This window comes from Cellulomonas sp. Root485, assembly GCF_001426705.1.
Classification (GTDB): Bacteria; Actinomycetota; Actinomycetes; order Actinomycetales; family Cellulomonadaceae; genus Cellulomonas.
Map to the genome: position 1 here is coordinate 1 of NZ_LMFC01000002.1, position 57671 is coordinate 57671.

Below are 57671 nucleotides of genomic sequence, written 5' to 3' on the forward strand. Positions count from 1 at the left end.
GCCGGAGTCGACGAACTGCCACTGCTGCTGGTTGCCGTTGTTGCGCGACCACTGCTTGATCGGGGCACCGTCGGCGGTGGACAGGTTGTACACGTCGAGGGCCTTGCCGCTGTTGCGGTTCACCAGCACGTACCAGGCGCTGGTGTCGATCGAGCCGTTCTGGACGGGCGGGGTGGTCGGGTCGGTCGGGTTGGTCGGGGTGGCCGAGTTGAGAGCGTTGAGCGTCGAGGTGTAGGCGGCCTTCTTGTTGCCGGAGCCGTCGAAGAGCAGCGGGGCGGCGGCGGTGCCGCGCCACGAGTCGGTGTCCCGCACGCCCCACGTGGTGATGCCCTTGCAGCGCGAGACCTTCATGCAGGCGTTGGTGACGCCGGCGTACATGTTGGCCTGGTTACCGCCCGTCTGGATGTCCAGCTCGGTGATCTGGACCTCGACGCCCAGGTCGGAGAAGCGCTGCAGGTTGGCCTGGTAGTCACTCTGCAGGCTCGTGCCGAGGTGGGACTGGAAGCCGACGCAGTCGATCGGGACGCCGCGCGCCTTGAAGTCCTTGACCATGTTGTAGACACCGGTGGACTTCGCGTTGATGCCGTCGGTGTTGTAGTCGTTGTAGCAGAGCTTGGCGCCGGGGTCGGCGGCGCGGGCGGCGCGGAACGCGGCCTCGATCCAGTCGTTGCCGGTGCGCTGCAGGGAGGAGTCGCGACGGCTGCCGCGCCCGTCGTCGGCGAAGGCCTCGTTCACGACGTCCCAGGCGTAGACCTTGCCCTTGTAGTACGTGGCGACCTTGGTGACGTGGTTGATCGCGGCGTTGCGCAGGGCGCTGCCGGACAGGTTCTTCGCCCAGCCGGGCATCTGGTTGTGCCACAGCAGCGCGTGCCCGCGGACCTGCTTGCCGTTGTTGCGGGCCCAGTTCACGATCTGGTCACCGCGGCCGTAGCTGAACGAGTTCTGGTTGGGCTCGGTCGCGTCCCACTTCATCTCGTTCACGGCCGTGATCATGTTGAACTCACGGTTCGTGAGCGTCGTGAAGCTCGACTCGCCCAGCCGGTCGGCCCCGATCGCCGCGCCGTAGTACCGGCCGCTCTGCGCGGCAGCAGCGCCGAGCGTGCCGGCGGCCGCCTGCGCGGGCATCGCAGCGGCGAGGCCGGCCAGCGCCGTGGTGGCGGCCAGGGTCGCGGCGACGAGCGCGCGTCGTGCGCGTCGTGGGGTGGAGATCATGGGGCACCTCTCTTCGAGCGCCTGGCATCGACGGCAGGCACGAGGGACCGGGCGGCGTGGTGGAGCAGTCTCGTCGCCGGTGTGAGCGCTCACATTGCTGCCGCCGGGATCGCGATTCCAGACTGCGAAACGATTTTCACCGGTGTAGACGACCACCTCGCCGCAGCAGCTTCGACGTCCGGCACGTCGCGACCGCCCGACCCGCGGTTGCCCGTGCGGCGCGACCGGGGTGACGGCCGAGGGGGGCGCCGTGACGGCGCCCCCCTCACCTGCTGTGCGAGTGGGTCAGCCGACCTTGACGAGCTGCCACTGCTGGTTGGTGCCGTTCCAGNACGGCCGAGGGGGGCGCCGTGACGGCGCCCCCCTCACCTGCTGTGCGAGTGGGTCAGCCGACCTTGACGAGCTGCCACTGCTGGTTGGTGCCGTTCCAGTCGGAGTACTGGACGACGTTGCCGCCGTCGACCGTGGAGGCACCCTGCACCTCGACGGCCTTGCCGCTGTTGCGGGCGATCAGCTGGATGTACCCGTCGATCGTCTGGATGCTGAACTGCTGGTTGGCCCCGTCGTTGTCGGTCCACTGCTCGATGACGGCACCATCGGCCGTGGACTTGGCGGTCACGTCCAGGACCTTGCCCGACAACCGCGACCTCACCTGGTAGTAGCCGTTGCCGGAGTCGACGAACTGCCACTGCTGCTGGTTGCCGTTGTTGCGCGACCACTGCTTGATCGGGGCACCGTCGGCGGTGGACAGGTTGTACACGTCGAGNGCCGGAGTCGACGAACTGCCACTGCTGCTGGTTGCCGTTGTTGCGCGACCACTGCTTGATCGGGGCACCGTCGGCGGTGGACAGGTTGTACACGTCGAGCGCCTTGCCGCTGTTGCGGTTCACCAGCACGTACCAGGCGTTCGTGTCGATCGAGCCGCTCGGCGGGTCGGTCGGGTTCGAACCGGAACCCGGGGTGATCGTGATGCGGTAGGCGTCGTTGGTCGCCATGGAGATCGGCACGTTGATCGACCCGTTCGACGGCGTGTACGTCGAGTTCGCGATGGTGCTGGGCCCGGGCGAGGCCACCGTCCGGCCGAGCGACCTCGTCTGCTCCACCTTCACGTTCACGGTGGAGCCGAGGCTCAGGGAGTTCAGGCCGTTGACCTGCACCGCGCACGACCCGCTGCAGCCGCCGACGACGACGCTGAGCTGGTTCTTGGCGGACGGGACCGCGGCGAAGCCGTCGATGCCGGTCTGCGCGGGCGGGGTCGTCGCGACCATGTTGCCGCTCATGGCGCCGTACCAGGTGTAGAGCCAGTACGCGGCGTTCGGGCTGCCGCCCCGCGAGGTGAGCAGGTCACCGAGGGTGCCGGACTGGTTCCAGAAGGCCAGCTCGGCGTCGCGGATGCCCAACCGTTCGAACTTCGAGATGTACCCGACGAGCGGACCGGGGAGGCCGACCTCGCTCGGTGCGGCGTACTCCTCGATGGAGATGGGCCTCCTGCTGATGCCGAGCTCGTCAAGGATGCCGTTCACGGTCGCCACGTCCCCGGCGATCTTCGACGACCTGATCAGCTCGTGCCACGCAATGATGTCGGGCACGGTGTTGGTGGCCTTGGCGTTCTGCAGGAACTTCCGCATGTCGCTGATGTTGTCCGAGAAGCTCGGCCCCTGGATCGGCTTGTTGGGGTCGATAGAGCGGACCTGCCGGAACGTTCTCGTCCAGAACTCCTCGTAGGTGCCGTTGGACGACTTCCACGTGTTGTCGGACTCGTTCCACAGCTCGTAGGCGGAGATGCTGTTGTAGTAGGGCGACGACTTCATCGCCGAGACCTGCGAGTTGATGAACGGCGTCCAGGTGCTCCAGCTGAACTGGTAGGGCCATCCCGCGTAGTAGTCGGAGAACCGGTTGACCAGCTTCGCGCCCGAGCTGACCGCGGTCGGCGCGACGACGGAGATGTCACCGTACGGCTGCTGCTTCCCGCCCTGGGGCATCTGGACGAAGGTGTGCGGCTTGATCGCCTGCGCCAGGCTGAGTGTGGGCTGACTGGCGGTCGCGAGGCCGTAGAGGCTGCCGGTCGCCACGTGGGTCACCGGACGGATCACCTGACCGGCGTTCACGACGAGCGTCGCGGAGGCGGACGCCGCGGACGCCGGGGAGAACCCGGCGCCGGTCAGGATCAGGCCGGCCGTGACGGCGGCGACCGTGGTGACCGTGGCGGCGCGTCGGCCTCGTCGAAGTCCTCGGGTCGAGGTGGGTGGTCTCATGCTGATGGTCCCCTTCTCTCTGCGGCACGTCGGCGTGCCCCTGGCTGATCCGGAGCGCGCCGCCAGACGGCCGACGCCAGACCGAAAAGTCTTTCGGTGTCTAGAGGGCATGCCGCGGCCGGGGCCGCTGAACTCCCCATCGACTACCGAAAGCGTTTTCGGCAATATAGATGGCTGGCGCTCGGGCATGTCAACGGCCGTGTGGCTCGTGAAACGGTTCGGGTCCCGGGCCGGTCCGCCGAACGATCCGTGTGGTCGTGGACAGGACGTCACCGTGAGCGTCGACGTCCTCGTGAGGCCGCAGCTAGCGTGGAGCGATGGCAACGGACCAGCGCCTGCTCCCCTGGCTGCTCGACTCCGATCCCGCCCTGCGCTGGCAGGTGGAACGGGATCTGGCCGGCGCCCCACCCGAGACCTGGGAGGCGACCCGGGCCCGGGTCGCTACGGAGGGCTTCGGCGCCGAGCTGCTCTCGAAGCAGGACGCGGACGGTCAGTGGGCCGGCGGTGCGTACTTCCCCGCCGGATTCTTCGGGAGTGCCGAAGCCGATCGTCCGGGCCAGCCGTGGACCGCGACGACCTGGTCGCTGAAGGACCTCCGGGAGTGGGGCCTCGACGCCTCCGTGCTGACCGGGACGGCCGACAAGCTCGCGGCGAACAGTCGCTGGGAGTACGACGACCTGCCCTACTGGGGTGGCGAGGTCGACGTCTGCATCAACTCCTACACGCTGGCGACCGGCGCGTGGCTCGGCGCCGACGTCTCAGCCCTCGCCGCCTGGTTCCCCGCCCATCGCCTCACCGACGGAGGCTGGAACTGCGAGGCCGAGGAAGGCCGCTCGACACGCTCCTCGTTCCACTCGACCCTCAACGCACTTCGCGGCATGCTCGCCTACGAGCGGATCACGGGCGATACCAGCGTGCGCTCGGCCCGGCACGCCGGCGAGGAGTACCTGCTCAGCCGGCGCCTGCTGTACCGGGCGTCCACGGGCTCGCCCGTCGGTGACTTCGTCGCGCACTTCGTGTTCCCGAACCGGCACCGGTACAGCGCGCTCGTGGCGCTCGATCACTTCCGCGACGCCGCGCTGCTCGACGGGACGACTCCCGATCCGCGCCTCGCCGATGCCGTCGACGTCGTGCGCGCCGCGCGCCAGCCGGACGGCACCTGGCTACAGGGCACTCCCCTGCCCGGCCGTACCTGGTTCGACGTCGATGTCCCCGAGGGTGAGTCGTCGCGGTGGCTCACTCTGATCGGAGCGCGCGTGCTCGACTGGTGGGACCAGGACCTGGTTCGGCGGTCCCACGCCGATTCGTCACGTGTCGAGCGCCCGTCCTCACCCTAGGTTGCCGACCTCAGCCCAGCGCCTCCACGGCATCGGTGCTCGCTCACGCGGAGAACGGGTTGTCCAGGGACGGGTTGAAGATTCGCTTCCCGTCGGTGAGGCGCTTGACGATCTGCGTGCCCGGCTCGACCGCGTGCTTCTCGCCGTTGATCGTGATGAGCGAGTACCACGGCACGTCCTCGCCCGTGTCGATCTCTTCGGTCAGCGTCGCGGCGCGGCCGTCGGCAAGCGTCATCTGCGTGGTCCGGGTCATGCCGTCCTTGCCGACCACGACGACGGGCGGCATCTCCTGGGCGCCCACCCGGAGCGCGGGCAACGTCATCGATCGGGCGAGGGTGAACCGCTGCGACCGGGCCTGCAGGTCCGTGTTGATGTCGACGCACCGGAGGAACGTCGCCTCTTCGGCCTCGGTGAGGACGTAGCCGCGGTACTTCGCGTCGACGTCCTTGCGGAGTCGGAACACCTCGTTCTCGGCGCCGTAGTGGCTGTGCAGCTTGATGCGCAGGCGGGATGCGAAGTTGACGACCTCGATCATCTTGTCGGCCAGCTCCTGCGACAGGATCCTCTGCTCGACGAGGTCCTTGACGCGGTCCCACACGTTGAGCTGGTCGATCTGACGATCGAAGTAGAAGCCGAGGTTTCTCGTGACGAACGTCGGCAGCCTCAGCAGGCCCTTCTTGACGTCCTTGTCAGGCCCGCGGAGGTACTCGCTGGTGGGGGCGAACTTGCCACCCTCGGTGTCGATCAGTGCCGTGGCAGCCTCCTGGCGCCGGGGTGCGTTGCGCATCTCCTTGCGCCGGCTGGCGTAGTAGGCCTGCTCCAGCTGCTGGCCGCCCGCACCCTCCGCGTGCAGGGTCCGCGCATCGAGGAGGATGTCGCGTTTCGAGACCACGTGCTCCTTCGCGACCGACGACGGATCGCCCTTCCCGATCTCGTCGAGCCCCGGCTCGCCCATCAGCTCGAGCTGGATCGCGATCAGCTTGTCCACGGCCGCGACCTTGTCGGTGAGGGTGGCGACGAGAACGGTGTAGTCGACGTCGGACCGCGGGAACATCTCTTCACGCCCGACCGAACCGACGGCGAGGAGCGCGTAGTCGGTGAGTCCGAGGCTTGAGGCGGCACCCTTGTAGAGGGTCAGCAACCAGCTGCTGAGCTCCGTCGTCAGGTAGCTCATGACGGCTCGGGGCTCGCTCTCGTCCCCGGACGCCGCTGCCGCAGAACGGACCGTGGCGAGATGTTCCCGGCCGCGCCCGGCCGCGCGGTAGAAGCCTCCGATGTCGCCCTCGAGGGCGCGGACGTCGGCCTCGGCGTAGATCTTGCGCAGCTGCTTGATCCATCCGGGCAGCTTCCCGAACTGGGGGATGCTGTCCGGCCGGGAGACCTCGAGGAGGAACGGCCAGGCGACCGCGTCGATGGTCGGATCGGGGTACGTGGCCGGGTCGCGCTTCGTCAGGCCGTCGCTGATCCTCTGCACGATGTCGGTGCTCTTCTCGTCGCCCACCTGGTGCAGCAGGCTGAGCTTGGTGGCCCGGTCGAGCTTCTCCATCCACAGCCGCGGTGCGTCCGGCATACCGGCGACGAGCTTGTTCACGGCGGGCAGCCACTCGTCCAGGTGAGCGTCCATGAAGCCCTCGCCGAAGGCGCCTTTGGCCACGTCGACCGCGAGGAACAGCCGCCTGAGAGGACCCGGACCGACGGCTCGCGCCAGCACACCGGAACGGCGGACCTCCGAGACGCGCAGGCGGGCCGAACGCTGTACGCCTACGAGCGCGTCCGGCGACCGTTCGCCTGCGTTCCGCTCTGCCGCGGCGTCCGGGTCACCGAACGTCAGCCCTCGCACCGGCACCGCTCGAACAGAGGCCGCCGCGGGTGCGGCAGGCGGGACAGCCGCGCCCTCCGGTGGCCCGTGGACCGCCTCCACCTGCGCCGTCTGCAGCCGCTCCATGCGCACCCTCTTCTCACCGCGCGGATGCCGCGCCCGAGACGTTCGCTACCCGACGAGTCTCGTGCGAGACGGACCGGATCCGCATCGGCAACCACTACGCAACTGGCAGAGCACGAGGCCGCCCCGGCCCCGGGCCTGACCATCGTCTGCACCGGAGAGGTCGCCCTCGACCGACCGTCCCAGCTGCACCCGCGATTCCTGGCCGAGGCGCGTGGGCGCACCACCTACCTGCACGCGATGCACAGCGGTGTGGACTGGTGTGCCCTGGCTGTCTGGTCGAGCGAAGGCGACAGCTGGGGAAGGCCGTACCCGTTGTCGTTCCACCCGCTGGAGCTCGCCGAGGACGCCCTGCGGCACCTCTTCGGGTTCGTGTACGAAGGCGCCCCGGAGCCCGACGACCCCGACCCCGAGCAGGTCACGCTGGCCGCCTACCGAGTGAGCCGACCCTGAACGACAGTCGGGTCGAGCAACCACGTGGACTAACCGTCAGCTCCAGCCGCTGTGCCCAGGAGGTCGTTCGTATCCATGTCGACGATGACGATCGCGCCCTTCGGCCAGTCATCTTGAACCGTGGCTTGGTAGGCGTCGTCCTGACCGCAGGCCAGCCGGTCCCAGGTGGAGATCACGGCGCCGGTGTCGGTTGCGACGAGCGCGACACGTGGGTGCTCCATGATCCGCTCGTCAGGCCACAGTGCCGGGTCCTCGATCACGTTCCCGTTCTCGTCGGCGGGCGTTCCGTTCCACCATCCTTCGACGTCGCCGGGCATCGGTCCGACCGGCGGGAACTCCGCGCAGGGCGTCGCTGCGGTCTTGTCGACTGCGTTGTCGGGGGCTGCCACAGCCGTTGACGGGTTCGCCGCGGGTGCCTGCTCGCCGGGAGGCACACACGCTGCCAAGAGCGCCACGGTTGCGCTTGCGACGAGCACCAGCAGTGAAGCGCGATGAGCGTGCCCGCGCAGCAGCGCGACGCCCTCACCGCTTCGGCGTCGCGGAAGGCGGGCGTGACCCATGGGGCTCCCTGCAGTCTTGTACGCCCCCGAGGGGCGCTGGGCGACGATGTCCGAGCGTCCACAACATAGTGGCCGGGTGGGTCCGGCGTCCGCGAAGCGGCTCTGTCCATACCCCGCACCTAATCGTTTGTGCAGATCACACGTCCCACGAGCCCCGTGCCAAACTGGGCAGATCCCGCCGTGTTAGCGCTCACATTGACGGCCCTCATCGCCGAGGGACGTCACCGACCCCCGAACACCTCAGTACCCGGTGCGCCCGGGTCCCTGTCCGCCGGCAGCCAGCGGGGACACGAGGCACACATCAACCGACTATGACGATCGGACAATCATGCAGAGATCTCCACGATGGCGCCGGATCTGGCCGGCTGTGCTGGCCGCGGCCGCGCTGATCACCGCCGGAACAGTCGCCGAGGCACCCCTGGCGTCCGCTGCGGCCGCGTGCCGCGTGGACTACGTCGTCGCCTCGCAGTGGTCCAACGGCTTCAGCGCCAACGTCACGGTGACCAACCTGGGTGATGCCGTCAGCAGCTGGCGGCTCACCTGGACCTTCGCGGCGGGTCAGACCGTGACCCAGGCCTGGAGCACGACCCTCACCCAGAGCGGCTCGGCGGTGAGCGCGAGCAACGCGTCGTACAACGGCTCGCTCGGCACCGGGGCGTCGACGCAGTTCGGCTTCAACGGCAGCGCGACCGGCTCCAACCCCGTGCCGACGTCCTTCGCCCTCAACGGGACCACCTGCAACGGCCCGGTCAGCACCCCGACACCCACCCCGACCCCCACCCCGACCGCGACGCCGAGTCCGACCCCCACCGCCACGACCGGGCCCGCGGACATCACCGTGAACACGGGCCGCAAGTTCCAGACGATCGACGGCTTCGGTGCCGCGGTCTCCATCTGGGGCGGCGCCTGGTCGACCACCGACACGCAGACCCTGGTCGGGATGGGCGACAACCAGCTCGGCCTCTCGATCGTGCGCACCGGCATCTCGCCGGTGTCGAGCGAGTGGGGCACCCAGGTCAGTGCGCTCAAGACGGCGAAGTCCTACGGCTCCGAGGTGAAGATCCTCGCCTCACCGTGGACCGCGCCGGCGGCCTGGAAGTCGAACAACAGCCGGATCAACGGCGGCACGCTGCTGACCTCGCACTACGGGGACTACGCGAACCACCTGAACAGCTACGTGCAGTACATGCGGAACCAGGGCGTCACGATCGACGTGACGTCGATCCAGAACGAGCCCGACTGGCACCCGGCCTACGACGCGATGGCGTGGACGGGCGACACGATGCGCAACTTCGTGCGCGACCACGGCTCGAAGATCACGAACACGAAGCTGATGGTCGCCGAGTCGCTGGGCACGAACCGGGCCTACTCCGACCCCACGCTCAACGACGCGACCGCCCGCAACAACATCGGGTACGTCGGCGGCCACATCTACGGCCAGGAGAACGGGCCGAACCTCTCGGCGTACCCGCTCGCCGCGCAGTACGGGAAGAACCAGTGGATGACCGAGTGGAACTTCCACGAGGCCGACGGCAGCGGCTCGAACATCTGGGGCGACCCGTCCAACCTCGCCGCGTGGAACGAGACCCTCGACAAGATCATGCCGTCGGTGAACCGGACGATGGAGTCCAACTGGAGCGCCTACATCTGGTGGTACGGAAAGCGCTACTACTCCTTCATCGGCGATGGGGAGTCGGCGTTCGGGACGACGGGCGGCGCCGTCCTCAAGCGCGGATGGGCGTTCTCGCAGTACTCCAAGTACGTCCGTCCGGGCTACCAGCGCATCGGCGTGACGGAGAGCTCGAAGGCGTCGCCGCTGGACGTCACGGCCTACCAGGGCGACGGCAAGATCACCCTCGTCATCCTCAACCGCACGAACAACGCGGTGAACGGCGCCGTCATCCAGGCGCCCGAGGGCGTCACGTCCGCGCTGCAGACCATGACGTCGCGGTACTCCAGCCGCGCCGGCCAGACGACGAGCGTCAACGGGAGCCAGGTGACGGTCTCCGTGCCGGCCCGGAGCATCTCCACCGTCGTGATCACTCTCTGATGCACCGCCGGGCATCTGACGTGTCACGACACGTCAGGTGCCCGGCGGCGTCGTTTCCCGCTCGGCGTCTCGAACTGCGGGGGACTGCTGCAGGGCTGGTTTGACACTCCATCTCCGCGGCCGGGCGTCGGACCGTGACCGGGGCCGCTCTCGACGGATCTCCAGTCAGGGTGTGCAGTCCGCCCAGTGCGCCGGACGTGGGATCGTCACGCGGCACGCGTCCCCGCGCCCCCCGTGCCGTGGGGCGTGCAACCGTTCACCGTGCCGGACGCGTCTGAGGGGTATGAAAGAACGGAGAGCACCCCATGAGATCTGACGAGGACTTCCGGGCGTGGGCCGCGCAGCGACGCCAGTCCCTGGTCCGCACCGCAACGCTGCTGACCGCCGGCGACCCGCACACGGCGGAGGACGTGGTCCAGACCGCGATGACCAAGCTGTACCTCGCCTGGCCGCGCCTGCGCGACGTACGGGACCGCGACGCGTACGCCCGCCGCGTCCTGGTCAACGCGTTCACCGACGAGATGCGCACGAGTCGACGCAAGCGCGAGGACCTCCGATCGGAGCTGCCCGACCGGGCCGTCGGGACCGGGGCCGTCGACGACGACTCCCGGCTGCTGTTCGCGGCGCTCGGCGAGCTGCCGGACCGGATGCGGGCGACGGTGGTGCTGCGCTACTTCCACGACCTGAGCGTCGCCGACACCGCGAAGGCGCTGCGGTGCACCCAGGGGACGGTCAAGAGCCAGACGGCGCGAGCGCTCGAGAAGCTCAAGCTCCGGCTCGGACCGGCCCTTCGCGACGACCGGGGTCCGCGCCCGGACCACCCCAGCCGCCCGCAGGGCGACATCGCCCCGATCCCCTCGACCCACACCACCCTCTTCGCTGGGAGACTGTCATGAGCGACCTGACCACCCTGATGTCCCGCGCGACCGCCACCGTCGACGCGACGCCCGCCGCGGTGCTCGACGACGACGTGAGCCGCGGGCAGCGCGCCCGCCGTCGCCGCACGCGCCTGGTCGGCACCGGCGTGGCGGCCGCCCTCGCGGCCGTGGTCGCGGTCGGCGCGCCGCTGACCTCGACCACCCCGTCGGCCGCCGCGGCCGAGCTCGTCGCCTACACGGCCGAGCAGCCTGCGGGGTTCACGATCGCGGAGGTCCCCGAGGGCTGGCACGTGCTGTCCTCCGACCGGACCAGCCTGGTGCTCGCCGACAGCGAGGACGACGGCTCGGACCCGAACAGCTTCGAGGGTCGGATCGTCGCAAGCCTCGTCGGTTCGGAGTCGCTGCCGGGCGGCGACCTCGAGGCGCAGACCTTCGCTGTCGGCGGTCAGGAGGTGCTCGTGTACGAGATGCTCGACGCGGACGGCGAGCCCGGCGGGACCCTCGGGGTGTTCGTGCCCGAGGGCGACGGGGACTACCTCTCGGTCCAGCTCCCGCCCGAGCTCCACTGGACGGGCGAGGTCGCCGCACGGTTCGTCGACGGGCTCGATGTCACCGACCAGGCGGGCCACACGGTCGGCTGACCACTGAGCGGTGGTGCGGCGCAGGGGCACGAGCCCGCGCCGCACCACCGGGTCATTCGGGCAGGACGTCGCCGGGTCGGGTCCGGTGGCCATGGTGACCGGCTCGCTAGGTGCGCTGTGCTGATTGGCGAGCAACGACCCGTGGCCACGTGGCCGCCCTCGTGAGACTGGCCCGGCGGAACACGCTCCGGGCGTCTGCCGTGGAGCAACCCGCCTGAGTCCCTCGAGCCCTCGGAGCCCTTCTCCAACTCGCGGTCGTCGTGACCGTGCGCCATGATCCGGGTGCTTCCGATTCACCGGAAGCATCAGACCCTCCGGCAGGCTCGCCGGACCCCTTCCCTTGGAGTGCCCATGCTCGCGCTCGTCGCTGCCGCGATCTTCGCCCTCGCCCTGCTCCTCGACCTCCTCGAGGCGAACCTCGGGGACGCCTTTACCCCACAGCTGCTGATGTTTGCCGGTCTGTTCTTCCTCGCGCTGCACCTGGGAGGAGTCGGCGGCTCGTCGCCGGTGAACGGCGGCTGGCGGGGGCGTGGGGGGAGCTCCCGCCGGCGGTAGGGGCTCGTACCACCCGCTCCCGTCATTCCGCCGGAATGCACCAAGAGGTCACGACGCGCTCCGCGCGTTCGTGGCCTCTTGGCATCTCGACAGCTGTCGAGATGTACGACAGATTGGCCGCGGCTGAGCGTCGTACCTTGACCGGTCGGCTGGTCCCAGCCCGGCCGGTCAAAGTCCGGCGTCGGCGGAGTTCTTGCGACCATGGGGCCGTGCCAGCCATGAGCCCCGTGCGGAGCAAGCTCGTCTTCCTCGACATCGACGGCACCTACGCGGTGCACGGAGTGGTGCCACCGGGTCACGAAGACGCCGTGCGCCGGGTGAGGGCGGCCGGCCACCGCGTCTTCCTGTGCACCGGCCGCTCCAAGGCGCTGCTGCCGACCGGCATCCTCGACGTCGGCTTCGACGGCCTGGTCGCCTCGGCCGGGTGCTATGTCGAGGTCGGGGGGAACCTGCTGATGGATCGCCGCTTCCCTGGTGACCTCGCCCGGCGGGTGGTGTCGCTCCTGGTCGAGCACGACGCGGCGTTCGTCCTCGAAGCGCCGGAGGCGCTGTACGGACCGCCCGGCGTAGACGACCGGTTGAGGGCGCTGCTCGGACCAGGGGGCGGCCAGGAGCAGCATGGCGCCGACGACTTCCTCCGCGCGCTCCGGATGCTCGAGGACCTCTCGGAAGTCTCGTTCGCCAAGGTCACCTACCTGGCGGCAGCAGCACCGTGGACCGAGCTGCTGAGCTCTCTGGGGCCGAGGGTGGGTTTCGTGCCCAGCTCGATCGTCGAGGCCCACGACTTTGCCGGTGAGCTGTACCTGGTCGACGTCCACAAGGCCCTCGGGATCGAGCTGGTCCAACGACACCTCGCGGCTGAGCGAAGCGATGTCATCGCGTTCGGAGACGGCATCAACGACCTGGAGATGCTGGAGTACGCCGGCGTTGGCGTCGCGATCGAAGGGTCGGACGACAGGGTCATGGCGGTCGCGGACGCGTTCGCACGGGGCCCTCACGTCGAGGGACTCGTCGCGTCGTTCGACGACTTGGGCCTGTACCGAACAGGCCACACCCGGCTCGATCCGGATCCGGGACATATCGGGTAGTTGAACAGCCCAAGAACCTTGCATCTCGACAAACATGTCGAGATGTACGACAGATCGAACGCAGCTGAGCGTCGCACCTTGACTGATCGGCCAGTCCGCCGCCGATCGGTCAATACTCCGGAGGGCACGCGTGTTCGAGTTCAAGGTGGGTACGTCGAGGCAAGCAGTCTCCGCATTGTTCGGCGAAGGGCTCTCCCTTTTCAACAAGGCCTACGTCGAAGACCCTGACAACGGAACTCGCCTGATCCACGCGGGGGGAATCGGGCGCGATGGGGAGGACAGGGTTCGGGCCGGCGGTGCATACGTGCTGCGTTGGCACGGACTAGCCATCGGGCTGGAGTGCGAGGTCACACGACGCGAGGACGAGCACGGTTCCCACCCACTGTTCACGCTCTCTCACCTGGGCACGAGCAACTTCGCCTGGATCAACGCGAACGTCGCCCCCGTCGAGCTCACTCCGGAGGACGCCGCCAAGGCAATGCAGGCTGCCGCTGAGGCGAGTGTCGTCCTCGAGTCGTATCGCGAGGACCACGGGCCGGGAAGCCGTGTGCGCGACCCGCTCGATGCGGGACGTGAGCTCTCGCCGGCCGACTTCGGCTACGGCGAGATCACGCGTGCACCGTGGGGTGCCCGATGAGCGCTGGCGAGCCCGATCATCAACGGCGACCTTCGACATGTCCGGCGCGCGTGGTGGGCACACCGCACCCCGGTCATGGAAGTCAGCCACCTCCGTACCGCGGGTGGCGCGATTGGCGCTGCGCTCGGCGTCTGGGCGATGCAAGCGCTGACATCGAAGGGCGCCAGTTCGACAGCCCCTGCACCGACTGCCACATGAACTCAAACCCGGACAACTCGGGTAGTCAGACTATCGACGGCGTTTAGTCAAAGAATCTTGCATCTCGACAAAAGTCTCGACAAGTTCGAAGCGTCAGGCCTGCATGTCCACAAATCGCGAGTAGTGCCCTTGGAATGCCACGACGAGCGTGTCGGTAGGCCCATTTCGGTGCTTGGCAACGATCACGTCGGCTTCGCCGGCGCGTGGCGATTCTTTCTCGTAGGCATCCTCGCGATGCAGAAGGATGACGATGTCCGCATCTTGTTCGATACTTCCCGATTCGCGAAGGTCGCTCATCTGCGGCCGCTTGTCGGTGCGCTGCTCGGCGCCACGGTTCAGCTGTGAGATGGCGATGACCGGGACCTCAAGCTCCTTGGCCAGCAGCTTGAGTGCTCGGGAAAACTCGGAAACCTCCTGCTGGCGGGACTCGACGCGCTTGCCGGAGGACATCAGCTGCAGGTAGTCGATGACCACGAGCTTGAGGTCGTGCTTCTGCTTGAGCCGCCGGCACTTGGCGCGGATCTCCATCAGGGACATGTTCGGCGAGTCGTCGATGAACAGCGGCGCCTCGGAGATCTTCCCCATGGTCGCGGCGATCTTGGCCCAGTCGTCCTCGCCCATCTGGCCGTTGCGCAGCTTCTGCAGGTGTACGCGAGCCTCGGCGGAGAGCAGTCGCATGGTGATCTCGTTGCGGCTCATCTCGAGAGAGAAGACGACAGACGTCATGTTGTGCTTGATTGACGCCGATCGCGCAATATCAATTCCCATGGTCGATTTGCCAATTGCAGGCCTTGCAGCCAGGACAATCATTTGTCCGGGGTGCAATCCATTGGTCAATCTGTCCAGGTCCGAGAACCCCGTCGGCACGCCGATCATGCCCTCGCCGCGGTGGCCGGCCGCCTCGATCTCGTCGACCGCGCCGCCGATGATGTCGCCGAGGATCAGGTAGTCCTCCGACGACCGCCGCTCGGTGACGGCGTAGACCTCGGCCTGCGCGTTGTTCACGATCTCGTCGACGTCGCCGCCGTCGGTGCCGTAGCCGAGCTGGACGATGCGGGTGCCGGCCTCGACGAGCTTGCGGAGCACGGACCGCTCGCGCACGATCCGCGCGTAGTAGCCGGCGTTCGCGGCGGTGGGGACCGACGAGATGAGTGTGTGCAGGTAGGGGGCGCCGCCGATGCGCTGGATCTCGCCGCGCTTGGTCAGCTCGTCGGCGACGGTGATGGCGTCGGCCGGCTCGCCGCGGCCGTAGAGGTCGATGATCGCGTCGTACACGACCTCGTGCGCCGGGCGGTAGAAGTCGGTGCCGCGGATCTGCTCGACGACGTCGGCGATCGCGTCCTTGGAGATCATCATGCCGCCGAGCACGCTGCGCTCGGCGTCGAGGTCCTGCGGCGGGGTGCGGTCGTAGCCGCCGCCACCGCGGTTGGTCCCGGACGGCGCGCCGTACTCGAGGTCCTCGATCGTCACGTGATCCCCATCGTCGTCATCCGAACACATGTTCCATGGGGGGTCTGACATCCGCGCCCAGACGAGTTCCCAGGCGCAGCATCGGGTCCTCGCACTCGCGACGTTAGGGGGTTCGAGCCCGTCGTCCAAACGCCACTCCGCGCGCCTGTGGGCAACGTGCAGACTTCTGTGGAGCGAGCCCTCACCTACTGTGAGCGAGGCTGTGGATCACGTCCGATTCTGTCCACAGTCCGTGGACAGGGGTGTGGACAGAGGGGTGAACTTCACCTCAGATCCGCTCGTCACCCGCAGGAACGCTGTGCACCTGCTGTGGATGCGAGAAAGGTTGGCTGCGATTTCATCTGTCGGACATCGACCGCCCGGTATCGACCGCCAGATACTGGCCCTCGCCGTCCCGGCGCTGGGCGCTCTGGTCGCCGAGCCGCTCTTCGTGCTCGTCGACTCCGCCGTCGTGGGCCACCTCGGGACGGCCCCGCTGGCCGGTCTGGCGCTCGCCTCGACCGTCCTCATGACGGTCATCGGGCTCTGTGTCTTCCTCGCCTACGCCACGACGGCGGCCGTCGCCCGCCGGCTCGGGTCGGGCGACCGAGCGGGGGCGCTCCAGGTCGGCGTCGACGGGATGTGGTTGGCCCTGGGCCTCGGCGTCGTGCTGGCGGCGGTCACCTGGCTCAGCGCCCCCTGGCTGATCGACGCGCTCGGGGCGTCCGACGAGGTCGCGCAGCAGGCGGTGACGTACCTGCGCTGGTCCGCACCCGGCCTGCCCGGCATGCTCCTGGTCCTCGCGTCCACAGGCGCCCTGCGCGGGCTGCTGGACACGCGCACACCCTTGGTGGTCGCCGCGACCGGTGCCGTCGTCAACGCGGTGCTCAACATCGTGCTCGTCTACGGCGTCGGCATGGGGATCGCCGGCTCCGGCCTCGGCACCGCCCTCACCCAGCTGGCGATGGCCGTGGCGCTCACCGTCGTGGTCGTCCGCGGTGCGCGAGGCTCGGGGGCACAGCTGCGCCCGGCCGCCGGGGGCATCTGGGCCAACGCGCGTGCCGGGACGCCCCTGTTCGTCCGCACCCTGTCGCTGCGGCTCGCCATCCTGCTGACCGTGTGGGTGGCTACCGGACTCGGGGCGGTCGAGCTCGCCGGTCACCAGATCGTCAACGCGGTCTGGGGGCTCGCCGCGTTCGCGCTCGACGCCCTCGCCATCGCCGCCCAGGCCCTGATCGGCCACGGCCTGGGCGCCGCCGACGTCCCCCGCGTCCGCGCGGTCCTGCGGCGCACGCTCCAGTGGGGCGTCGGCGCCGGTGCCGCGCTCGGGCTCGTCGTCGGCGGTCTCTCGTGGGTCTACGTCCCGCTCTTCACGACGGCCGACGACGTCCGGGCGGCCGCCGTCGCGGCTCTTGTCGTCGCCGCCGTGACGATGCCGATGGCCGGCTGGGTGTTCGTCCTCGACGGCGTGCTCATCGGCGCCGGCGACGGTCGTTTCCTCGCCTGGGCCGGCATGGCGACGTTCGTCGTCTACGTGCCGTTCGCGCTGGCCGTGCGCGAGTCCGCTCCACCGGGCGCCGCAGGTCTGGCATGGCTGTGGGCGGCGTTCGCAGGCGTCTTCATGCTCGCCCGCGCGGTCACCACCGGCTGGCGCGCCCGCGGCACAGCCTGGATGGTCACCGGCGCATAGAAGAGGCGCCCCGCTCCCACCAGGGGAACGGGGCGCCTCTCAGGACTGCTCAGCTCAGGCTGCGACGACCTTGACGGTCACCGTCGCGGACACGCCTGCGTGCAGACGGACCGACACCTGGTACTCGCCGAGGGCCTTGATCGGCTGACCGATCTCGACCTTCCGCTTGTCGATCTGCGGCGCGCCGGACTTCTTGACCGCGTCGGCGATCTCGGCGGTCGTGACGGCACCGAACAGACGGCCGGACTCGCCGGCCTTGGCCGACACGACGACCGGCTTGCTCTGCAGCGAGTCGCGGATCGCCTTGGCGTCGTCGAGCGTCGCGATCTCACGGGCCTTGCGGGCCTTGCGGATCGCGGTGACGTCCTTCTCGGCGCCCTTGGTCCAGGGCGTCGCCAGGTTGCGCGGGACGAGGAAGTTCCGGGCGTACCCGTCCTTCACCTCGACCACGTCGCCGGGCTCACCGAGACCGGTGACCTCGTGGGTCAGGATGATCTTCGCCATGATGGTCCCCTTTCTCAGCGCGCCGACGACGAGTACGGCAGGAGTGCCATCTCGCGGGCGTTCTTGACGGCACGCGCGATCGCGCGCTGCTCCTGGACGGACACACCGGTCACCCGGCGAGCGCGGATCTTCCCGCGGTCGGAGATGAACTTGCGCAGCAGCGCAGTGTCCTTGTAGTCAACGACATCGATCTTCGCCGCCTTGAGCGGGTTCTGCTTCTTCTTCGGCTTGCGGACCACGGCCTTGGCCATCGTGGTGCTCCTTGTCTGCTGGAGCCCTGGGCGTTGCCGTGCCCAGGGATGGGGAATGTCTGAGTGTCAGGCGCCGATCAGAACGGCGGCTCGTCGGAGTAGCCGGCACCGCCAGCACCACCTGCGGGCGTCGCCCACGGGTCGTCCTGCTGGTTGCCGCCACCGCCGCCGGAGCCACCGAATCCGCCGCCACCGCCACCGTTGTTGAAGCCGCCGCCGCCCCCGCCGCCGAAGCCACCGCCGCCGCCACCCGAACGCTGGGTCCGGGTGACCTTGGCCGTGGCGTAGCGCAGGGACGGGCCGACCTCGTCGACCTGGAGCTCGTACACGGTGCGCTTCTCGCCCTCGCGGGTCTCATAGGAGCGCTGCACGAGCCGGCCGGTCACGATGACGCGGGTGCCCTTGGTGAGCGACTCGGCGACCGACTCGGCCGCCTCCCGCCAGATCGAGCAGCGGAGGAACAGCGTGTCGCCGTCCTTCCACTCGTTGCTCTGGCGGTCGAACGTACGGGGGGTGGACGCGACGGTGAAGTTCGCGACAGCGGCCCCCGAAGGGGTGAAGCGCAGCTCGGGATCCCCGGTCAGGTTCCCGATCACCGTGATGACGGTCTCACCGCTCATGCCCAGCTCCTCGTTCGTTCGATCAGTCGGATGATCATGGATGTCTGGCGCCGCATGCTAGATGCGGCCACCCACAGAGATCAGGCGTCGGCGCGCAGGACCTTGGTCCGCAGGACGACCTCGTTGAGGCCGAGCTGGCGGTCGAGCTCCTTGGCGGTCGCGGGCGTCGCGTGGAAGTCGATGACGGCGTAGATGCCCTCGGACTTCTTCTGGATGTCGTAGGCAAGCCGACGACGACCCCAGATGTCGACCTTGTCGACAGTGCCACCGTCGGTCTTGATGACCGTCAGGTACTTGTCGAGCGACGGAGCAACGGTGCGCTCTTCGATCTCGGGGTCAAGGATGATCATGAGTTCGTACTGACGCAGGCTCATACCCACCTCCTCTGGTCTTCGCGGCCACGGTCGATCCGTGGCAGGAGGGTGTGTGCGTCGCTGGCCGCAGCGATCCGTCCATGACGACGGGCCACTGAGGGCACAGCAATCTCCTAGGCTACCCGGCCCGGAGCCACCGCCGAAATCGGCTGTGGGCGGGCTGGGACCTGGAAGCTCGGACGGGGGACGCGCGTGCGCCCCCCGTCGAAGATCAGGGTGTCGGTGCCGGCGTCGGCGCGACCGTCGGCGGGGGTTCCTGCGTGGCGACGGGCTTCGGTCCGCTCGACACGACGAGCGTCACCGATTCGCCGGGCGCCAGCATGGTGCCGCCCTTCGGGTCCACCCGGATGACACGGCCGGACGTCACCGTGTCGGACGGCTCCGCGACCACGCTGGCGACCAGCCCGGCGTTGACGACCGCAGCGGTCGCATCACCCTCGAGCTTGCCCTCCAGACCACCCGGGACGGCGATCTGCGACGGTGCCTCCTGCGTTGGCTCCTCCGTCGGCGCGACGGTCTCCGTGGGCGCCGACGCGCTCGGCGTCGGCTTGCCGCCGACGTTCGCCCGGGCGGGGAACTCCAGCACGGGGGCGTACTGCGGCTGCGCGAAGACGTCCTTCATGTACGACTGCCACAGGAACGCCGGCCAGGTGCCGCCGGTCACGAACTTCACGTCGCCGATCTGGGTGATCGTCTCCTGGGTGCCCGCGTTGTCCTGGCTCAGCGACACCTCGGTGACGATGTTCGGGGTGAAGCCGATGAACCAGGCGGCCTTGTTGTCGTTCGTCGTACCGGTCTTGCCGGCGATCGGGCGGCCGAGCGGCTTGACCCACGTCTTGCCCGACCCCTTCTCCACCACCTGGGTCATGGCGTACGTCGCGTCCGCGATCACGTCCTGCGCGAAGACCCGCTCCGTGGGGTCCTTGTGCTCGTACGCGACCGAGCCGTCCCAGTTGGTGACGGAGCGCACGATGTACGGGTCCACCCGGGTGCCGCCGGAGGCGATGGTGGCGTACGCGCCGACCATGTCGATCGGCTTCAGCGTCTGGGTGCCGAGCACGTTGGCGCGGTTGGTGTCGACCGGCGCGGGGACCCCGGCTCGCTCCGCCACCTCGGCGGTCTTCTCCGGCCCGATCTGCAGGTTGAGCTGGGCGTAGACGGTGTTCACGGACTGCGCGGTCGCCTCGACCAGGTCGATGTTGCCGAACTGTCCCTTGCTGAAGTTGGGGACCGTCCAGTCGCCGAACTCCTGCGGCGACCGGCCGTTGTACCGGGTGTTGAGGCTGACGCCCTGCTCGAGGCCCGCGATGAGGGTGAACGGCTTGAACGTCGACCCCGGCTGGACGTTGTCGTAGGTGACGGTGTTCTTCTGGTCCGTCAGGAAGTCCGCGCCGCCGTACAGGGCGACGATCGCGCCGTCCTTCGGGTCGACCGAGCTGAGGGACACGCGGGTGAGCGGGTTGGGCACGGCGCCGTCCTGGTCGGGCAGCGTGCCGGCCCGGAAGTCGGTGACCTGCTTCTCCGCGGCGGCCTGCAGCGGCTGCTGGATGGTGGTGACGACCGTGAGGCCCTTGCGGTTGATCTCGTCGTCCGTGAGCGCCAGCGGGGGCTGCTTGAGCTCGTCGCGCACCATCTCGAGGAGGTAGCCGGTGCTGCCCTTCATCGAGTCGGACCGCTGGTAGACCGCGGTCTCGGGGAACACCATCGGCGCGCGCTCGGCCGCGGTGAGCCAGCCCTCCTCCTCCATGGAGTCGAGGACGATGTTCCAGCGCTGCTCGGCCTTCTCACGGCTCGTGGCGGGGTCCCAGTTGTTGGGCGACGGGATGATGCCGGCCAGCATCGCGGCCTGCTCGCGGGTGAGCGCGGCGGCGTCGACGCTGAAGTACGCCTGGGCGGCGGCCTGGATGCCGTACGAGTCACGGCCGAAGTAGATCGTGTTGAGGTACCGCTCCATGATCTCGGACTTCGACTCCTCCCGGGCGATCTTCATCGCCAGGAGCGTCTCCTTGAACTTGCCGACGTAGTCCGTCGTCGTCTTGTCGACGTAGTACCGCTCGACGTACTGCTGCGTCAGCGTCGACCCGCCCTGGGTGGCGCCGCCGCGCAGGTTGTTCAGGAGCGCGCGGCCCATGCCGGTGATCGAGATGCCGCTGGTGTTGGTGAAGAACGTCTTGTCCTCGGCGGCCGCGACGGACTGGCCCACGTACTCGGGCAGCGACGAGTAGGGGACGATCTGCCGCTTCTGTGCCGCGAACGTGCCCATCACGGCGCCGCGGGACCCGTCGGCGTTGTTGGCGTAGAAGACGGTCGTCTGCTGGGCCTTGGTGTCGTCGGCCTGGTTCGGGATCGTCGTGCTCGCGTACGCCGCGACGACCGCGCCGGCCCCGAGGAAGCAGACCGCGAGGATCGTGCCGATCGTGAAGCGCCACGACGGCAACCAGCGGTGCAGACCCTCGTAACCGGACCGCGGGTAGTCGAAGAAGCGTCGCTTGGGGGCGCTGCTGCGCGTCGAGGTGGCCGTGCCGCGGGGCGCCGTGCGCTTGCCCCGGGCGGGTGCCCTCCGATTCGTGCGTGCCAACGCGCTGCCTTCCGTCCGACGACTGGGTCCGGCCTCGCCACCCGGATCCGGGCAGGCGTCAGCCGCGGATCACAGTATGGGGGACCCTCCTGTGCCCGCCGGGGGACCGAAGGCCTAGATCTGGCCAGCCTTCACACGATCGCTACCGGGCCCCCGGACCGCCGACGCAGACCGGCGCCCCGAGGTGACGGGGGTCACCGTCCGGGGCAGGACTTGCCCACTCCGTCGTATTCGACATACTCTCCGGATGTATCGAGTTGATACATCGACTCCACCAACATCCCGAGGAGGTGCCCCCGTGCGCGGTCGTTCCGACGTGCTCGAGCCGGCCATCCTCGGGCTGCTCCACGAGTCCCCGATGCACGGGTACGAGCTGCGCAAGCGCCTCAACCTCGTGCTCGGCTCGTTCCGTGCGCTCTCGTACGGCTCGCTCTACCCGTGCCTGAAGTCGCTGGTCGAGCGGCATTGGATCGAAGGCACCGAGTCGGTCGTGGCGCCGCACACCGTGGCGTCCAAGCGGGCACGCATCGTCTACCAGCTCACCGCCGACGGCAAGGAGCACCTCCAGCAGGTGCTCGCGTCGTCCGGGCCGGCCGCCTGGGAGGACGAGAACTTCGACGTCCGGTTCGCCTTCTTCGGGCAGACCGACGCCGAGACCAGGCTTCGGATCCTCGAAGGTCGGCGTACCCGCCTGACCGAGCGTCTCGAGACGATCCGCCAGTCCTTCGCCCGCACCCGCGAGCGCATGGACGAGTACACCCTCGAGCTCCAGCGGCACGGCCTCGAACAGGTCGAGCGTGAGGTCCGCTGGCTCGACGGACTGATCGACAACGAGCGCGGCCTTCGTCGCACCCGTCCTGCAGGCACCGGTCGACCGACCGCTGCTGACACACCCGCGGTGGACGACGACGTCGCCCCCGCGCGAACCACCGAGAAGGAGCGAGGATGACCTCCATCCGCGTCGCCATCGTCGGCGTCGGCAACTGCGCCGCGTCGCTCGTCCAGGGCGTGCACTACTACGCCGACGCCGACCCGAGCAGCACCGTGCCCGGTCTGATGCACGTGCAGTTCGGCGACTACCACGTCCGCGACATCGAGTTCGTCGCGGCGTTCGACGTCGACGCGAAGAAGGTCGGCTTCGACCTGTCCGAGGCCATCGGGGCCTCGGAGAACAACACCATCAAGATCGCCGACGTCCCCCCGCTCGGCGTGACCGTGCAGCGCGGCGTGACCAACGACGGTCTCGGCAAGTACTACCGCGAGACGATCACCGAGTCCGACGCCGAGCCGGTCGACATCGTCGCCGCCCTGCGCGAGGCCCAGGCCGACGTCCTCATCTGCTACCTGCCCGTCGGGTCGGAGATCGCCGCGAAGTACTACGCGCAGTGCGCCATCGACGCCGGTGTCGCGTTCGTCAACGCCCTCCCCGTCTTCATCGCGTCCGACCCGGTCTGGGCCGCGAAGTTCGAGGCCGCCGGTGTCCCGATCGTCGGCGACGACATCAAGTCGCAGGTCGGTGCCACCATCACGCACCGCGTCCTCGCGAAGCTCTTCGAGGACCGCGGCGTCGTGCTGGACCGCACGTACCAGCTGAACGTCGGCGGCAACATGGACTTCAAGAACATGCTCGAGCGCGAGCGCCTGGAGTCCAAGAAGCTGTCCAAGACGCAGGCCGTCACCTCCAACCTGACCGGCCCCCTGGGCGGCAAGAAGGAGGACCGCAACGTCCACATCGGCCCGTCGGACTACGTCGCCTGGCTCGACGACCGCAAGTGGGCCTACGTCCGCCTCGAGGGTCGCGCGTTCGGTGAGGTTCCCCTGAACCTCGAGTACAAGCTCGAGGTCTGGGACTCGCCCAACTCGGCCGGCATCATCATCGACGCCCTGCGCGCCGCGAAGATCGCCAAGGACCGCGGCGTCGGTGGCCCGATCCTGTCGGCGTCGACGTACTTCATGAAGTCCCCGCCCGTCCAGATGGAGGACACCCTGGGCCGCGCCCAGCTGGAGGCCTTCATCGCCGGCGAGAACGAGCGCTGAGCTAGCTGACTGACACGAAGGCGCGCATCCCCTCGGGGTGCGCGCCTTCGTCGTGCTTCAGTTCCCCGACGAGCCCGCCACCCACCAGCTCACGGAGTCGCCCAGCCACTGACCGACGCCCTCGGCCGGCGCTGGAGCGCCACTGAGCACCGTCGTCGCGCCGGACTCCAGGTCGTGCGCGGTGATCGTCTCCGCGCGGTCGGCGTTCGTGGGTGCCACCTCGGCGTAGACGGTGCTGCCCCGGACCGACGTCCAGAACATCCCGCCGTCGTCACCCAGGCTCTGCAGGAGGGTGGACGTGCCGCCGGCCCAGGCGTAGAGCCCGGTGGTCGGGTCCACGAACGTGGCGTCCTCCGTCAACGGGGCGCCTTGGAACACCAGGGTCCCGCCCGCGGAGACTCCCCGGCCCGAGATGCCGGGGAATGGGTCACCGAGCTCCAGCCGGCTCACGACGGTCGCGGTGGACGTGGCTGTGTCGACCAGGACGGTCGTCGGCAACCCCCCGTCAACGATGGCGCGACCGTCGGCGTCGTTGCAGGTGACCAGCACGGACGTGTCGTCCACCCAGCCGACGAGGAAGCACTGAACGCCGGGGCGGTCGTACGAGATGTGCCGGGTCGACCCGTCGGAGATCCGGGTGACGTCCAGGCCTCCCCAGCCGACGGTCTCGGTCACGATCTGCTCGCTGCCGGGGTCGAGATACGCGTGGTTCAACGGGTAGGGGTCCACCACGAGCAGACGTGGGTCGGCGCCCGGCGCGACGACGTACACCCCGACGCCCGGATTGGCGGCGCCCTCCAGCAGGGTCTTCTCGAGCTCGGTCCACAGCTCGTTGCCGTCGGGGAGGGTGGTGAGGTACGTGCCGGTCTCGTCGAACGGGGGCTGGTCGGTGGTGAGCGCCCCGGTCCGGAGATCGAGCCATCCGACGGTCATGTCATGGCCGTCGGAGGTCATGCCGACGCGGGCCCGCTCGGCGGTCGCGTCCCAGTGCAGGACGGTGACCTGAGGGTCGACCGGCAGCGACAGCAGCGCGTAGTGCTCGCCGGCGGGCGAGACCAGGTGGACCTCCTGCACGTCGGCGCGTGCGTCGTCGACGGTCCCGCCCACCGGCACGTACTGCGGACGGTAGATCGAGAGCATCCACCCCTCCGCGGTCTGACCGAGGAGTCCGGGCGGTGCCACGAACGCGTCGGGAACACCGGCTCGTGCGGGTGCGGGCGTCAGAGGAGGCGGCAACGACGGGTTCGGGGTCGGCGTCGGGGTCGGCGTCGGGGTCAGGGTCGGGGTGGCGCTGACCGACGGCGACGGGGTGTGCGCCGGCGGTGCGGGCACCCCGCGGTCGAGCCCGAACCAGGCGGCCGTCCCGACGACCCCCGCGGCAGCCACACCTGCCACGGACTCGACGGTGTGCCGCTGCACGCGGCGGCGGCGCACGACCCGGCGCAGGCCAACCGCCCGCAGGTCGTCCAGGGGGCCGTCGGTGGACAGCTCCTCGGCCGCGCGGCCGAGCAGGGCTCCCAGCTCAGTGCTCATGGCGCGCCTCCATCGAGTCGACCAGGTGCACGTCGGCGCGCTCCTGGTGGGTGGTCGTGGTGCCCAGCGCGGCATCCAGCTTGGCTGTGCCGTCCGACGTGTACCGCTTCACGGCGCCTTCGCTGAGGCCGAGGACGGCCGCCGTCTCGCGCACCGAGAGGTCCTCGACCTGCCGGAGGACCACGCAGGCCCGCTCGCGAGGGGCGAGCCCCTGGAGCGCCCGGACCACGTCCGCGCCGAGCCCGCGTTCCTCGACGACGGCGCCGGTCGTCGGCCGGGTGCCGAGCTTGGTGAGTGCGGCCCGCTCCCGGGTCCGCCGGCGCGACTCGTCGATCGAGCGGGTCACGATGGAGCGCCGCACGTACTGCTCCGCCTGCCCGATGCTGGTGAACCGGGCGCGGCCGGTGAAGGTCGCGATCAGCGCCTCCTGGACCAGGTCCTGGGCGTCGTGCCGCGACCCGACCAGCAGCATCGCGTGCCCGACGAGCCGCGCGTACCGTTCGCGCACCAGCTGGTCGAGCAGCCCTTCCCAGGCCGGGGCCACAGGGCCTCCTCGTGTCCGTCGACGCCGGCTCTCGGCGGTCACGAAGAAGAACGCCCGGGACCTCGCGGTCGGTTGGGGTGCATCATCCTCGCGGGTGACGCTCCTTCCGCGGCGACTCGCGGCGGCTCAGCCGCGGCCGACCACCCAGGACGTCAGACCGGTGGTCCAGGAACCGTCCGGCGGGGCGGGCGCGAGCACGACCCCGGTGCCCGAGGCGACGTCGTGGAGGGTGAGGACCGTCGGCAGGCTGGCCGCCTCGCACCCGGGCATCGTCGCGACGTAGACCGCCCCGCCGTGCGCGGCGAGCGTGGTCGCACCCGGGCTGACCTGCACGGGGGTGCCGTCGGTCAGGTAGACGCCCTCGGGGCAGGCGTTCGCCGTACCGGGCCCCGGCGCGAGCGGCACACCCGCGACGGCGACCACACCGTCGCTCAGGTACGTCCCCGCTCCGGCCGACGTGAACGGGTCGCCGGCGATCTGCTGCCGGACGACCGTCACGGCGCCGTCCAGGCCTGCGCGCACGAGCCGCGGGTTCCACTCGAACGGCCCAGCGCCGCCGTTGTAGTCGAAGCACTGCGCCAGGACCCCGGTCGCGTCGATCCACGCCACGGTGCTGCACTGGGCGTTCGGCTGCCCGAACGGGATGACGGACCGCACCCCTGTCGTCGCGTCCACCACGACGACTGCGTCGGCCGACGCGGTGTCGGACGCGAGCAGCCGGCCGTCCGGGCTCACGCTCACGGGCGCCGACGACGAGCCCAGCGAGCCGATCATCCAGGCCCCGCCCTCGGGGGGCACGGCGTAGGTGGGCGGAGGCTCAGGGCCCTCGGACGGAGTCATCCACACCTCGAGGCCGCCGGCCATGGTGGCGACGTAGACGGCATCGGGCAGGGTCCGCAGATCGGGGGTGATCGACCCCGCGCTCAGGTCGACGCTGGCGGGCGCTCCCTCGACCAGCACGCGGGCGGTCGGCGCACCGGCCTGCCACGAGAGGATCCGGACCTCGCCCGTCGTCGACAGGTCAGCCACCAGGTACCGCTCACCCTGCGGGGAGGCGAGGACCAGGTACTGACCGGCCACCGCGCCGTCGTCGGACACCGGCCGGTAGGTCGTGAGCACCCAGCCCGGCGTCGTCGTCGCGAGCAGCCCGTCGGGCAGCGGCAGCACCGGGGGCAGGCCCGGCAAGGAGACTGCGGTCGGCGTCGGCGTCGGCGTCGGGGTGGGCGACGGCGACTCGATCGTCGGGGACGGCGTGTGCGCCGGGGGCGGCGGTGCGTACCGGGAGCCGATCCACCCCGCGGTGGCCAGGCCGGCGACGGCAGCGACCGCCACGGACGACTCGACCGAGTGCCGGACCAGGCGGCGGTGCCGGACGCGGCGGACCGTCCGCGCGAACACCGCGGGCTGCGGGGCGATCCCCGCGATCTCGCGCTCCTGCACGTCGAGGGCGGCGGCCATCAGGTCGCTCAGGTCACGCGTCATGGCGCACCTCCGGGGTGGGGATCAGGCGGACGGGTTCGTCGTCGCCGGAATGGCTCGTCGTGCCGAGCAGGGCGTTGAGGGTCCCGACCCCGTCGGCGACGTAGCGCTTCACCGCGCCCTCGCTCAGGCCGAGCAGCGTCGCGGTCTCGCGGACGGATAGGTCGTCGACGTGCCGCAGGACCACGCAGGCGCGCTGCCGCGGGCTCAACCGGGCCAGCGCCGCGCGCAGCTCGTCGGGAAGCCCCTGCGTCGGCTGGTCCTCGACGGCGGTCGGCACCCGCGCCGACGCCCGCTCCAGCGCCGCGTGCTCGACGGTGTCGTGCCGCGTCCGGTCGATGAACCGGGACACGATCGCGCGCCGGACGTACTGCTCGGCCTGCTCGACGGAGCGGAACCGGGCCCGCCCGCCGAACGTCGAGACCAGCGCGTCCTGCACCAGGTCCTCGGCGTCGGCGCGGGAGCGGACCAGCAGCATCGCGCGGGCGACCAGGCGGGCGTAGCGGTCCGCGACCACCTGCTCGAGCATCGGCTCCCAGTGCCCGCTCATCGCGCCTCCTCACGCCGTCCTACCAAGACAACGAGCGCCGGCGCCAGACGGTTGTGGGAGCGGTCAGCCGCCCGAGCTCCTGGAACAGCCAGAAGACTTTGTCGCGCCAGGAGGGTCGAAGTCTCCTGGTTGTTCGGCGGGCGCCCGGGAGCCTGTGGGGGGCGGGGGCGGCGGTGGCGACTCGTGCGGCACGCTGCGCGGATGATCGACGCGAGCGGGTCCAGCGCACGACTCCCCCGGGGAGTCGACTCCCGCGCCGCCGTGGTCGTCGCGCGACAAGACTCCGTGGCGACCACGGCGCAGCTCCAGGCGTGGGGCGCGAGTCGCTCGCTCGTCGCACGACGGGTGGCCTCCGGCGAGTGGCAGCGGCTGTTCCGGGGGGTCGTCGTGCTGCACTCCGGACCGGTGACCTGGCGGCAGCGGGCGCGCGCGGCGCTCCTGTGCGCCGGGCGGCACGCGGCGCTGTCGCACGAATCGGCTGCCTTCGTGCACGGCATCACGCAGCGACCCGGCGCTGGCATCGCCGTGAGCATCCCCAGGAGCCGAAGCGTCCAGGAACAGCACGGACTGGTCGTCCACCGCAGGATGCAGATGCCGTTCGCCGGCGGGGCGCTCCGGGCGGTCGGCGTGGAGCCGACCCTGCTCGATCTCGTCGACGAGATCGAGTCGGTCGACGACGTCGTCGGGCTCGTCTGCGACGCGGTCCGTCACAGAGTCGTCCCCGGGCGCGTCCTGATGCACGCCGCCGAGCGCTCCCGGCTGCGGCACCGGTCCCTGCACGTCGACCTGCTCGGCGAGCCGGGCCGCGGCATCGAGTCTCCGCTGGAGCACCGGTACGTCCGGGACGTCGAGCGGCGGCACGGGCTCCCGACCGCGAGCGCGCAGGTGTCGGAGGTGATCGAGGGCCGGTGGATCCGCGCCGACCGGGTACACGTCGGTCTCGGGGTCCGGATCGAGCTCGACGGCCAGCTCGCGCACCCGTTCGGCCGGACGGACGACGACACCTGGCGCGACAACGCCGTCGTCATCGCCCGCGGAGACGTCACGCTGCGCTACCGCTGGCGACACGTGGTCGTCGACCCGTGCACCACAGCCGCCCAGGTAGCCGCAGCCCTGAGCTCCCGCGGCTGGCAGGGCCACCCGACCCCCTGCAGCGAAGCCTGCGAGATCGGGAAGACCTCGTCCTACCAGACAGGACGAGGTCTTCCGGCTACCTGCCGACCGTGAACGAGTCGGCGGATCCTGTGCCTGTCACCCCCCAGTCGACCGGGGACAGGATCGTCGTGGCTCCGGTCGTCCCGTCGACCCGACTGATCTCGGGCATCCCGAGGTCGGCGCACACGGGCATCCGGGTGAGGTAGACGTCCCCGTCCGCTCCCGCCTCAGGCAAGAGCGACATGAGGTCGTCGTCATTCGTGGCGAGGAGCTCGACCGTGTCCGACGAGCTCCGCCAGACGTAGACGCTGCCGCCGCAGTATCCGCCCGACGCACCGGGTCCGGTGCCGACGAACGCCGTTCCACCATCCCCGGTCGGAATGCCTTCGTGGGCGGGGTAGACGTCGGTGGACGGGTCGTCCGGCTCGACGAGGACGGGCACCGGGTCCGCACCGGTCGGTGAGGTGTCGACGCGCCAGTGGCTCGGGCGGGCATCCTCGACGAGGCACTGCACGAGGACGTCGTCGTCGTCGATCCAGGAGACCGCCGTGCACTCCGGGAACGACGGCCACCCACGGACGGCCGTGGACTCGTCCGTGGCCAGGTCGACGACGACGGCGGACTCCGGCGACGTCCGGTCCTGGATGAGCACGCGGGCGCCGGAGGGGTCGACCGCCACCTTCCACGCGTCGCGCACCCCTGCTCCGGCCCCGACGGTGCGGGTCTTGCCGGACCTGTCGACGACGATCACCGTCCGCTGCGGTGGGTCCTCGAGCACTCCCGCCAAGACCACCCGCTCGCCCGTCCGGGTCCAGCCCACCGTCGAGGCCGACGGCACGGTAGGAATCGCGGTCACGTCCCCGGTGAGCAGGTCGACCGTCCCCCACGACCACCCACCGTCGGCCCCCCAGACGGTGACGTCGGCCGTGGTCGACCCCGCCACCCACCGGTCGACCGAGAGCAAGGCGTCGGTTGCGAGGTCGACCACGCGGTACCGCTCACCCTCGGGCGAGGCGAGCACCAGCGCGTTGAACTTCGGGAGCGCCTCGAGCGCCTCGTTCTCCGGACCGGCGTCGGTCGTGACCGGTGCGGGGCCGGCGAACCGGAACAGCACCCACCCGGGCGTCGTCCGGGCAAGCAGCTCCGGGGTCGCCTCGGGCATCGGCGGGAGCCCGGGCAGCACCACGGTGACGGGGTCGACGGTCGGTGTGGGCGTGGGCGTCGACGTGGCAGACACGCTCGGGCTGGGTGTCTGCGCGGGGAGCGGCTCGTGGCGCGGCGCGACGAGCCAGCCGAGCGCGCCGACGGCGACGGCGACGCACGCCACCGACGTCGACCGGACGGCGGCACGGGTGGTGCGGCGGCGGCGGACCGCCCCGCGCAGGCGGGAGACACGGTTGCTGTCGTCGGCGGTGTCCGCGAGCGCCCGCGTGCTCTGCGCGAGGGCGTCGCTCATGTAGTCGTGCAGGTCACGCGTCACGGTGCACCTCGTTCACGGTGAGCAGGACGGGGGCGGTGTCCTCGGGGGCGGCGACCACGTCGAGGCGGGCGGACAGCGCACGCACGCCGTCGGAGACGTAGCGCTTGACGGCACCCTCGCTGAGCCCGAGGAGCGCGGCGGTGTCGCGGACGGACACGTCGTCGAGGTGCCGGAGCACCACACAGGCGCGTTCGCGGGGTGCCAGGGCAGCGAGCGCGGACTCCAGCTCGCCGGCAAGCCCGCGGTCGGCAGGGTCGGCACCGGGCGGGGCCGGTTCGGCCGCGATGCGTTCGAGCGCGACGCTCTCGCGCCCGCGGCGCCGGGTGCCGTCGACGAACCGGGACACGATCGCGCGTCGCACGTACGCCTCGGCGTGGTCGGCGGACGTGAACCTGGCGCGGCCGGAGAACGTCGACACCACCGCGTCCTGGACCAGGTCCTCGGCGGCGTGCCGGTCGCGCACCAGGAGCATCGCCCGCGCCAGGAGTGCGGGGTACCGCTCACGCACCACCTGCTCGAGCAGGGGCTCCCACTGCCGTCCCATCGGTCTCCTTCGTCGTGCCGTCATTGCTTACACGACGCAGGTACCTCGGCAGGTTGGGGTCGGCCCTGTAGGGCGCGCCCCGGGTGCGAGGATGACCGGGTGCAGGTGATCGCCGACCTCAAGGCCCTGTGGCCACTGCGGGACTTCCGCAAGCTGTTCGCCGTCCGGCTCGTGAGCCAGACGGCCGACGGGATGTTCCAGGTCGGCCTGGCCACCCTGTTCTTCTTCTCGCCGGAGAACGCGAGCACCGCGACGGGCGTCGCGACGGCCTTCGCGGTGCTGCTGCTGCCGTTCACGATCGTCGGCCCGTGGGCGGGCGTGCTCCTGGACCGGTGGCGGCGCCGGCAGGTGCTGTTCGTCGGCAACCTGGTGCGTGTCGGCATCACGGTCGTGATCGCGGTCCTGATGGTCACGGTGGGCGTCGGTCCGGCCGTGTACGTGCTGGCCCTGGTGAACCTGTCGATCAACCGGTTCCTGCTGTCGGCGCTCAGTGCGTCGTTGCCGCGCACGGTCGACGGTCCGCTGCTGCTCACCGCGAACTCCCTGACCCCGACGCTGGGCGCTGCGGCGGCCGGCGTGGGCGGGGCGATCGGGCTGGTGCTCAGCCTCGTCCTGCCTGCCGGGCGGGGCCGGGACGCGACGGCCCTCTTCCTCGCGGCGGCCGTCATGGCCACGGCAGCCGCGCTGGCCACCCGGCTGGGCAAGGACCGGCTGGGTCCCGACGAGCGCGCCGACGCCGCCCAGCTGCGGGCCGCACTGGGCATCCTCGCTCGCGGACTGGTCGCCGGGGCGCGACACCTGGTCGAACGCCGGACCCCCGCGCGGGCCCTCGGGATCATGGCCGCGCACCGGTTCCTGTACGGGGTGACGTTCATCGCGAGCATCCTCATCGCGCGCAACCTGCTGTCGGACCCGACGGACGCCGACGAGGGCCTGCGGACGTTCGGGCTGGTGCTCGGGGCGTCGGCGCTCGGGTTCGTGCTCGCCGTCGTGCTCACCCCGGTGCTGTCGCCCCGCACGGGTCCGCACGCGTGGATCGTCATCTGCCTGTCGCTGGCCGCCGTCAGCCAGCTCCTGCTGGTGGCCTCCGACGCGCGCGCTGCCGTGCTGGTCGCGGCCGGCTTCCTCGGCCTGGCCGCCCAGGGCGCCAAGATCGCGGTCGACACCATCGTGCAGCGCGACACCGACGACGCCTTCCGCGGCCGCGCGTTCGCGCTGTACGACGTCCTCTACAACGCCGCGTTCGTCGGCGCCGCCGCGCTCGGTGCGATCACCTTGCCGGACACCGGCTACTCCCAGGGACTCTTCCTCGTGCTGGCCGTCGCCTACGCCGGGTTCGCCGCCCTGTACGGCTCGGCCTCCCGAGGGGTACCCGCCGTGCATGCCACCGAGGCACGATTGGCCTCGTGAGCAGCGACGACAAGGTGGTCGGGCGGCAGGACGACCTGCCGCTGAACGCGGTGCTCGGCAGCGACCTCGCACTGTCCATCTCGGACGCCCTGCGCGACGACGACCCGCTGGTGTGGGTCAACAGTGCGTTCACCCGGCTCACCGGGTACCCGGCGGAGGAGATCCTGGGCCGCAACTGCCGGTTCCTGCAGGGAAAGGAGACCGACCCGGTCGCCGTGGCACGGATCCACACCGCCCTCGACGAGCAGCGGGCGGTGGCGACGGTCATCCGCAACTACCGCCGCGACGGCACGCCGTTCTGGAACCAGGTGGTCATCAGCCCGGTCGTCGACCAGGACGGGAGGGTCACCCACCACATCGGGATCCAGGTCGACGTCACGGACCGCGTCGTCTCCGACCGTGCGCGGGACCTCGAGATCGACGTGCCGCACGAGGCCACGGCCCGTCTCGACCTGCTCGCACTGATCAGCGACGAGCTCGCCCAGCGCCTCGAGTACGACGACGCGGTGGACGCGCTCGGTGACATCGCTGTCCCCGCGCTCGCCACCTGGGGATTCGTCGCGGTCACGGACGACCGCGGCCGGTTCGACCGCATCCACCTCGTCGCCGCCGACCCGGACGACCAGAAGACCGCCCGCGCGCTCGCGAACGAGGACATCAGCTGGCTCTCGCGCTCGCCCTCCGTCACGGAGGCGCTGACCAGCGGGCCGGGATTCGTCGCCACGCCGTTCGCGGTCGACGTGGCAGGTCTCCCCGGCCGGACGACGCCCACTCAGCTCGCCCTGCTGCGCCGGCTCGGACTCGGCAGCGCCATGGTGGTCCCGCTGCGGGCGCGCGACCGAGTCCTCGGGGTGCTGACCCTCGTCGCCGCCGAGGGGTTCACCGCCGACGCGGTGGTGACCGCGGCGCACCTGGGGCGTCGCGCCGGCCTCGCGCTCGACAACGTCCGGCTGTTCCTCGCCGAGCGGACCGCCGCTCTGACGCTGCAGCGCAGCCTGCTGCCGGAGATCCCGGACGTCCCCGGCCTCGACGTCGCCGCCGCGTACATCCCGTCCGCCCGGAGCGCCGAGGTGGGTGGCGACTGGTTCGACGTGCTGCTCCTGCCCGACGGCGCCATCGGCCTGGCCGTCGGCGACGTGGTCGGGCACGACCTGCGTGCCGCGGCGGCGATGGGACAGCTCCGCTCCCTCCTGCGGTCCTACGCGTGGGAGGGCTCCTCACCCGGGCAGGTCCTCGGTCGTGCCGACGAGCTGGTGCGCGGGCTCGACATCGCCGACATCGCCACGTGCGCGTACCTGCGCTGGCGGTCGACCGACGACGGCGCCGAGGTCACCTACGCGCGGGCCGGACACCCACCCCCGCTGCTGCGGCTCGCCGGCGGCGAGGTCCGCTCGCTCGACGGCGGTCTCTCGACGCCCATCGGGCTCGACGGGTCGGAGCGCGCCGAGGCCGTTATCGACGTGCCCGTCGGCGCGACGCTCGTCCTCTACACCGACGGCCTGGTCGAGCGACGCGACCGCGGCCTGCGCGACGGCATCGCCGCACTGACGGCCGAGCTCAGCGACGTCCCCGACGACGCGGACTCTAAGGCCGTCCGCGACAAGCTCGTCTCGACGTTCATAGGCAGCCACCAGGAGGACGACGTGTGCCTCCTCGTCGTCAGGCGCGCGCTGCCCACCACGTGAGCAGCTCGTCGCGTGCGACGTCCGGACCCAGCGGCCCGCGCTCCATCCGCAGCTCCAGCAGGTACTTGTAGGCCTCACCCACCTCGCGCCCCGGCGCCAGCCCGAGGATCTCCATGATCTGGGTGCCGTCCAGGTCGGGCCGGATCGAGCTGAGCTCCTCCTGCTCGCGCAGGCGCGCGATCCGCTCCTCGAGGTCGTCGTACGCCGCCGACAGCCGGGCCGCCTTGCGCAGGTTCCGGGTGGTGCAGTCCGACCGGGTCAGCCGGTGCAGCCGCTCCAGCAGCGGGCCGGCGTCCGTCACGTAGCGACGCACCGCGGAGTCCGTCCAGCCGCCCTCGCCGTACCCGTGGAACCGCAGGTGCAGCTCCGTCAGCCGAGCGACCGCCTGGACCGTCGCCTTGTCGAACCGCAGCTCCTTGAGCCGCTTGGCGACGAGCTTCGCACCGACCATCTCGTGGTGGTGGAAGCTGACGCCACCGCCCGCCTCGTTGCGCTTGGTCTTCGGCTTGCCGATGTCGTGCAGCAGCGCCGCGAGCCGGAGCACCAGGTCCGGACCGGGCACCGCCCCGTCGGGACCGGTCTCCAGCGCGATCGCCTTGTCGAGCACCATCAGGGAGTGCTCGTAGACGTCCTTGTGGCGGTGGTGCTCGTCGATCTCCAGCCGCAGCGCCGGCAGCTCCGGCAGCACGTGCTGCGCCAGACCCGTGTCGACCAGCACCTCCAGACCCGCCCGCGGCTGCGCCGAGACCAGCAGCTTGCTCAGCTCGTCGCGGACCCGCTCCGCCGACACGATGGTGATCCGGTCCGCCATGTCGACGATCGCCTCGCGGGTGGCGGGCTCGACGGCGAACCCCAGCTGGGCGGCGAACCGCGCGGCGCGCATCATCCGCAGCGGGTCGTCGTCGAACGACTGCCGCGGGTCGACCGGGGTCCGCAGCACCCCGGCCGCCAGGTCGGTCAGGCCGTCGAACGGGTCGACGAACGCCAGGTCCGGCACCCGCACCGCCATCGAGTTGACCGTGAAGTCGCGGCGCGACAGGTCACCCTCGAGCGAGTCGCCGAACGCGACCTGCGGCTTGCGCGACGTCGGGTCGTACTCGTCGGACCGGTACGTGGTCACCTCGACGACCACGTCGTCCGCGAGCGACGAGCGGCGGCCGGCGAAGCGGCGGGCGCCGATGGTGCCGAACTCCTTGCCGATGTCCCAGTGCGCGTCGCCCCAGCGGGCCAGGATCGCCTCGGTCTCGTCCGGGGTCGCCGACGTCGTGAAGTCGAGGTCCGCCGACGCCCTGCCGAGGAACGCGTCGCGCACCGGACCGCCGACCAGGGCGAGCTCGTGCCCCGCCTCACGGAACAGTCCGCCCAGCTCGAGCGCGTCGGCAGGCAGCCCGGCCAGCACCGCCAGCGCACGCTTCTGCAGCGCCACCAGGGCGGCGCTCAGGTCAGGGGAGTCGGGGCCGACGGACGGAACGAGGGAGGGCACTCGTCCAAGCCTGCCAGATGCCCGGTGGTGGGCGGCGCCGGCGCAGACGAGGGGTCGTGCCGCGTGGCGGCCCGTGCGGGCCGGCCCGGCGTCGCCAAGTCGTTACAGTGTCGATATGTCGAGCCCGGCGCGTCCACCCGTCCCCGGGGGTGTCCCAGCGCCACCGGGCGGTCATCCGCTGCGCATCGACCCCCGGCACAGCATCACGCGGGTCCCGTCGGCCCCTCTGCCGGTCGTCGACGAGACGTCCGCGGGCGGCATCGTCGTCAGCCGTCGCGACGGTGTCGACCACGCCGCGGTCATCGCGCGACGCAACCGCGCGGGCCGTCTCGAGTGGTGCCTGCCGAAGGGGCACCTGGAGGGCGACGAGACCCCCGAGGAGGCCGCCGTCCGCGAGATCGCGGAGGAGACCGGCATCACCGGGCAGGTCCTGCGCCGGCTCGGCGTCATCGACTACTGGTTCAGCGGCGACGACCGCCGCGTGCACAAGGTCGTCCACCACTTCCTGCTGGGCGCGACCGGCGGGTTCCTCACGGTCGAGGGCGACCCGGACGGAGAGGCGGAGGACGCCGCGTGGATCCCCGTGGCGGAGCTGAACGGTGTGCTCGCGTACCCGAACGAACGGCGTCTCGCCGAGGCAGCACTCGTCGTGCTCGTCGGCGAGGAATGAGCGCCCGCTCGCGGGTGCTCGGTGCGGCCCTGGCCCTCGTCGGTGCCGTCGCGCTCGCCGTCCCCGTCACCGGGGCAGCCGCGACGCCGAGCCCGTCCCCGAGCCCCGACCCGGACCTCCCGGTCTCCGTCCAGGTCACCGAGATCTCGCCGAGCGTCCTGCGGCCCGGTGAGGACCTCCATGTCCGCGCCACCCTGCGTAACGACGGCGACGAGGCGATCGAGAAGCCCGGCGCTGCCCTCCGGATCAGCCGGTTCCGCATCAGCGTGCGCGCCGACCTGGAGACGTGGGCGTCCGCGGGGACCTCGGGTCTGAGCCGCACGAGGCAGGACGCCAGGTCTCCGGTGCCCGGTCCGCTCCTGCCCGGCGCGAGCGTCCCGGTCGAGCTGACCGTCCCCGCTGCCGACGTCGACCTCCTCGAGGGCGCCGACACGTGGGGGCCGCGCGGGCTCGTGGTCGAGGCGCTCGACGGCGCGGCCCGGGTCGGCATCCAGCGCACGTTCCTGCTGTGGCTCCCGTCCGACGACGTCCCGAGCACCCCCGTCTCCGTGCTCGTCCCGGTGGTCGGCCCGCCGTCCGCACCGGCACCGGGCGGAACCGCTCCGGGTGCGGCCACCGTCGCCGGTCTGGACGAGCTGACCCGGCCGGGGGGACGGCTGCGTGAGCTCGCCGCGGCGGTCGCGGTCGCGCCGCAGATCGGCGTCGCCGTCGACCCGGCCCTGCTCGCCGCCGCGTCGGCGGGCTCGACGGGGACACAGGCCTGGGCGACCGGCCTCACCGACGAGCTCCGCGACCACGACGTCGTCGCGCTGCCCTGGTCCGACCCGGACATCGCCGCCGTCGCGCACGCCGACCGCCCGGACCTGGTCCGGCTGGCACTCGAACGCAGCGCTCAGACCGGCGTCCCGGGCCTGTCGGCGCCGTCCGGACTGTTGTGGGCACCGGGCGCGGGTCTCCCGGACGAGACGACCGCGGCCGTGACCTCCCAGGTCGACGCCGACGCGATCGTCCTGCCACCGACCACGAGCGACGAGTCCGACACCCCGGGCGCCGCCCGGCGGGTGGAGACCACCGACGGCCCGGTCACGGCGTACGGGCCGGACGCGATGCTCACCCGCCTCTTCACGGCACCGCAGGGCGTCGACGCGGGTGCGACGACGGCCACCACCGTCCAACGGGCGCTCGCCGAGCTCGCCGTCGTCACGCGGGAGGACGAGACCGAGCAGCCGCACCTGCTGATCGCACCGGGGCGCAGCTGGGATCCCGACGTGGCGAACGTGACGGCGCTGACGTCCGCCTTCACCGATGCCCCCTGGGTGCGCCTCGCCCCGACGGCCACGCTCCTGGACGCCGACGCACCGGACGCACGCGGCGACCTGCCCACGAACGCCGTGAACCCCGACGAGCTCGCCCCGAGCAGCGTGCGTGCCCTGGCCGACGCCCGCGGTCGCGCCGTCGCGTTCGCCGGGGTCACCAGCGAGCCGGCCGTCCTGCTGGAGGGCGTCGACGTCGAGGTCCTCGCACCCCTGTCCGTCGCGTGGCGCGTCGCCCCCGTCGGACGCGACGCGCTGGTGTCGTCGGCGATCGCGGACGTCGACGCGCGCACCGCAGGCCTCAGCATCGCGCCGGTCAGCGACCTCCTGGTGACCGCCGCCGACAGCCCGATGTCGATCGTCGTGCGCAACGAGCTCACGGTCCCCGCAACCGTGCTGGTCGCCGTCACCCCGCGCAAGGCGTGCCTCGAGGTCGGAGCGATCGACCCTGTCGTGGTCGAGGCGCAGACCGAGACCAACGTCCGGGTCCCGCTGCACGCGCGGGCCAACTGCTCGGTCGTCGTCTCCGCACAGCTCACCGCGACGGACGGCCTCCCCGTGTCGCCGTCCGTGCGGTTCACCGCCCAGGTCGCCCCCACGATCGAGAGCATCGGCACGATCGTCGTCGGGATCCTGCTCGCGATCGGCCTGGTGCTGGGTATCGTCCGCACCGTGCGTCGCGGGCAGAGCGCCCGCCGCGGTGCCCGCACCGAGGCGGAGGCCGGCACGTCCACGTCGCTGCCCGTCCTCGGCGGCGCCGCCCCCGACGACGACACTGCCGAGCAGGAGACCCGATGACCGACGACGGAGCGCGTCGCGGCGCTGCCCTGATGGCCTCGGGCACCGCCGTCTCGCGCGTGCTCGGGCTCCTGCGCGGCATGGTCATGGTCAGCGCGATCGGTGCGACCGGTCAGGCCGCCGACGCGTTCGCGGTGGCCAACAAGCTCCCCAACGTCCTCTACATGCTCCTCGCGGGCGGGGTGCTGAACGCGATCCTGGTGCCGCAGGTCGTGCGCGCCTACAAGCGCAAGGCCGGCCAGGAGTACGTCGACCGCCTGCTGACCTTCGGGTTCGCCGTGCTGGCCGCCGCGACCGTGGTGCTGACGCTCCTCGCGCCCGTCCTCGTCGGCCTCTACTCGAACTTCGGCAACCCGACGCAGAACGCCCTCGCGACGACGTTCGCCTACTGGTGCATCCCGCAGCTGTTCTTCTACGGCGCCTACGGCCTGCTCGGGCAGGTCCTCAACGCACGCGGCTCGTTCGGGCCGTACATGTGGGCGCCCGCGGTGAACAACCTCGTCGCCATCGTCGGGTTCGGCGTGTTCATCGCCGTGTTCGGCGTGTGGAAGACCTCTGGGGTCGTGGACGCCGCGACCTGGACCAGCGGGCAGATCGCCCTGCTGGCCGGCGCCGCGACGCTCGGCGTCGTCGCGCAGGCCGTCGTGCTGATCCCGGCGCTGCGTCGCGCCGGCGTCCACTACCGCCCGCGCTGGGGGCTGCGCGGGTCCGGGCTCGGCACGGCCGGTGGCGTGGCCACCTGGACGCTCGCCGGGCTCGCCGTCGGACAGCTCGGCTACCTCGTGGTCTCCCGCGTCGCGTCCGCAGCCCCGGGCGCTGCCGTCGACGACGGGGTGGCAGCCACCGCCGTGGCGGGTCCCGGGGCGTACGACGTCGCGTTCCTCATCTTCATGCTGCCGCACTCCCTGGTGACGGTCTCGCTGGCGACGGCGCTGTTCACCAGGCTGTCCGGCCAGGCACACGACGCCGACGTCGCGGGCGTGCGAGCCACCCTCTCCTCAGGGCTGCGCGTGGTCGGCGTGTTCACCGTCTTCGCGACGGCCGCCATCGTCGTGCTCGCGCTCCCGCTGACCCGGGTCGTCCTCGCCACCGCGTCCCCGGGCTCGGCCGACGCGGTCGCCACCGTGGTGCTCGCGATGATCCTCGGGCTGCCCGCATTCGGTGCCTGGTCGATGTTCCAGCGGGCGTACTACGCGTACGAGGACGCCCGGTCGATGGTGCCCATCCAGGTCGTGATGGCCGCGGTCGTCGCTGTCGGTGCCTGGGCGTCCCAGCTGCTGCTGCGACCCACCCTCTGGGTCGCCGGTGCCGGTGCCGCCATGACCGTCTCCTACGTCGTGGGCGCGGGGATCGCCCAGTGGCGGCTGCGCCGACGGCTCGGTGGCATCGACGGCGCCCGTGTCCTGCAGGTCGTCGCCCGGGCCACCCTCGCCGCGGTCGTCTCGGCCGCGCTCGGGTTCGGGCTGCTGCTTCTCCTGCGGCTCTGGCTGTCCACAGGTTTCGTCGCGTCGATCATCCAGTGCGCCGTCGTCGGTACCGTGATGGCCCTCGCGTACGCGGCGGTCCTGCGGCTGCTGCGCGTGCAGGAGCTGGACAACCTGCTCATCCCGGTCCTTCGACGCCTGCGCGTAGGACGCCGCTGAACTTGCACGTCTAGCATGCAGGTGTTCTGGTGCGGGTAGTCGACACGGAGGTGCTGGTGAGCGAGGTCGTCGGACGGGGCACGGTGCTCGCGGGCCGCTACCGCGTGCTGTCCCCAGTGGTGTCCGACCTCGAGGGCGCCAGCGCCTGGCAGGCCACGGACCAGATCCTCGACCGCCCTGTCCGGGTACGCATCCTCGAGCACGGTGCCGTCGCGCCCGCGCTCGACGCCGCCCGCCGCGCCGCCCTGGTCACCGACTCCCGTCTCGTGCGGGTGCTCGACGTCGGCACGCACGAGGGCTACGGCTACGTCGTGTCCGAGCAGCTCGTCGGGCAGTCCCTCGCGCGGCTCGTCGCGCAGGGCCCGCTGACCGCCGACCAGGCCCGCGCCGTCGTCGGGGAGGCCGCGTCCGCCCTGGAGATCGCCCGTCGCCGCGGTGTGCACCACCTCGCGCTGCGCCCGTCCGTCCTGCACGTGAGCCCCGACGGCCGCGTGCTCCTCGGTGGCCTCGCGCTGGACGCCGCCCTGCTCGGCGACTCGGGTGGGGACGCCCGCTCGACCACGCGTGCCGACGCCGTCGGCCTGGTCCGGCTCCTCTACGCCGCCCTGACCGGCCTGTGGCCTGCCGACCCACGCGCACCGCAGACCCCCGGCGGGGAGACGCTGCCGCCCGCGCCGATCGTCGACGGCGCCCCGGTCGCACCCGCCGATCTCGTCCCCGGCGTGCCCAACGACCTCGACACGCTCTGCGTCGTGACGCTCGGACCGAACGACGACGGGCCGCACAGCCCCGGCGAGCTGGTGCGCGAGCTGGAGCCGTGGGGCGAGATCCGTGCGTCCGTCGCCGAGACGGCCACCCTCGGAGGACCCATGACCGCGCAGTTCCCCCCGACCGGTGCCGCAGCGCCCGGGGGCGGCATCCCGGTCCCCGCCGAGCACGACGACCAGGACACCGCACCGGTGACCGTGCAGCGCCAGTCCGTCCGCACCGCGTTCGCGCAGCAGGAGCCGCACGGCGCCAACCGCCCGGGCACGCCTCCGCCGGCGACTCCCACGCGGGCGACCGGGCTCGGTGCGGTCCCGTCCGACACCGAGACGCCTCCCATCGGGCAGCCTCTCGTCACGCCGCCGGTCATCACCCCTCCCGTCTTCGCGCAGTCGGAACCCCAGGCGGCACCCCCGCCCCCGGTCGTGCCGGCCGTCATCCGCCGCCCCGTGTCGCAGGCGACGGCGCCTCCGCCCCCTCCTCCCGCCGAGGAGCCCATGGAGGCGTTCGGGTTCAGTGACGTCATCGGGGCGGAGACGGGTCCGCCCGACAACCGCCGCTTCGACCCGACGGCGCTGATCCTGATCCTCGTGGTCGTCGCCGTGATCATCGGCGTCATCCTGGCTTTCAAGGCGCTGTTCTCCTCGTTCGAGCCCAGCGGGTCGTCCGCCGACCCCGAGCCGTCGCAGGCCTCGTCGGCCCCCGCCGTCGCCGGCGAGCCGTCGCAGGAGCCGTCCGCCCCCGAGGAGCCCGCCGTTCCTGCCGGCGGTCCGCCGGTCATCGCCTCCACCACGTCGATCGACCCGTCCGACGGCGACGGTGAGCACCAGGAGGACGTCGCCAAGGCCTACGACGGCGACCCGTCGACCTTCTGGTACACCCAGACGTACAAGCGGGACGACTTCGCCGGGTTCAAGGACGCCGTCGGCTACGCCATCACGCTGACCCAGAAGACCACCGTCAGCACGGTCACGCTGCGGACCAACAGCAACGGCGGGAACGTCGAGATCCGCGCCACCGACGCGGCGAACCCGACCGGCGGACCCGTCCTGGCATCCGGACCGTTCGGCCCGGAGACCGTCTTCACCCTCGACCCCGCCACCGAGACCCAGTCGCTCGTCCTGTGGATCACCCAGCTGCCGACGGCCGCCGACGGTGGCTTCCGGCTCGAGCTGACGGAGATCGCCCTGTCCTGACGCGGGAACCGGAACAGAACCCGCCTAGGATCGGTTGATCCCGTCAGCCCCCGCCGGACCGTCTCCGGCACGCCGAACACGCAAGGACCTCACGTGACCGACCAGTCCACCACCGTCCGCGATCTCGTCATCGTCGGGTCGGGTCCTGCCGGCTACACCGCCGCGATCTACGCGGCCCGCGCCGGCCTGGCTCCCCTGGTGATCGCGGGCTCCGTCACGGCGGGCGGCGCCCTGATGAACACCACCGAGGTGGAGAACTTCCCCGGGTTCCCCGACGGCATCCAGGGCCCCGAGCTGATGGAGGGTCTGCAGAAGCAGGCCGAGAAGTTCGGTGCCGAGGTGCTGTGGGACGACGCGTCCGAGCTCCAGCTCGACGGGGACGTCAAGACGATCACGACCCTGGGCGGCGAGACGTTCCAGGCGCGCTCCGTCATCCTCGCCACCGGTTCCGCGTACCGCGAGCTCGGGCTCGACGACGAGAAGCGGATGTCCGGCCGCGGCGTGTCCTGGTGTGCCACCTGCGACGGGTTCTTCTTCCGCGACCAGGAGATCATCGTGGTCGGCGGCGGCGACTCCGCGGTCGAGGAGGCCACGTTCCTGACCCGGTTCGGCAAGCGCGTCACCCTCGTGCACCGCCGCGACCACCTGCGCGCGTCCAGGATCATGGCGGACCGCGCCGCGAACGACCCGAAGATCGACTTCGCGTGGAACAGCGAGGTCGTCGCCATCCACGGCGAGAACAAGGTCACCGGCGTGACCCTGCGGGACACCGTCACCGGCGAGACGCGCGAGCACCCCGCTACGGGCGTGTTCGTCGCGATCGGACACGTGCCGCGATCCGAGCTGGTCAAGGGCCAGATCGACCTCGACGAGAACGGGTACGTCCAGGTCGTCGGGCGCACCACCGCCACCAACCTGAGCGGCGTCTTCGCGTGCGGTGACCTGGTCGACCACACCTACCGCCAGGCCATCACCGCCGCCGGCTCCGGCTGCGCCGCCGCGCTCGACGCCCAGAGCTTCCTGGCCACGCTGGCCGACCTGGGCCACGCCGTCCCGCCCACCGAGGGCCTGTTCTTCGAGGAGAGCTGATGAGCTTCACCACCGCAGTCACCGACGAGACGTTCCAGGCCGAGGTCCTCGAGTCGGAGATCCCCGTGATCGTCGACTTCTGGGCACCCTGGTGCGGTCCGTGCCGGATGGTCGCGCCCGTGCTCGAGGAGCTCGCCGCCCAGTACGAGGGTCGCGTGAAGATCGTCAAGCTCAACTCCGACGAGAACCCCAAGGTCACCGGCGACTACGGCGTGGTGTCCATCCCGACGCTGAACTTCTACGCCGGCGGTGAGCTGGTGAAGTCCGTGATCGGCGCTCGACCGAAGTCGATGATCGCCGAGGACATCGACAAGGTGCTCGTCTCGGTCTGATTCCCGCTCCCGAGAGCCCCCTGCCACGCGGCAGGGGGCTCTCGTGTCGGTGGGACGGTGCGCGGAGCATGCGACGTCCCGTGCGAAACTCGGGTGCATGACTGAGCACCCGGTTCCCGACGGCGAGACGTCGGGCCCCCCCACGTCCTCCGCCGCCGGCACCGGAACGCGCCTCGACCGCTGGCTCGGCTCCTACGCCGAACGCACCCACGGCATGCGCTCCTCGGAGATCCGCGCCCTGTTCGCCGTCGCCAACCGGCCCGAGGTCGTCTCGCTCGCCGGCGGCATGCCGTTCCTCGAGGGCCTCCCCCTGGACATCCTCGGTGACCTGGCCCAACGCGTCGTCGCCACCCGCGGCCTGCAGGCGCTGCAGTACGGCTCCGGCCAGGGCGACGAGACCCTGCGCGAGCAGATCCTCGACGTCATGGCGCTCGAAGGGATCGACGCGCACCCCGACGACGTCGTCGTCACCACCGGCTCGCAGCAGGCACTCGACCTGGTGACCCGCATCTTCATCGACCCCGGCGACGTCGTCGTCGCGGAGGCACCCTCCTACGTCGGCGCCCTCGGCGTGTTCCGCGCCTACCAGGCCGACGTCGTCCACGTCCCCATCGACGCCGACGGCCTGATCCCCGCGGCGCTCGAGTCCACCCTCGCCGCGCTCGCCCGCGACGGACGACGGGTCAAGTTCCTCTACACCGTGCCCAACTTCCACAACCCCGCCGGCGTCTCCCTGTCCGTCGACCGCCGGCCGCAGGTGCTCGAGATCGCGCGTCGCTACGGCGTGCTGGTGCTGGAGGACAACCCGTACGGCCTGCTCGGCTTCTCGAGCGACCCGGTCCCCGCCATGCGCTCCCTCGACGACGAAGGTGTGCTGTACCTCGGGTCGTTCTCCAAGACCTTCGCCCCCGGCTACCGCGTCGGATGGGTCGTCGCCCCGCACGCCGTCCGCGAGAAGCTGGTCCTCGCCAGCGAGTCCGCGATCCTCTGCCCGTCGAACGCGTCGCAGATCGCCATCTCGACCTACCTGTCCACCTGCGACTGGCGGGGGCAGATCAAGTCGTACCGCGAGCAGTACCGCGAGCGACGCGACGCCATGGTCTCCGCGCTCACCGAGCACCTCCCCGAGGCCTCGTGGAACGTCCCCGACGGCGGGTTCTACACCTGGGTACGGCTTCCCGACGGCCTGGACGCCAAGGACATGCTGCCGCGGGCCGTCACCGCCCGGGTCGCCTACGTCCCCGGTACCGCCTTCTACTTCGACGGCTCCGGTGCCGACCACATGCGGCTCTCCTTCTGCTACCCCACTCCCGATCGCATCCGTGAAGGCGTCCGGCGGCTCGCCGGCGTCGTCGCCGGGGAGCGCGAGCTCGTCGAGCTGTTCGGGACCACCGGGTCGACCGGCCACGCGGACGTGCAGCAACCCGGTCCGGATGTCGCCTGACCTGCGGGTTCGTCAGGACGTGATGCCCGGCCCTGCCGACTCAGCGCACCATGCTGACACGCGCCATGTCTCTCTCGCCCCCTCGGCGCCGACGCCTCGTCCGGGCGTCGTCTCTCCTCCGGCCACCGATGCTCACCTCCTCGCGATGGCGCGCTCGGTCACCGTTGTTCCCTCGGGCGCCCTCGCTCGTCACGTCACCGTCGCTCGTCACCACACTGTCGCTCGCCTCGTCACCGTCGCTCGCCCCTTCATCGGAGTCCACTCGCCGTGAGCACCACTGCATCGTCGCCCCGGGTCGTCGTCCTCGCCGGGGGTCTCTCCCACGAACGTGACGTGTCGCTGCGGTCCGGCCGACGTGTCGCCGACGCACTGCGCTCCGTCGGTGTGGACGTGTCGATCCACGACGTCGACGCCGACCTGGTACCGGCGCTCGTCCAGCTGCAGCCCGATCTCGTCTGGCCGCTCCTGCACGGGACCAGCGGAGAGGACGGCTCCGTGCGCGACGTCGTCCAGCTGCTCGGGCTGCGACTCCTGGGAACGGGGCCGCGCGAGAGCCGGATCGCCTGGAGCAAGCCGATCGCCAAGACCGTCGCCGCCCGCGCCGGCCTTGCGACACCGGACTTCGTGACCCTCCCGCAGTCGCTGTTTCGGGAGCTCGGCGCGCGTCAGGTACTCGACGCGATCGTCGGCACGCTCGGGCTCCCCGTTGTCGTGAAGCCCTCCCGGGGTGGGTCCGCCCTCGGCGTCACCCTCGTGACCAGCGCCGATGCCCTGCCGCAGGCGATGGTGGACTGCTTCGCGTACAGCGACACCGCCCTCGTGGAGCGTGCGGTCAGCGGCACGGAGGTTGCGGTGAGTGTGGTGGACACCGGCGACGGACCGTTCGCGCTACCGGCTGTCGAGATCGTGACCGATGGGCCCTACGACTTCGACGCCCGGTACAACCCCGGCCGCACGGAGTACTTCACTCCCGCGCGCCTGTCGCCGGAGCTCGCGACGTCCGTCGCTGACCTCGCCGTCGCCGCGCACACCGCCTTCGGGCTCGACCGACTGTCCCGCACCGACCTGATCGTCGACGCCGACGGAACCCCGTGGTTCCTGGAGGTCAACGTGGCGCCGGGCATGACCGAGACATCGCTCCTGCCGCAGGCGGCGGAGGCCGCAGGACTGCCGCTCGGGAGCCTGTACCGGGCCCTCGTGGAGGCATCACTGATCCACTGACCTGCGGAATCGCAGGACTTGTACGACTTTCCACCTGTTTGTCGTACGGATCAGCCCTTGAGGAGGCCTGGGTCCTCGGGTGCAAGGCTGGCCAGGATGCGGTTGAGGTCCTGGACCGACGCGAACTCGACCGTGAGCCGGCCTCGTGACTTCCCGAGGCTGACCTTGACCCTGGTCTCGAACCGGTCCGAAAGCCGTGCCGCGAGGTGGTCGAGTGCCTCGTTCTTCACGCCCGCCCGTGGAGCGGCACGACGAGCGGCCGGCTCCGCGTCACCTCCGAGCGACACGATCTCCTCGACCGCCCGGACCGACAGGCCCTCGGCCACGATCCGCTGCGCGAGGCGCTCGATGGCTGCGCCGTCGCTCAGCCCGAGAAGTGCGCGAGCGTGCCCGGCGGACAGCACCCCTGCCGCTACCCGACGCTGCACCAAGGGCGGCAGCTTCAGGAGTCGGAGGGTGTTCGAGATCTGCGGGCGGGACCGCTGGATGCGCGTCGCCAGCTGCTCGTGCGTGCAGCCGAAGTCGTCGAGCAGCTGCTGGTACGCCGCAGCCTCCTCCAGCGGGTTCAGCTCTGACCGGTGCAGGTTCTCCAGCAGCGCGTCGCGCAGCAGGTCGGAGTCGTCGGTGTCCCGGATGATCGCGGGAATCGTCGCCAGACCCGCCGCCTGCGTCGCACGCCACCGCCGCTCACCCATGATCAGCTCGTAGCCGTCACCGGCGTCGCGCACGACGATCGGCTGGAGCACGCCGACCTCACGGATCGACCCGACCAGCTCCTCGAGGGCGTCCTCGTCGAACACGGTGCGCGGCTGCTTCGGGTTCGGGCGGATCTCACCCACAGGCAGCTCCGCGAACCGCGCTCCGGGCACAGGAACCAGACCATCAGCGGAGGTGACGTCCGCAGGCGTTGCTTCCGCCGCAACCGTCTCCACCCGTCGAACGTCCGTCTCGGCCACGCTGCCGACCGGCGTCCCGTTGGAGGCCGATGCCGGCACGACTCCGGCGACCTCAGGCGAATCGGGCACCGTCACCGGGACCGCCGGCGCTGCTTCGGTCAGCGTGGCCGTCGCGGCGGCAGCGGGTGCCGTGGGCTCTCCGTTGTCCCGCTTCGCGTCCCCGAAGAAGACGTCCGCGGGACGCTCGCCTCCGCTGGGTCGCTGGCCGTCCAGGCCGGTCGGGATGAGGGCCCCAAGGCCACGGCCCAAGCCGCGTCGCTTCTCGCTCACTGTTCCTCCTGAAGGACGGGCGAAGCCGCCTGGTACTCGTGGTCTGTCTGGTGGGAGTCGCTGGTCGACGGCCCGTCGGTGAGGTCGTCCGCGTCCTCGAGCGCACCTCGCTCAGCGACTTCGCGGGCCGCCTCGAGGTAGGCCAAGGCGCCGGACGACCCCGGGTCATAGGTCATCACTGTCTGGCCGTAGCTGGGCGCCTCGGAGATCCGGACGGACCGGGGAACGGTCGTGCGGAGCGTCCGCTCGGGGAAGTGCGTGCGCACCTCGGTCGCCACCTGCTGCGCAAGGTTGGTCCGCGCGTCGTACATCGTGAGCAGGATCGTCGACACGTGCAGACGCGGGTTCAGGTGCGCCTGGATCAGCTGGATCGTCTTCAGCAGCTGGCTCAGGCCCTCCAGCGCGTAGTACTCGCACTGGATCGGGATGAGGACCTCGCGAGCGACGACGAACGCGTTGACCGTCAGCAGCCCCAGGCTCGGCGGGCAGTCGACGAACACGTAGTCGATGCGCTCGTGCCCGTTCGCCACCCGCCACTCCAGATAGGCGTCGAGAGCGTTCCGCAACCGGGTCTCTCTCGCGACCATCGAGACCAGCTCGATCTCCGCACCCGACAGATCGATGGTCGCCGGGAGGCACCACAGGTTCGGCACGTCAGGGCTCTCCTGCACCGCCTCGGCGAGCGGTGCCCCGTCGACCAGGACCTCGTAGATCGACGGCGTCCCGGCCCGGTGCTCGACACCGAGAGCCGTCGACGCGTTGCCCTGCGGGTCGTTGTCCAGCACGAGCACGTTCAGCCCCGCCTGTGCCAGCGCGGCCGCGATGTTGACGGTTGTCGTCGTCTTCCCGACCCCGCCCTTCTGGTTCGCAACGGTGATCACCCGGGTCTGCGCAGGGCGAGGGAACCGACGACCCTGCAGTTCGATCCTGCGACGGGCGTCCTGCTTGAGCTCGGCCATCAGGGGCGTCTCATCCGTGACGACCGGCAGGCTCTCGACCAGGGCAGCCCGACGTGTCTCCTCGGGGTCGAGGTCGTGTCGGGGCGCCATGGGCGTGATCGTGTCACGCTCACCGTCGACTTCTGCGGCACCGGGGCCGTCCACCCCGGGCGAGTTCGATGTCACATCGGCCGGCGCCGACGAGGCCTGGGCCCCACTCTCCTCTCCCCTCGCGTCTGTGGGGCCTTGACCTGCGGAAACACCCGACTCATCCCATGATCCGGCCGCGCTCGTAGTCGGCGCGACGCTGTCGGTGGCGGCTGATGTTCCACGTGAAACAGAGTCGTTCGCCGGGGTCGCCGGCGCACTCACCATCGGGATGTACGGCTCTCCTGCGCTCACCGGCTTGCGGTCCGCGGTACGGGACTTGGCCGTCGACCCGCCCGTGTCAGAGCCGGCCCGATCGTCGGCGAATGGGCCGTCGCTCGACCCCGTCGATCCGGGAGCCGCGGCAGCGCCGTCCCCCGCCAGTGGACCGGCGCCGGGCTGCGAAGGAGCCGGCGGTGCCGACGGGGTCTGCGGCGTCGAGGGTCGACCGGATGCGGACTCCCGCTGAGCAGGCGAAGGCGGTGCCGAGGCCAGCGAGTGTTGCGTCCCCTCGGATCCAGTCTGCGGTGCCGTCGCGGATCCAGGCTGCTGTGCCGTCGCGGATCCAGGCTGCTGTGCCGTCGCGGACTGCTGTGCCGTCGGTTGAGCGGCTGCAGACTCCGTCGCCGCGGGAGAGGGCTGTGACGAAATGCGTGCCGGCGGCGTCTGCCCTGCCCCAGGCGGCGACGGCGCGAAGGCCGGCCGGAGTGGTACATCTGGCGACGGGACGCCGGTGCTGGCCGCCGGCGAGCCCTGCGCGGCCGTGGTCTCTGGCGCGGCGGGGGTCCCGCTCATCGAGTGCGGCGCTGCGGCGGACACCTGCGATCCACCGGTCACAGGCTGCGACGATGAGGTTGCCACCCGCTCCTCGATACTCGCCGGCTGCGCCTGTCCGGTCAGTAGGTCCGGCGGACCAGACGAGGGCTCCGCCCGTCGGGACGGCGGCAGCGGCTGACTGGACGACGGTTGCGTCTGACCCGAGAGTGCTTGCGCTGGTCCCGACGGCGCCTGCGCCTGTCCCGACGGCGCTTGCGCTGGTCCTGACAGCCCCTCCACTGGTCCCGACGGCGGCAGCGCCGCTCCCGACGGCTGCGCGCTGTACGCCGAGGCAGGCTGGGACGCGGACGGCGCCGTGGTCGTCGGTGCTGGCGTCCACTCCAGTGACGCCGACGTGGACGCGCCGGGTGCGGATCCCCCAGCCTGTTCCGCAGCTGCCTCGGTGGCCTGTGCGGCCGCCTCTTCCTGTCGACGCTTCTTCCTACCGAACACCAGGCACTGCCTCCCGTACGACGCGGACCACCCTCGTCACTTCGACTCCCTCGATCGTGGGAGCGTCCACGACGGACGCCACCCCGGCGCCGAGCTTGCGGCCGACGTGCTTGGCCGTTTCGATCTCCGCTTCCGCCTTGCTTCCCTTGAGCGCGAGGAGGGTTCCGCCGCTGTTCAGCAGCGGGATGGCCCAGCGGTAGAGCTTCTCCAGAGCCGCCACCGCGCGGACAGTGACCGCATCGCCGACCAGGTTGCCGTGCTCGTCCTGCGCCCGCCCGCGCCGCACGACCACGTTGTCGAGTCGCAGAGTCTCAACGACTTCGCTCAACCAGTCCGTACGCCGTTCCATCGGCTCCAGGAGCACGACCTCGGCGGTGGGAACCATCGCTGCGACCACGATCCCGGGCAGCCCAGCCCCACTCCCCAGATCGATGATCCGGCCTTCGGTCGGCAGGAACGGGACCACCGCCGCTGAGTTCAGCAGGTGCCGTTCCCACAACCGGGAGAACTCCCGTGGGCCGACGAGCCCGCGGAGCTCTCCTTGGTCGACGAGCAGATCGTGGAAACCTTTGACCGCAGTCCACGACGATCCGAAGAACGGTTCGAGCCGAGCGTCGCCCTCAAGCGGGTCTGCTCCGTCGGTCGCGGCCGACTGAGCATCCGTCACCGTCAGGTCCCCCAGGTTTCACGTGAAACGAGCTGCGCGCCGACCCGCCGGCGTGCCGGCGCGTGCCGCGCGACGACCCACTCCCGGATCGTCGCGGCCCTACCGTACCGTGCTGCACTCCGTCGGTCCTGCGTCATCCGAGCCTGTCGGCAACAACGTCCTACGCCAGTCGCGATGGGCGACACGACATCGCCATGCGTCTGGGTCGTCGGGCGTCCGATCGGTGCTGCCGACACGCTCCCGGGGCGGATGCAACACCCCGGTGATCACCGCGAAGGCGAAGGCCATCAAGGGCGTCGCCAACGGGCGACCTGGCCCAATCCTCCGATCCGCGCCGCGCCAGGCTGGCTGTACTCGCGTGCGGACTCCCACCGCTGGAGGCCTGACTCCCCTTCGGATGACTGCCAACTGCCGGGCACCCACACGCCAGGTGAGGTCACATTGATCTCGCAGACGTACCCGCTCTCCCACCCAGGATCAGCGTCGTCACGAGCACGAGCTGCGCCTCCCTAACGGGCACCACGTTCACGTGCCCACACGCCGTGGCCCTGCATCCCACAGAGACGAGTCAGCGGCCCAGCGGTCGCCCAGCGGGCCGCCTGCTCAGGATCGCGTGCTGGCCGGCCGTCGGCTGCGAGCTCCGAGGTCGAACGACACGGCCATGAGGTCGGGCCTCCGGGCCAAGGGCTCAGGGCGGCGCCGCGGTGGTCGACCGGCGGCGCAGGACTCTCGGCTCATAAGCACGGTTCCGGACAGGTGCACGGCGTGCGGTGCAGGACCGGGGCTCAGGCGTGGGGCTCAGGCGCAGGGTTCCGAACAGCGGCGCGATGCTCGGCGTCCGGTGCAGGACTCGGGGCTCAGGCGTGGGGCTCAGGCGCAGGGTTCCGAACAGCGGCGCGATGCTCGGCGTGCGGTGCAGGACTCGGGGCTCAAGACCCGGGGCTCAGGCGCGGGGTTCCGAATAGCGGCGCGGTGCTCCGCGCGCGGTGCTGGGCTCACGGCTCGAGTTCGGCCTCAGGAGCAGGGCTCCGGCTGGGACTCAGCCGGGCTGGAGGCTCCGGTTCAGGTGCGAGGTGCTGGGCTCGGGAGCAGGCTGGCGCCAGGGCCAGTGGATCGACGATGTCGCGCTACGGCATCGGGCAGTCACTGCGCAATCGTCCTGGTGAGGATCACGGCCTGCTGGCGCTCCACGATGCATCGCCTAGCCGATCGCTGGTCACACACAGCGCCGAGAGACACCGGAGCCGGCACCGGAGCCGAGTTCGCTCGACGTTCAGTCCCGACTCTGTTCCACGTGAAACCACAAGTGCGCATCTCCACCTGCGATGGCTCTAACGCGCGCGGGCGACGCAGGTCAGCACGCAACTGGAAGCGCGGTAGGAGTCAGTACCGGCCAGTTGTCACGGTGGGCAGAAGGATTAGAGAGGGCCGACACCTCGCTGTGCACACGCGGAAACAACTCGGCCGGCAGGGGTGGCCGCTGGTAGGCGGTGGCCCGGTGTCCTCCCTTGAACGCAGGGGCTCCGCGGAACGTGCCGTCTGTTGCTGCCCCTTGGAGATCGTCGATGTTCCACGTGAAACAGGTGCGTTCTCACGCGCAACATTGCCGGGCTCTCCCCCTCCTTGGACAGTTCGTTCCAGCCAGCAGTCCCCGGCAGCACTCGATCTGACTTGCCTGAGGGTCACACGCTCGACGGGGAACCGGCCCTGGCCGCTCGCGCTGCCGCGCGGATCGCGCCAAGCTTCATCCCGTAACCCCTGTGGACGGCGACGAAGGATCGCTCCTGCGGCCATCGATCCAGGCATGCGTTCGTCTCGACACCAGTCGTTTCACGTGAAACGAAGCCGGCTTCCGCGTCTCGTCACGCATGGGGGTGGCCCACTCCCACTCGCTCACCAAACTCTCCAGCGGCGGCGCAAGAGCGTCGTTGAGCAGCAGGGCGGGCGCCAAGGGACGCGGAACGCTTAGCGGACAGCCGCTGGGATCCACTCGTCGTTCGCGCTCGTTCGGCGCACGCAGGGTCGTCCCCGAGCGGCGTGACGTAGCCCGTATCCGACACCTGCAGCCGCACCAGCGAGGACCGGCGACGACCGAACGATGGAGCCGGGCGGGCACCGACCCCGGCGACCAATGCGGTCCAGCACCAGTAGGCACCGACACCAGGCATCACCAGGCAGCGAACCGGCCGGGACCCGCACCAATGACCACCAAGCAGCGGCACCGTTGGGCACCGACACCAGCCACCAGGCAGCGGACCAGCGGGCAGCGGCACCGATGACCACCAAGCAGCGGCACCGGCGGGCACCGACACCAGCCACCAGGCAGCGAACCGGCGGGCACCCACAACGATGACCACCGAGTAGCGGCACCGGTAGGCACCGACACCGGCGACCACCGGGCGTCGGCATCGGCGGGCACCCACACCGGCACGCGCGAGGCACACCCACGGGCGTGCGCCGGCATCGGCACGGGTGGTCGACGGCATGGGCGATCACCGGCACCGCGGTGGTTGCCCTCTCATGGCCTCGGCTCCAGCTCCGGCTCTGAGATCACAACTCACACGGCATCGGCCGCAGAGGGAAGCGGAACCAGGAGGGGTTGATGATCCGGCCAGTGGCTCTCACCAGCGCCGAAGCCAGTGATAGTTGCGTTCGGCCGCTGGTGCAGCTCGCTCGAACCGACGGGCTGTTTCACGTGAAACAGCACGAGACGAGGCGTCGTCGATCAAGCGCGCGGTTTGGCCACTCCCGATCCGCATCGAGGCGTCGCGAGCCCGCAGCGATCGGATGACCACTCGGGCCCCTCTGTCCGAGTAGGGCCCCTAGCCGAGTCCAGAACTGGGCTCGTCACGAATCCTTGAGGTGCAGCCGGGCGCATATGAAGGCATGGGCGAACATCGTGTGCTCCAGATGGATTCGCCACGCATAGCTTCATGTGCCGAGGGTCTGAGAAAGCAGTGGAGTAGGACTCCTGGTCGAAGGCTGCCTTCCTGGCGCCATCGCAGGCAGCACAACTCGCTCTCGTCACCAACTGGACCGCAGGCGCCCGTAGCCGCCGGCGGGCGATCTCCCGGCCCGCCACCCCGTCCCGTCACGCCGCCTCAGATCCGGCCGAGGTGGCGGCGCGGGCGGCGCGACCGTGCGCCCGGCGGAGACGGTCGTGCTGCCGAGGACCAACTCCAGCTGCGGCCCGTTTCACGTGAAACGTGATCGCACGCGGCAGACGAGCAGCGACCGCGAGGCGTGCACCTCCCGGCGGTCTCCGCACCCCCGGGGCCCGGCAGAACTGTGGTGGCGCCTTGGTCGGTGTCGGCGCCGGCAGTCACCCCGCGCCCAGGCGCTTGCACCGCAGGCCAGGCATTGAGAGGCGCGCCGGTCGACGCAGTCCGCAGTCCTCCGGATCAAACAGCACGTCGGTCCCGGGCGACTGCCGGGGCTCGCGAGGCTCGTGATCGTGCCGCACTCGCGCCCGCCCTCAGGCTGGAAGGGCCCAGTTGCAGGGGCGCCGCCCACAGGCTGCACAGACACTGTTCGTTCGCGATCGACCGGTAGCGATCGGCGCACGCACCCGCGTCGCCGACAGAGCCGCCGAGGAGTCACTGCTGCGGTTCCACCTCTCCGGCTCCCGTCCACCGAGCAGGCGGTGCCGCGCAGCCACGCGGCCTATCTGGAGGCCAAGCCGCCGCCGCGTCGGTGCACACATGGGCGCCGACCCCCGTCGTCCACCATGCATAGGCAGGCGACCTCTCGCAAGCACCGCGATGAGCGGGTCCGCAAGAAAGCAGCTGGTGGAACGGCCCACGCCTCTTCCACATGACACTCCGCATGCACAACGCCGCGAGTTCTGACGATGACCGTGCCGTGGTTCGCCCTCCCTCATCTCGCCCACTGCCAGCCCTCGCACGCGCCGGGCGCGACCGCGACGCGCATCTCATCAACCGAAGAAGACGCAGAACAGCCGGGTCGTCGGTGCGCCCCGGTCACGAGCCGTCTCGGATCAACGTTCGGCCAACACTCACGCGTCCTGCCGTTCAGGCGGAGAGCGCAACAGAACTCCCCGTAGGAGCTCGGAACAGCTGTCTGTCCTCCGCGGGGCGCAGAAGGACTGTCACGGCGACCACCCGGTGTGCCGTCGGCAGCGGGAGCTCGAACAAGAGACAGACGTACCTTCGCGGAGGGTTCGCGATCCGATGTTCCACGTGAAACAACGACACGCGCGGAGCTCTCCCGGAACGGCGCCTTCGCCGTCCGGTTCGGCACGGTGAAGCAGCCGGCCACGTCCGCCCGTGAAGCGGCGCCGGATCAGCGGCTCGATCGCGCGGCGCCAGGTAGCGCCGAGTGCGAACTGACAGACGCCGGGTTCAATCGCCGCGTGCCCGGTTCAGGCGCATCGCCGTGACTGCGCCGTGAGTGGCGGCCGGAGCAAGGGGACGGCGCCTGGTCCACACCGCATCCCTGGGCAGATGAGCGCCACAAGGGCTTGAATGAATGCAGGCGACCCTCATCGAGATCGTGAGCAAGGAGTACGGGCCGCGCCGAAGCTGGCCGGCGATCACCGAGCACTGCTCGGTCGACCGCGACGTTCCACGTGAAACAGCGATGCGGGCCATGTAGCGCCAACGACGAAGGGGTGGGCCTCAGGCCCACCCCTTCAGCTCCGCACGGGAGGATCCGTCACGCGGGACGGATCACCACGTGCCGATTCGGCTCGACGCCGTCGGAGTCGCTCGACATCCCGGCGGCAGCGACGGCGTCGTGCACCACCTTGCGCTCGAACGGGTTCATCGCGTCGAGTGCCACGGCTGCGCCGGACTCCTTCACGCGGGCGATGGCCTCCTCGGCGACGGTCACCAGCTCGGCCCGCCGAGCAGAGCGGTAGCCGGCGACGTCGAGCATGAGGCGGCTGCGCTCACCGGTCTTCGCCTGGACGGCAAGGCGGGTCAGCTCCTGGAGAGCGTCGAGGACCTCCCCGTCGTGACCGGCGAGCCGGGAGAGCGACTTGTCGGCCGGGTCCTCGGACACGATCTCCACGGCTGCTCTGCCGTGGTCGATGTCGATGTCGATGTCACCGTCGAGGTCGGCGATGTCGAGGAGCTCCTCGAGGTAGTCGGCGGCGATCTCGCCTTCCTCCTCGAGACGCTTGGTGCTGGTGGTCTCGACGGGGACGGCGTCGGGCTGGGTCGAAGTCATGGAGTTCTCTCTCCGCTCATCGTCGCGCGGTTGCGCTACTTCTTTGGCTTGGTGGGTGCGCCGGGCGCAGGCGTGGGTCCGTCAGACTCGCTGTCACCGGGCACGGTGGGCTTGTCCTTGATCTCGTCGATGACGGGCCGCGGCTTGTTGCGGTCCTTGCGCTTGGGCTGCTCCCGCTGCCCGCGCGGCTTCTCCTCGATGATCACGGGAGCCGCGCCGGCGTCTTCCTCGACCACACCGTGCGACTTGGCCTTCCTGGCCTTGCGCTCCTTCATGGCGATCTCTGCCTGGGAGCCCGGGGCCGGCATGCGGCGGATCGTGTAGAACTGCTGGCCCATCGACCAGAGGTTGGTGGTGGTCCAGTAGATGAGGACACCGATGGGGAAGTTCACGCCGGAGAACGCGAAGATCAGCGGCAGCACGTAGAGCAGCACCTTCTGCTGCTGTGCCATCGGGCCCTGGAGCGCGGCCGGCGGCATGTTCTTCATGGTGAGCTGGCGCTGCGTCAGGAACGTGGTCGCCGACATCGCGATGATCAGGACGACCGTCACCACGCGGATGTGCCAGTTGTCGCCGGCCTGCATGAACGTCCCAGAGAGCGGTGCGCCGAAGATCGTCGCGGCTTCGGCCTGGGCGGCGAGGGCCGGGGTCATCGGCCCGATCGGGGGATAGGTGCCGTCCGCGATCCGAGGGAGCTCGATGAGCACCCGGAACAGAGCGAAGAAGATGGGGGACTGCAGCAGGATCGGCAGGCAGGACGCAAACGGGTTGGTGCCGTGCTCCCGGTAGAGCGCCATCGTCTCGCGGCTCATCGCCTCGCGGGAGGCGGGGTCCGTCTTGCCCTTGTACTTCTTCTGGATCGCCTGCATCTCGGGCGCGAGCAGCTGCATGCCGCGCGACGCCTTGATCTGCCGGAAGAAGAGCGGGATGAGCAGGATCCGGATGACGATCACGAGTCCCACGATGGAGAGCGACCAGGCGGCGCCACCCTCCGGGTCGAGCCCGATCGCGCTGAAGAGCGCGTGGAACTTCACCATGATCCAGGCGACTACGACCATGATGGGTTTGAGCAGACCGTCGAACCAGTCCATCGGGCAGAACTCCTCGGGGGGTCAGTGTGTGGACGGAGCCACGTCGTGATGGTGGTGAACGGATCGTGCTGGTGGAACGTCGTCCACGCCACCCAGGTTCCACGGGTTGCAGCGGAGCACCCGCCAGATCGCGAGCCCGGTCCCGCGGATCGCGCCGTGGCGCTGCACCGCGATGACGGCGTACTGCGAGCAGGACGGGTAGAACTTGCAGGTCGGCGGGGTCATCGGCGAGATGAACCGCTGGTACCCCTTCAGCAGGAGCAGCAGGAGCCGGCCGGGAGCACGCACGATTCCGCGGGCAACAGATCGAAGAGTCATGGGATGACTAGGCCTCGGTCCGTCGGCGAGCGCGACGAGCAGCTGTCTCCAGCGCGGCGTCGAGGTCGGCGCCCAGCTGGTCGAACGGGCGGGTCGCTGCGGGCGGCAGGGCCCTGACGACGATGCCCGCATCGGCCGGCATCGCTGCCAGCCGCGCACGGACCAGCTCACGCAACCGACGCTTGACCAGGTTCCGCGTCACCGCGGTCCCTACCGCCTTGGACACGACAAGACCGACCACCGGCCCGGAGGGCGAGTGATCGGTCCTGGTCGTCAGATGCACCACGAGGGTGTCCCGTCCGCCGCGCGCGCCTCGGCGCACCGCCTGCTCGAAGTCGGCAGCGCGGCGCATGCGGTGCGCAGCGGACAGCACCGACGGTGGTGTCAGGCCGAGAGCTCCGCGCGGCCCTTGCGACGACGAGCCGCCAGGATCGCGCGGCCGGCGCGGGTACGCATACGCAGGCGGAAGCCGTGGGTCTTGGCCCGGCGCCGGTTGTTCGGCTGGAAGGTGCGCTTGCTCACGAGAGTCTCCAAGTACATCGGGTGGGTCTCGCATGTGCCGCGCGACCAGGTTCAGGCTGCCGAGTTCGAACTGCTCCCAGGTCACGCATCGCGTGCGTGCGGCGTCAGGGCGCGCCAGCAGGGGCCATCGAGAAGGCTGCAATACCGTACTTCCCGCCGTACTGGCCGGTCAAATGCGCGCGACGCGCCGTAACGATCCTGCCACAGCGGCAGGAGACGTCACCCCGTCGGGCACTCCCCGCGCTCCGCCCGGGCCACTACCATCGGTCATCGTCGCCGGGGGGTACGGCCTGTGGATCACGACGTCGTGGATGGCCGTCGGTCGCGGCGGCCACCAGCTCGAGAACGGCACCTGACGGGCCGTCCCCATCGTGTCTGAGCACCCATGACACTCGCGTGACCAACTGCTCACAGGTGTGGACAACTGTGTGGACAACGCCCCACCGTGCGAGACTCGACCACCCACGCGATCGAACAGCTGAGGTAGCACGTGTCACAGGACGAAGAGCTCTCCCGGGTCTGGGGCCACGTGGTGTCGACCCTGGAGTCGAGTCCGGACATCACCCCGCGCCAGATCGCCTTCGTCCGGCTCGCGCGGCCGCTGGGACTGCTCGACGGCACCCTCCTGCTCGCGGTTGGCAACGACCTGACCAAGGACTA

At 70.6% G+C, this 57671-nt stretch carries 48 protein-coding genes and 1 pseudogene (1 of these 49 running past the window's edge); 23 read left to right on the top strand and 26 right to left on the bottom strand.

What is annotated here, in order from left to right; all coding sequences use genetic code 11:
• The 3 genes and pseudogenes from ASD16_RS08765 to ASD16_RS22445 form a co-directional block, all read right to left on the bottom strand.
• The coding region (locus ASD16_RS08765; RefSeq protein ID WP_055915940.1) for an endo-1,4-beta-xylanase at positions 1-1212 on the bottom strand (1212 nt) is incomplete at its 3' end.
• Between the two features lie 385 nt (positions 1213-1597).
• Positions 1598-1978, bottom strand: a 381-nt coding sequence (locus ASD16_RS21935; protein ID WP_235523219.1) for an RICIN domain-containing protein, incomplete at its 5' end; no start/stop codon positions are given.
• A 1-nt stretch (position 1979) separates the two neighbouring features.
• Positions 1980-3656, bottom strand: a pseudogene (locus ASD16_RS22445) (RICIN domain-containing protein); the annotation flags it as partial.
• A 128-nt stretch (positions 3657-3784) separates the two neighbouring features.
• Here ASD16_RS22445 and ASD16_RS08785 point away from each other — a divergent pair.
• Positions 3785-4804: a hypothetical protein gene (locus ASD16_RS08785; protein ID WP_055915946.1), complete on the top strand. Its 1020-nt coding sequence runs from the start codon at positions 3785-3787 to the stop codon at positions 4802-4804.
• 43 nt (positions 4805-4847) lie between these two features.
• Here the strand turns inward: ASD16_RS08785 and ASD16_RS08790 are convergent, their stop codons facing one another.
• Positions 4848-6428, bottom strand: coding sequence for a DUF294 nucleotidyltransferase-like domain-containing protein (locus ASD16_RS08790; protein WP_055915948.1), 1581 nt, complete (start codon positions 6426-6428; stop codon positions 4848-4850).
• Between the two features lie 558 nt (positions 6429-6986).
• Between ASD16_RS08790 and ASD16_RS21705 the strand changes: the two genes are divergently transcribed.
• The gene (locus ASD16_RS21705; protein ID WP_235523221.1) at positions 6987-7199 is read left to right on the top strand and encodes a hypothetical protein; all 213 of its coding nucleotides are present in this window, start codon (positions 6987-6989) and stop codon (positions 7197-7199) included.
• 29 nt (positions 7200-7228) lie between these two features.
• On the opposite strand, the gene ASD16_RS08800 is transcribed toward ASD16_RS21705, so the two are convergent.
• On the bottom strand, positions 7229-7759 hold the full coding sequence (locus tag ASD16_RS08800) for a hypothetical protein (protein WP_157453864.1): 531 nt from the start codon (positions 7757-7759) through the stop codon (positions 7229-7231).
• 328 nt (positions 7760-8087) lie between these two features.
• Between ASD16_RS08800 and ASD16_RS08805 the strand changes: the two genes are divergently transcribed.
• From ASD16_RS08805 to ASD16_RS08830, 6 genes are all read left to right on the top strand, one after another.
• Complete coding sequence (locus tag ASD16_RS08805) at positions 8088-9809, top strand: cellulose binding domain-containing protein (protein ID WP_055915956.1); 1722 nt, start codon at positions 8088-8090, stop codon at positions 9807-9809.
• Between the two features lie 305 nt (positions 9810-10114).
• On the top strand, positions 10115-10705 hold the full coding sequence (locus ASD16_RS08810; RefSeq protein ID WP_082570727.1) for a SigE family RNA polymerase sigma factor: 591 nt from the start codon (positions 10115-10117) through the stop codon (positions 10703-10705).
• A complete protein-coding gene (locus ASD16_RS08815; protein WP_055915958.1) occupies positions 10702-11328 on the top strand; it encodes a hypothetical protein in 627 nt (208 codons plus the stop codon). Before ASD16_RS08810 ends, ASD16_RS08815 begins: the two co-directional genes overlap by 4 nt.
• Before the next feature lie 351 nt (positions 11329-11679).
• Entirely contained in the window at positions 11680-11883 is a 204-nt protein-coding gene (locus ASD16_RS08820) for a hypothetical protein (protein ID WP_055918167.1), read from the top strand.
• A 218-nt stretch (positions 11884-12101) separates the two neighbouring features.
• On the top strand, positions 12102-12971 hold the full coding sequence (locus ASD16_RS08825) for an HAD hydrolase family protein (RefSeq protein WP_055915960.1): 870 nt from the start codon (positions 12102-12104) through the stop codon (positions 12969-12971).
• Between the two features lie 130 nt (positions 12972-13101).
• Positions 13102-13608 carry a hypothetical protein gene (locus ASD16_RS08830; protein ID WP_055915962.1) on the top strand — a complete coding sequence of 169 codons (507 nt, stop codon included), beginning with the start codon at positions 13102-13104 and terminating at the stop codon, positions 13606-13608.
• Between the two features lie 291 nt (positions 13609-13899).
• On the opposite strand, the gene dnaB is transcribed toward ASD16_RS08830, so the two are convergent.
• Positions 13900-15270 carry a replicative DNA helicase gene (dnaB, locus tag ASD16_RS08835; RefSeq protein WP_200942946.1) on the bottom strand — a complete coding sequence of 457 codons (1371 nt, stop codon included), beginning with the start codon at positions 15268-15270 and terminating at the stop codon, positions 13900-13902.
• A gap of 319 nt (positions 15271-15589) precedes the next feature.
• Between dnaB and ASD16_RS08840 the strand changes: the two genes are divergently transcribed.
• Complete coding sequence (locus ASD16_RS08840; RefSeq protein ID WP_055918169.1) at positions 15590-16945, top strand: MATE family efflux transporter; 1356 nt, start codon at positions 15590-15592, stop codon at positions 16943-16945.
• A gap of 54 nt (positions 16946-16999) precedes the next feature.
• On the opposite strand, the gene rplI is transcribed toward ASD16_RS08840, so the two are convergent.
• The 5 genes from rplI to ASD16_RS08865 all read right to left on the bottom strand — a co-directional run bounded on the left by rplI (position 17000) and on the right by ASD16_RS08865 (position 21272).
• On the bottom strand, positions 17000-17449 hold the full coding sequence (rplI, locus tag ASD16_RS08845) for a 50S ribosomal protein L9 (protein WP_055915966.1): 450 nt from the start codon (positions 17447-17449) through the stop codon (positions 17000-17002).
• A 14-nt stretch (positions 17450-17463) separates the two neighbouring features.
• Entirely contained in the window at positions 17464-17700 is a 237-nt protein-coding gene (gene rpsR / locus ASD16_RS08850; RefSeq protein ID WP_028051084.1) for a 30S ribosomal protein S18, read from the bottom strand.
• Between the two features lie 77 nt (positions 17701-17777).
• Entirely contained in the window at positions 17778-18320 is a 543-nt protein-coding gene (locus tag ASD16_RS08855; protein ID WP_055915969.1) for a single-stranded DNA-binding protein, read from the bottom strand.
• 80 nt (positions 18321-18400) lie between these two features.
• On the bottom strand, positions 18401-18694 hold the full coding sequence (rpsF, locus tag ASD16_RS08860) for a 30S ribosomal protein S6 (RefSeq protein WP_055915972.1): 294 nt from the start codon (positions 18692-18694) through the stop codon (positions 18401-18403).
• A 211-nt stretch (positions 18695-18905) separates the two neighbouring features.
• Complete coding sequence (locus tag ASD16_RS08865) at positions 18906-21272, bottom strand: transglycosylase domain-containing protein (RefSeq protein WP_055915974.1); 2367 nt, start codon at positions 21270-21272, stop codon at positions 18906-18908.
• 298 nt (positions 21273-21570) lie between these two features.
• Here ASD16_RS08865 and ASD16_RS08870 point away from each other — a divergent pair, with 298 nt between their 5' ends.
• Both ASD16_RS08870 and ASD16_RS08875 read left to right on the top strand, forming a co-directional pair.
• Positions 21571-22221 carry a PadR family transcriptional regulator gene (locus ASD16_RS08870; protein ID WP_055915976.1) on the top strand — a complete coding sequence of 217 codons (651 nt, stop codon included), beginning with the start codon at positions 21571-21573 and terminating at the stop codon, positions 22219-22221.
• A complete protein-coding gene (locus tag ASD16_RS08875; protein ID WP_055915978.1) occupies positions 22218-23309 on the top strand; it encodes an inositol-3-phosphate synthase in 1092 nt (363 codons plus the stop codon). The genes ASD16_RS08870 and ASD16_RS08875 overlap by 4 nt, the downstream gene beginning before the upstream one ends.
• A gap of 57 nt (positions 23310-23366) precedes the next feature.
• Here ASD16_RS08875 and ASD16_RS08880 read toward each other — a convergent pair whose 3' ends face one another.
• From ASD16_RS08880 to ASD16_RS08895, 4 genes are all read right to left on the bottom strand, one after another.
• Positions 23367-24842, bottom strand: a complete 1476-nt coding sequence (locus tag ASD16_RS08880; protein WP_055915980.1) for a hypothetical protein — start codon at positions 24840-24842, stop codon at positions 23367-23369.
• Positions 24832-25386 (bottom strand): sigma-70 family RNA polymerase sigma factor, encoded by a 555-nt coding sequence (locus tag ASD16_RS08885; RefSeq protein ID WP_055915981.1) that lies wholly within the window; start codon positions 25384-25386, stop codon positions 24832-24834. The genes ASD16_RS08880 and ASD16_RS08885 overlap by 11 nt, the downstream gene beginning before the upstream one ends.
• Positions 25387-25512: 126 nt before the next feature.
• Entirely contained in the window at positions 25513-26868 is a 1356-nt protein-coding gene (locus ASD16_RS08890; protein WP_055915983.1) for a hypothetical protein, read from the bottom strand.
• On the bottom strand, positions 26858-27415 hold the full coding sequence (locus ASD16_RS08895) for a sigma-70 family RNA polymerase sigma factor (protein ID WP_055915985.1): 558 nt from the start codon (positions 27413-27415) through the stop codon (positions 26858-26860). Before ASD16_RS08895 ends, ASD16_RS08890 begins: the two co-directional genes overlap by 11 nt.
• A gap of 201 nt (positions 27416-27616) precedes the next feature.
• Between ASD16_RS08895 and ASD16_RS08900 the strand changes: the two genes are divergently transcribed.
• Complete coding sequence (locus ASD16_RS08900) at positions 27617-28642, top strand: type IV toxin-antitoxin system AbiEi family antitoxin domain-containing protein (RefSeq protein ID WP_055915987.1); 1026 nt, start codon at positions 27617-27619, stop codon at positions 28640-28642.
• On the opposite strand, the gene ASD16_RS08905 is transcribed toward ASD16_RS08900, so the two are convergent.
• The gene (locus tag ASD16_RS08905) at positions 28626-30050 is read right to left on the bottom strand and encodes a hypothetical protein (protein ID WP_055915989.1); all 1425 of its coding nucleotides are present in this window, start codon (positions 30048-30050) and stop codon (positions 28626-28628) included. The genes ASD16_RS08900 and ASD16_RS08905 overlap by 17 nt on opposite strands.
• Positions 30040-30594, bottom strand: coding sequence for an RNA polymerase sigma factor (locus ASD16_RS08910; protein ID WP_055915991.1), 555 nt, complete (start codon positions 30592-30594; stop codon positions 30040-30042). The genes ASD16_RS08905 and ASD16_RS08910 overlap by 11 nt, the downstream gene beginning before the upstream one ends.
• A 99-nt stretch (positions 30595-30693) precedes the next feature.
• Here ASD16_RS08910 and ASD16_RS08915 point away from each other — a divergent pair, with 99 nt between their 5' ends.
• Together ASD16_RS08915 and ASD16_RS08920 are read left to right on the top strand one after the other, a co-directional pair.
• Positions 30694-32004, top strand: coding sequence for an MFS transporter (locus tag ASD16_RS08915; protein ID WP_055915993.1), 1311 nt, complete (start codon positions 30694-30696; stop codon positions 32002-32004).
• On the top strand, positions 32001-33689 hold the full coding sequence (locus ASD16_RS08920; RefSeq protein WP_055915995.1) for a SpoIIE family protein phosphatase: 1689 nt from the start codon (positions 32001-32003) through the stop codon (positions 33687-33689). Before ASD16_RS08915 ends, ASD16_RS08920 begins: the two co-directional genes overlap by 4 nt.
• On the opposite strand, the gene ASD16_RS08925 is transcribed toward ASD16_RS08920, so the two are convergent.
• Positions 33664-35115, bottom strand: a complete 1452-nt coding sequence (locus tag ASD16_RS08925) for a CCA tRNA nucleotidyltransferase (RefSeq protein ID WP_235523291.1) — start codon at positions 35113-35115, stop codon at positions 33664-33666. The two genes, ASD16_RS08920 and ASD16_RS08925, sit on opposite strands and share 26 nt — an antisense overlap.
• A 172-nt stretch (positions 35116-35287) precedes the next feature.
• Between ASD16_RS08925 and ASD16_RS08930 the strand changes: the two genes are divergently transcribed.
• The 8 genes from ASD16_RS08930 to ASD16_RS08970 all read left to right on the top strand — a co-directional run bounded on the left by ASD16_RS08930 (position 35288) and on the right by ASD16_RS08970 (position 45643).
• The gene (locus ASD16_RS08930; protein WP_055915997.1) at positions 35288-35842 is read left to right on the top strand and encodes an NUDIX hydrolase; all 555 of its coding nucleotides are present in this window, start codon (positions 35288-35290) and stop codon (positions 35840-35842) included.
• A complete protein-coding gene (locus ASD16_RS08935; RefSeq protein WP_055915999.1) occupies positions 35839-37953 on the top strand; it encodes a DUF6049 family protein in 2115 nt (704 codons plus the stop codon). The genes ASD16_RS08930 and ASD16_RS08935 overlap by 4 nt, the downstream gene beginning before the upstream one ends.
• Positions 37950-39596: a murein biosynthesis integral membrane protein MurJ gene (gene murJ / locus ASD16_RS08940; protein ID WP_055916001.1), complete on the top strand. Its 1647-nt coding sequence runs from the start codon at positions 37950-37952 to the stop codon at positions 39594-39596. Before ASD16_RS08935 ends, murJ begins: the two co-directional genes overlap by 4 nt.
• Before the next feature lie 56 nt (positions 39597-39652).
• Positions 39653-41557 carry a protein kinase family protein gene (locus ASD16_RS08945; RefSeq protein ID WP_157453865.1) on the top strand — a complete coding sequence of 635 codons (1905 nt, stop codon included), beginning with the start codon at positions 39653-39655 and terminating at the stop codon, positions 41555-41557.
• A gap of 93 nt (positions 41558-41650) precedes the next feature.
• Entirely contained in the window at positions 41651-42646 is a 996-nt protein-coding gene (trxB, locus tag ASD16_RS08950; protein ID WP_055916005.1) for a thioredoxin-disulfide reductase, read from the top strand.
• Positions 42646-42978 carry a thioredoxin gene (trxA, locus tag ASD16_RS08955; RefSeq protein ID WP_055916009.1) on the top strand — a complete coding sequence of 111 codons (333 nt, stop codon included), beginning with the start codon at positions 42646-42648 and terminating at the stop codon, positions 42976-42978. Before trxB ends, trxA begins: the two co-directional genes overlap by 1 nt.
• A gap of 97 nt (positions 42979-43075) precedes the next feature.
• Positions 43076-44422, top strand: coding sequence for a PLP-dependent aminotransferase family protein (locus ASD16_RS08960; RefSeq protein ID WP_055916011.1), 1347 nt, complete (start codon positions 43076-43078; stop codon positions 44420-44422).
• A gap of 267 nt (positions 44423-44689) precedes the next feature.
• On the top strand, positions 44690-45643 hold the full coding sequence (locus tag ASD16_RS08970; RefSeq protein WP_055916016.1) for a D-alanine--D-alanine ligase: 954 nt from the start codon (positions 44690-44692) through the stop codon (positions 45641-45643).
• A gap of 50 nt (positions 45644-45693) precedes the next feature.
• On the opposite strand, the gene ASD16_RS08975 is transcribed toward ASD16_RS08970, so the two are convergent.
• From ASD16_RS08975 to rpmH, 8 genes are all read right to left on the bottom strand, one after another.
• Entirely contained in the window at positions 45694-46869 is a 1176-nt protein-coding gene (locus ASD16_RS08975; protein ID WP_055916018.1) for a ParB/RepB/Spo0J family partition protein, read from the bottom strand.
• Positions 46866-47918, bottom strand: a complete 1053-nt coding sequence (locus ASD16_RS08980; protein WP_082570838.1) for a ParA family protein — start codon at positions 47916-47918, stop codon at positions 46866-46868. The genes ASD16_RS08975 and ASD16_RS08980 overlap by 4 nt, the downstream gene beginning before the upstream one ends.
• Before the next feature lie 1294 nt (positions 47919-49212).
• The gene (rsmG, locus tag ASD16_RS08985) at positions 49213-49890 is read right to left on the bottom strand and encodes a 16S rRNA (guanine(527)-N(7))-methyltransferase RsmG (RefSeq protein ID WP_055916020.1); all 678 of its coding nucleotides are present in this window, start codon (positions 49888-49890) and stop codon (positions 49213-49215) included.
• Between the two features lie 4674 nt (positions 49891-54564).
• On the bottom strand, positions 54565-55080 hold the full coding sequence (locus ASD16_RS08990) for a R3H domain-containing nucleic acid-binding protein (RefSeq protein ID WP_055916023.1): 516 nt from the start codon (positions 55078-55080) through the stop codon (positions 54565-54567).
• 35 nt (positions 55081-55115) lie between these two features.
• Positions 55116-56171, bottom strand: coding sequence for a membrane protein insertase YidC (gene yidC, locus ASD16_RS08995; RefSeq protein ID WP_055916025.1), 1056 nt, complete (start codon positions 56169-56171; stop codon positions 55116-55118).
• 21 nt (positions 56172-56192) lie between these two features.
• Positions 56193-56489 carry a membrane protein insertion efficiency factor YidD gene (yidD, locus tag ASD16_RS09000; protein ID WP_055916028.1) on the bottom strand — a complete coding sequence of 99 codons (297 nt, stop codon included), beginning with the start codon at positions 56487-56489 and terminating at the stop codon, positions 56193-56195.
• Positions 56490-56496: 7 nt separating this feature from the next.
• Complete coding sequence (gene rnpA / locus ASD16_RS09005) at positions 56497-56862, bottom strand: ribonuclease P protein component (protein WP_055916030.1); 366 nt, start codon at positions 56860-56862, stop codon at positions 56497-56499.
• 11 nt (positions 56863-56873) lie between these two features.
• Positions 56874-57011, bottom strand: coding sequence for a 50S ribosomal protein L34 (gene rpmH / locus ASD16_RS09010; protein ID WP_010849920.1), 138 nt, complete (start codon positions 57009-57011; stop codon positions 56874-56876).
• A gap of 490 nt (positions 57012-57501) precedes the next feature.
• On the opposite strand from rpmH, the gene dnaA reads away from it, so the two are divergent.
• Positions 57502-57671 carry the beginning of a chromosomal replication initiator protein DnaA gene (dnaA, locus tag ASD16_RS09015; protein WP_055916031.1) on the top strand. The gene runs 1375 nt beyond the window's last position, so 170 of the gene's 1545 nt are visible here — the first part of the coding sequence; it begins with the start codon at positions 57502-57504; its stop codon lies beyond the right edge, outside the window.

What these genes read in the sequence shown, in the direction of transcription:
- ASD16_RS08815 (WP_055915958.1), top strand. Translation starts at nt 10,702, where the DNA reads ATGAGCGACCTGACCACCCTGATGTCCCGCGCGACCGCCACCGTCGAC.
- rpsF (WP_055915972.1), bottom strand. Translation starts at nt 18,694, where the DNA reads ATGAGCCTGCGTCAGTACGAACTCATGATCATCCTTGACCCCGAGATC.
- ASD16_RS08880 (WP_055915980.1), bottom strand. Translation starts at nt 24,842, where the DNA reads ATGAGCACTGAGCTGGGAGCCCTGCTCGGCCGCGCGGCCGAGGAGCTG.
- ASD16_RS08805 (WP_055915956.1), top strand. Translation starts at nt 8,088, where the DNA reads ATGCAGAGATCTCCACGATGGCGCCGGATCTGGCCGGCTGTGCTGGCC.
- ASD16_RS21705 (WP_235523221.1), top strand. Translation starts at nt 6,987, where the DNA reads ATGCACAGCGGTGTGGACTGGTGTGCCCTGGCTGTCTGGTCGAGCGAA.
- ASD16_RS08825 (WP_055915960.1), top strand. Translation starts at nt 12,102, where the DNA reads ATGAGCCCCGTGCGGAGCAAGCTCGTCTTCCTCGACATCGACGGCACC.
- ASD16_RS08855 (WP_055915969.1), bottom strand. Translation starts at nt 18,320, where the DNA reads ATGAGCGGTGAGACCGTCATCACGGTGATCGGGAACCTGACCGGGGAT.
- ASD16_RS08840 (WP_055918169.1), top strand. Translation starts at nt 15,590, where the DNA reads ATGCGAGAAAGGTTGGCTGCGATTTCATCTGTCGGACATCGACCGCCC.
- rpsR (WP_028051084.1), bottom strand. Translation starts at nt 17,700, where the DNA reads ATGGCCAAGGCCGTGGTCCGCAAGCCGAAGAAGAAGCAGAACCCGCTC.
- rplI (WP_055915966.1), bottom strand. Translation starts at nt 17,449, where the DNA reads ATGGCGAAGATCATCCTGACCCACGAGGTCACCGGTCTCGGTGAGCCC.
- ASD16_RS08790 (WP_055915948.1), bottom strand. Translation starts at nt 6,428, where the DNA reads ATGGACGCTCACCTGGACGAGTGGCTGCCCGCCGTGAACAAGCTCGTC.
- murJ (WP_055916001.1), top strand. Translation starts at nt 37,950, where the DNA reads ATGACCGACGACGGAGCGCGTCGCGGCGCTGCCCTGATGGCCTCGGGC.
- ASD16_RS08895 (WP_055915985.1), bottom strand. Translation starts at nt 27,415, where the DNA reads ATGAGCGGGCACTGGGAGCCGATGCTCGAGCAGGTGGTCGCGGACCGC.
- ASD16_RS08910 (WP_055915991.1), bottom strand. Translation starts at nt 30,594, where the DNA reads ATGGGACGGCAGTGGGAGCCCCTGCTCGAGCAGGTGGTGCGTGAGCGG.
- ASD16_RS08820 (WP_055918167.1), top strand. Translation starts at nt 11,680, where the DNA reads ATGCTCGCGCTCGTCGCTGCCGCGATCTTCGCCCTCGCCCTGCTCCTC.
- ASD16_RS08810 (WP_082570727.1), top strand. Translation starts at nt 10,115, where the DNA reads ATGAGATCTGACGAGGACTTCCGGGCGTGGGCCGCGCAGCGACGCCAG.
- ASD16_RS08935 (WP_055915999.1), top strand. Translation starts at nt 35,839, where the DNA reads ATGAGCGCCCGCTCGCGGGTGCTCGGTGCGGCCCTGGCCCTCGTCGGT.
- ASD16_RS08785 (WP_055915946.1), top strand. Translation starts at nt 3,785, where the DNA reads ATGGCAACGGACCAGCGCCTGCTCCCCTGGCTGCTCGACTCCGATCCC.
- ASD16_RS08990 (WP_055916023.1), bottom strand. Translation starts at nt 55,080, where the DNA reads ATGACTTCGACCCAGCCCGACGCCGTCCCCGTCGAGACCACCAGCACC.
- ASD16_RS08980 (WP_082570838.1), bottom strand. Translation starts at nt 47,918, where the DNA reads ATGGCGCCCCGACACGACCTCGACCCCGAGGAGACACGTCGGGCTGCC.
- ASD16_RS08900 (WP_055915987.1), top strand. Translation starts at nt 27,617, where the DNA reads ATGATCGACGCGAGCGGGTCCAGCGCACGACTCCCCCGGGGAGTCGAC.
- ASD16_RS08960 (WP_055916011.1), top strand. Translation starts at nt 43,076, where the DNA reads ATGACTGAGCACCCGGTTCCCGACGGCGAGACGTCGGGCCCCCCCACG.
- ASD16_RS08800 (WP_157453864.1), bottom strand. Translation starts at nt 7,759, where the DNA reads ATGGGTCACGCCCGCCTTCCGCGACGCCGAAGCGGTGAGGGCGTCGCG.
- ASD16_RS08930 (WP_055915997.1), top strand. Translation starts at nt 35,288, where the DNA reads ATGTCGAGCCCGGCGCGTCCACCCGTCCCCGGGGGTGTCCCAGCGCCA.
- yidD (WP_055916028.1), bottom strand. Translation starts at nt 56,489, where the DNA reads ATGACTCTTCGATCTGTTGCCCGCGGAATCGTGCGTGCTCCCGGCCGG.
- yidC (WP_055916025.1), bottom strand. Translation starts at nt 56,171, where the DNA reads ATGGACTGGTTCGACGGTCTGCTCAAACCCATCATGGTCGTAGTCGCC.
- ASD16_RS08890 (WP_055915983.1), bottom strand. Translation starts at nt 26,868, where the DNA reads ATGACGCGTGACCTGAGCGACCTGATGGCCGCCGCCCTCGACGTGCAG.
- ASD16_RS08875 (WP_055915978.1), top strand. Translation starts at nt 22,218, where the DNA reads ATGACCTCCATCCGCGTCGCCATCGTCGGCGTCGGCAACTGCGCCGCG.
- trxA (WP_055916009.1), top strand. Translation starts at nt 42,646, where the DNA reads ATGAGCTTCACCACCGCAGTCACCGACGAGACGTTCCAGGCCGAGGTC.